The organism is uncultured Maribacter sp. (assembly GCF_947495965.1).
Classification (GTDB): Bacteria; Bacteroidota; Bacteroidia; order Flavobacteriales; family Flavobacteriaceae; genus Maribacter_B.
In genome coordinates this window covers 230,686-288,356 of the sequence record NZ_CANMBB010000003.1, presented here as the reverse complement: position 1 = coordinate 288,356, position 57,671 = coordinate 230,686, and the positions used below count along the sequence as shown (strand labels likewise).

At 31.3% G+C, this 57,671-nt stretch carries 61 protein-coding genes and 1 other RNA gene (2 of these 62 only partly in view); 37 read left to right on the top strand and 25 right to left on the bottom strand.

Annotation, left to right across the window (positions count from 1 at the left end; translation table 11 throughout):
- Together Q0820_RS09225 and yidC are read left to right on the top strand one after the other, a co-directional pair.
- A protein-coding gene (locus Q0820_RS09225; protein WP_298487195.1) for a CTP synthase crosses the window boundary here: on the top strand, positions 1-799 show its end. The gene continues 821 nt to the left of window position 1, outside the view; only the last 799 of its 1,620 coding nucleotides appear in the window; the start codon falls outside the window, past its left edge; the stop codon is at positions 797-799.
- 86 nt (positions 800-885) lie between these two features.
- Positions 886-2,742 carry a membrane protein insertase YidC gene (gene yidC / locus Q0820_RS09220; protein ID WP_298487193.1) on the top strand — a complete coding sequence of 619 codons (1,857 nt, stop codon included), beginning with the start codon at positions 886-888 and terminating at the stop codon, positions 2,740-2,742.
- A gap of 331 nt (positions 2,743-3,073) precedes the next feature.
- Here the strand turns inward: yidC and Q0820_RS09215 are convergent, their stop codons facing one another.
- The gene (locus tag Q0820_RS09215; protein WP_298487192.1) at positions 3,074-5,065 is read right to left on the bottom strand and encodes a fasciclin domain-containing protein; all 1,992 of its coding nucleotides are present in this window, start codon (positions 5,063-5,065) and stop codon (positions 3,074-3,076) included.
- A 231-nt stretch (positions 5,066-5,296) separates the two neighbouring features.
- Between Q0820_RS09215 and mnmA the strand changes: the two genes are divergently transcribed.
- On the top strand, positions 5,297-6,487 hold the full coding sequence (mnmA, locus tag Q0820_RS09210; protein ID WP_298487190.1) for a tRNA 2-thiouridine(34) synthase MnmA: 1,191 nt from the start codon (positions 5,297-5,299) through the stop codon (positions 6,485-6,487).
- Positions 6,488-6,510: 23 nt separating this feature from the next.
- Positions 6,511-7,452: a nitronate monooxygenase gene (locus Q0820_RS09205; protein WP_298487188.1), complete on the top strand. Its 942-nt coding sequence runs from the start codon at positions 6,511-6,513 to the stop codon at positions 7,450-7,452.
- Here Q0820_RS09205 and Q0820_RS09200 read toward each other — a convergent pair.
- The 9 genes from Q0820_RS09200 to Q0820_RS09160 all read right to left on the bottom strand — a co-directional run bounded on the left by Q0820_RS09200 (position 7,449) and on the right by Q0820_RS09160 (position 14,451).
- Positions 7,449-8,693: an ATP-binding protein gene (locus Q0820_RS09200; protein ID WP_298487186.1), complete on the bottom strand. Its 1,245-nt coding sequence runs from the start codon at positions 8,691-8,693 to the stop codon at positions 7,449-7,451. The two genes, Q0820_RS09205 and Q0820_RS09200, sit on opposite strands and share 4 nt — an antisense overlap.
- A gap of 214 nt (positions 8,694-8,907) precedes the next feature.
- Positions 8,908-10,107 (bottom strand): GAF domain-containing sensor histidine kinase, encoded by a 1,200-nt coding sequence (locus tag Q0820_RS09195; protein ID WP_298487184.1) that lies wholly within the window; start codon positions 10,105-10,107, stop codon positions 8,908-8,910.
- A 143-nt stretch (positions 10,108-10,250) separates the two neighbouring features.
- Positions 10,251-11,282: an ACR3 family arsenite efflux transporter gene (gene arsB / locus Q0820_RS09190; protein ID WP_298487182.1), complete on the bottom strand. Its 1,032-nt coding sequence runs from the start codon at positions 11,280-11,282 to the stop codon at positions 10,251-10,253.
- A gap of 3 nt (positions 11,283-11,285) precedes the next feature.
- Positions 11,286-11,897: a protein-tyrosine-phosphatase gene (locus Q0820_RS09185; protein WP_298487180.1), complete on the bottom strand. Its 612-nt coding sequence runs from the start codon at positions 11,895-11,897 to the stop codon at positions 11,286-11,288.
- Positions 11,898-11,917: 20 nt separating this feature from the next.
- Positions 11,918-12,388 (bottom strand): DUF6428 family protein, encoded by a 471-nt coding sequence (locus tag Q0820_RS09180; protein ID WP_298487178.1) that lies wholly within the window; start codon positions 12,386-12,388, stop codon positions 11,918-11,920.
- A 47-nt stretch (positions 12,389-12,435) separates the two neighbouring features.
- Positions 12,436-12,768, bottom strand: coding sequence for a metalloregulator ArsR/SmtB family transcription factor (locus Q0820_RS09175; RefSeq protein WP_298487176.1), 333 nt, complete (start codon positions 12,766-12,768; stop codon positions 12,436-12,438).
- A 77-nt stretch (positions 12,769-12,845) separates the two neighbouring features.
- On the bottom strand, positions 12,846-13,298 hold the full coding sequence (locus Q0820_RS09170) for a MepB family protein (protein WP_298487174.1): 453 nt from the start codon (positions 13,296-13,298) through the stop codon (positions 12,846-12,848).
- Between the two features lie 15 nt (positions 13,299-13,313).
- Complete coding sequence (locus tag Q0820_RS09165) at positions 13,314-14,060, bottom strand: YafY family protein (RefSeq protein ID WP_298487172.1); 747 nt, start codon at positions 14,058-14,060, stop codon at positions 13,314-13,316.
- Between the two features lie 16 nt (positions 14,061-14,076).
- Entirely contained in the window at positions 14,077-14,451 is a 375-nt protein-coding gene (locus Q0820_RS09160; protein ID WP_298487170.1) for a VOC family protein, read from the bottom strand.
- A gap of 143 nt (positions 14,452-14,594) precedes the next feature.
- Here Q0820_RS09160 and Q0820_RS09155 point away from each other — a divergent pair, with 143 nt between their 5' ends.
- Both Q0820_RS09155 and Q0820_RS09150 read left to right on the top strand, forming a co-directional pair.
- Positions 14,595-15,062: a hypothetical protein gene (locus tag Q0820_RS09155; protein WP_298487168.1), complete on the top strand. Its 468-nt coding sequence runs from the start codon at positions 14,595-14,597 to the stop codon at positions 15,060-15,062.
- A gap of 25 nt (positions 15,063-15,087) precedes the next feature.
- Positions 15,088-15,693, top strand: coding sequence for a trimeric intracellular cation channel family protein (locus Q0820_RS09150; RefSeq protein ID WP_298487166.1), 606 nt, complete (start codon positions 15,088-15,090; stop codon positions 15,691-15,693).
- A 10-nt stretch (positions 15,694-15,703) separates the two neighbouring features.
- Here Q0820_RS09150 and Q0820_RS09145 read toward each other — a convergent pair whose 3' ends face one another.
- The gene (locus Q0820_RS09145) at positions 15,704-16,414 is read right to left on the bottom strand and encodes a peptidylprolyl isomerase (RefSeq protein WP_298487164.1); all 711 of its coding nucleotides are present in this window, start codon (positions 16,412-16,414) and stop codon (positions 15,704-15,706) included.
- On the opposite strand from Q0820_RS09145, the gene Q0820_RS09140 reads away from it, so the two are divergent.
- Positions 16,413-17,054, top strand: a complete 642-nt coding sequence (locus Q0820_RS09140; protein WP_298487162.1) for a CoA pyrophosphatase — start codon at positions 16,413-16,415, stop codon at positions 17,052-17,054. The genes Q0820_RS09145 and Q0820_RS09140 overlap by 2 nt on opposite strands.
- 26 nt (positions 17,055-17,080) lie before the next feature.
- A complete protein-coding gene (locus Q0820_RS09135) occupies positions 17,081-17,878 on the top strand; it encodes a 1-acyl-sn-glycerol-3-phosphate acyltransferase (protein WP_298487160.1) in 798 nt (265 codons plus the stop codon).
- Here Q0820_RS09135 and Q0820_RS09130 read toward each other — a convergent pair.
- Together Q0820_RS09130 and Q0820_RS09125 are read right to left on the bottom strand one after the other, a co-directional pair.
- Entirely contained in the window at positions 17,875-18,525 is a 651-nt protein-coding gene (locus Q0820_RS09130) for a hypothetical protein (protein ID WP_298487159.1), read from the bottom strand. The genes Q0820_RS09135 and Q0820_RS09130 overlap by 4 nt on opposite strands.
- Before the next feature lie 3 nt (positions 18,526-18,528).
- Positions 18,529-19,023 carry a sigma-70 family RNA polymerase sigma factor gene (locus Q0820_RS09125; RefSeq protein ID WP_298487157.1) on the bottom strand — a complete coding sequence of 165 codons (495 nt, stop codon included), beginning with the start codon at positions 19,021-19,023 and terminating at the stop codon, positions 18,529-18,531.
- A 195-nt stretch (positions 19,024-19,218) separates the two neighbouring features.
- Between Q0820_RS09125 and Q0820_RS09120 the strand changes: the two genes are divergently transcribed.
- Positions 19,219-20,511: an NAD(P)/FAD-dependent oxidoreductase gene (locus Q0820_RS09120; protein ID WP_298487155.1), complete on the top strand. Its 1,293-nt coding sequence runs from the start codon at positions 19,219-19,221 to the stop codon at positions 20,509-20,511.
- Between the two features lie 83 nt (positions 20,512-20,594).
- A complete protein-coding gene (locus Q0820_RS09115) occupies positions 20,595-21,059 on the top strand; it encodes a hypothetical protein (protein ID WP_298487153.1) in 465 nt (154 codons plus the stop codon).
- A gap of 3 nt (positions 21,060-21,062) precedes the next feature.
- Here Q0820_RS09115 and xerD read toward each other — a convergent pair whose 3' ends face one another.
- Positions 21,063-21,959 (bottom strand): site-specific tyrosine recombinase XerD, encoded by an 897-nt coding sequence (xerD, locus tag Q0820_RS09110; RefSeq protein ID WP_298487151.1) that lies wholly within the window; start codon positions 21,957-21,959, stop codon positions 21,063-21,065.
- 168 nt (positions 21,960-22,127) lie between these two features.
- Here xerD and Q0820_RS09105 point away from each other — a divergent pair, with 168 nt between their 5' ends.
- The 4 genes from Q0820_RS09105 (at position 22,128) to Q0820_RS09090 (ending at position 24,631) form a co-directional block, all read left to right on the top strand.
- The gene (locus Q0820_RS09105; protein WP_298487149.1) at positions 22,128-22,727 is read left to right on the top strand and encodes a porin family protein; all 600 of its coding nucleotides are present in this window, start codon (positions 22,128-22,130) and stop codon (positions 22,725-22,727) included.
- 175 nt (positions 22,728-22,902) lie between these two features.
- Complete coding sequence (locus Q0820_RS09100) at positions 22,903-23,427, top strand: hypothetical protein (RefSeq protein ID WP_298487148.1); 525 nt, start codon at positions 22,903-22,905, stop codon at positions 23,425-23,427.
- A gap of 70 nt (positions 23,428-23,497) precedes the next feature.
- The gene (gene aroQ, locus Q0820_RS09095) at positions 23,498-23,911 is read left to right on the top strand and encodes a type II 3-dehydroquinate dehydratase (RefSeq protein WP_298487146.1); all 414 of its coding nucleotides are present in this window, start codon (positions 23,498-23,500) and stop codon (positions 23,909-23,911) included.
- Complete coding sequence (locus Q0820_RS09090; RefSeq protein WP_298487144.1) at positions 23,912-24,631, top strand: diphthine--ammonia ligase; 720 nt, start codon at positions 23,912-23,914, stop codon at positions 24,629-24,631.
- 13 nt (positions 24,632-24,644) lie between these two features.
- Here the strand turns inward: Q0820_RS09090 and Q0820_RS09085 are convergent, their stop codons facing one another.
- The 4 genes from Q0820_RS09085 to Q0820_RS09070 all read right to left on the bottom strand — a co-directional run bounded on the left by Q0820_RS09085 (position 24,645) and on the right by Q0820_RS09070 (position 27,661).
- Positions 24,645-24,923 carry a DUF3817 domain-containing protein gene (locus tag Q0820_RS09085; protein WP_298487143.1) on the bottom strand — a complete coding sequence of 93 codons (279 nt, stop codon included), beginning with the start codon at positions 24,921-24,923 and terminating at the stop codon, positions 24,645-24,647.
- 64 nt (positions 24,924-24,987) lie between these two features.
- Positions 24,988-26,379 carry a dihydrolipoyl dehydrogenase gene (gene lpdA, locus Q0820_RS09080; protein ID WP_298487142.1) on the bottom strand — a complete coding sequence of 464 codons (1,392 nt, stop codon included), beginning with the start codon at positions 26,377-26,379 and terminating at the stop codon, positions 24,988-24,990.
- 175 nt (positions 26,380-26,554) lie between these two features.
- Positions 26,555-27,034 carry a peptide-methionine (R)-S-oxide reductase MsrB gene (gene msrB, locus Q0820_RS09075; RefSeq protein ID WP_298487140.1) on the bottom strand — a complete coding sequence of 160 codons (480 nt, stop codon included), beginning with the start codon at positions 27,032-27,034 and terminating at the stop codon, positions 26,555-26,557.
- A gap of 72 nt (positions 27,035-27,106) precedes the next feature.
- A complete protein-coding gene (locus Q0820_RS09070; protein WP_298487138.1) occupies positions 27,107-27,661 on the bottom strand; it encodes a collagen-like protein in 555 nt (184 codons plus the stop codon).
- Positions 27,662-27,849: 188 nt separating this feature from the next.
- Here Q0820_RS09070 and glgB point away from each other — a divergent pair, with 188 nt between their 5' ends.
- The 6 genes from glgB (at position 27,850) to cmk (ending at position 37,955) form a co-directional block, all read left to right on the top strand.
- Entirely contained in the window at positions 27,850-29,745 is a 1,896-nt protein-coding gene (gene glgB / locus Q0820_RS09065) for a 1,4-alpha-glucan branching protein GlgB (protein WP_298487136.1), read from the top strand.
- Positions 29,746-29,844: 99 nt separating this feature from the next.
- Entirely contained in the window at positions 29,845-32,244 is a 2,400-nt protein-coding gene (locus Q0820_RS09060) for a glycoside hydrolase family 31 protein (protein WP_298487134.1), read from the top strand.
- Between the two features lie 38 nt (positions 32,245-32,282).
- Positions 32,283-33,092 (top strand): M48 family metallopeptidase, encoded by an 810-nt coding sequence (locus tag Q0820_RS09055; protein ID WP_298487132.1) that lies wholly within the window; start codon positions 32,283-32,285, stop codon positions 33,090-33,092.
- Positions 33,093-33,161: 69 nt separating this feature from the next.
- Positions 33,162-34,550 (top strand): MFS transporter, encoded by a 1,389-nt coding sequence (locus Q0820_RS09050; protein ID WP_298487131.1) that lies wholly within the window; start codon positions 33,162-33,164, stop codon positions 34,548-34,550.
- A gap of 234 nt (positions 34,551-34,784) precedes the next feature.
- Entirely contained in the window at positions 34,785-37,235 is a 2,451-nt protein-coding gene (gene lon / locus Q0820_RS09045) for an endopeptidase La (RefSeq protein WP_298487129.1), read from the top strand.
- 15 nt (positions 37,236-37,250) lie between these two features.
- On the top strand, positions 37,251-37,955 hold the full coding sequence (gene cmk, locus Q0820_RS09040) for a (d)CMP kinase (RefSeq protein WP_298487127.1): 705 nt from the start codon (positions 37,251-37,253) through the stop codon (positions 37,953-37,955).
- Between the two features lie 128 nt (positions 37,956-38,083).
- Here the strand turns inward: cmk and Q0820_RS09035 are convergent, their stop codons facing one another.
- Positions 38,084-38,464 (bottom strand): LysM peptidoglycan-binding domain-containing protein, encoded by a 381-nt coding sequence (locus Q0820_RS09035; RefSeq protein WP_298487125.1) that lies wholly within the window; start codon positions 38,462-38,464, stop codon positions 38,084-38,086.
- Positions 38,465-38,724: 260 nt separating this feature from the next.
- Here Q0820_RS09035 and rpsA point away from each other — a divergent pair, with 260 nt between their 5' ends.
- From rpsA to Q0820_RS08990, 9 genes are all read left to right on the top strand, one after another.
- Positions 38,725-40,551, top strand: a complete 1,827-nt coding sequence (gene rpsA / locus Q0820_RS09030; protein ID WP_298487123.1) for a 30S ribosomal protein S1 — start codon at positions 38,725-38,727, stop codon at positions 40,549-40,551.
- A 166-nt stretch (positions 40,552-40,717) separates the two neighbouring features.
- Positions 40,718-41,257 (top strand): bifunctional pyr operon transcriptional regulator/uracil phosphoribosyltransferase PyrR, encoded by a 540-nt coding sequence (gene pyrR, locus Q0820_RS09025; protein WP_298487121.1) that lies wholly within the window; start codon positions 40,718-40,720, stop codon positions 41,255-41,257.
- Between the two features lie 3 nt (positions 41,258-41,260).
- Positions 41,261-42,187, top strand: coding sequence for an aspartate carbamoyltransferase catalytic subunit (locus Q0820_RS09020; protein ID WP_298487120.1), 927 nt, complete (start codon positions 41,261-41,263; stop codon positions 42,185-42,187).
- A 2-nt stretch (positions 42,188-42,189) separates the two neighbouring features.
- Positions 42,190-42,522 carry a ribonuclease Z gene (locus Q0820_RS09015; RefSeq protein WP_298487118.1) on the top strand — a complete coding sequence of 111 codons (333 nt, stop codon included), beginning with the start codon at positions 42,190-42,192 and terminating at the stop codon, positions 42,520-42,522.
- A gap of 6 nt (positions 42,523-42,528) precedes the next feature.
- A complete protein-coding gene (locus tag Q0820_RS09010; RefSeq protein WP_298487292.1) occupies positions 42,529-43,434 on the top strand; it encodes a ribonuclease Z in 906 nt (301 codons plus the stop codon).
- 75 nt (positions 43,435-43,509) lie between these two features.
- On the top strand, positions 43,510-44,157 hold the full coding sequence (gene pdxH, locus Q0820_RS09005) for a pyridoxamine 5'-phosphate oxidase (protein WP_298487116.1): 648 nt from the start codon (positions 43,510-43,512) through the stop codon (positions 44,155-44,157).
- A gap of 7 nt (positions 44,158-44,164) precedes the next feature.
- Positions 44,165-44,653 (top strand): histidine phosphatase family protein, encoded by a 489-nt coding sequence (locus Q0820_RS09000; RefSeq protein ID WP_298487114.1) that lies wholly within the window; start codon positions 44,165-44,167, stop codon positions 44,651-44,653.
- A complete protein-coding gene (gene ppk1, locus Q0820_RS08995) occupies positions 44,650-46,719 on the top strand; it encodes a polyphosphate kinase 1 (RefSeq protein WP_298487112.1) in 2,070 nt (689 codons plus the stop codon). The genes Q0820_RS09000 and ppk1 overlap by 4 nt, the downstream gene beginning before the upstream one ends.
- A 12-nt stretch (positions 46,720-46,731) precedes the next feature.
- The gene (locus Q0820_RS08990; protein ID WP_298487110.1) at positions 46,732-47,631 is read left to right on the top strand and encodes an exopolyphosphatase; all 900 of its coding nucleotides are present in this window, start codon (positions 46,732-46,734) and stop codon (positions 47,629-47,631) included.
- On the opposite strand, the gene Q0820_RS08985 is transcribed toward Q0820_RS08990, so the two are convergent.
- Positions 47,628-48,209, bottom strand: a complete 582-nt coding sequence (locus Q0820_RS08985) for a tRNA-(ms[2]io[6]A)-hydroxylase (protein WP_298487108.1) — start codon at positions 48,207-48,209, stop codon at positions 47,628-47,630. The two genes, Q0820_RS08990 and Q0820_RS08985, sit on opposite strands and share 4 nt — an antisense overlap.
- Positions 48,210-48,298: 89 nt before the next feature.
- Between Q0820_RS08985 and Q0820_RS08980 the strand changes: the two genes are divergently transcribed.
- A complete protein-coding gene (locus tag Q0820_RS08980) occupies positions 48,299-48,643 on the top strand; it encodes a transmembrane 220 family protein (RefSeq protein WP_298487106.1) in 345 nt (114 codons plus the stop codon).
- Here Q0820_RS08980 and Q0820_RS08975 read toward each other — a convergent pair.
- Positions 48,640-50,430, bottom strand: a complete 1,791-nt coding sequence (locus tag Q0820_RS08975) for a DNA polymerase III subunit gamma/tau (RefSeq protein WP_298487104.1) — start codon at positions 50,428-50,430, stop codon at positions 48,640-48,642. The two genes, Q0820_RS08980 and Q0820_RS08975, sit on opposite strands and share 4 nt — an antisense overlap.
- A gap of 135 nt (positions 50,431-50,565) precedes the next feature.
- Here Q0820_RS08975 and rnpB point away from each other — a divergent pair.
- Positions 50,566-50,878: RNase P RNA component class A (rnpB, locus tag Q0820_RS08970), an RNA gene on the top strand.
- Here rnpB and Q0820_RS08965 read toward each other — a convergent pair.
- Genes Q0820_RS08965 through Q0820_RS08950 form a run of 4 tightly spaced genes read right to left on the bottom strand, consistent with a single transcriptional unit; the run spans position 50,876 to position 53,367 of the window.
- Positions 50,876-51,346: an OsmC family protein gene (locus tag Q0820_RS08965; protein WP_298487102.1), complete on the bottom strand. Its 471-nt coding sequence runs from the start codon at positions 51,344-51,346 to the stop codon at positions 50,876-50,878. The genes rnpB and Q0820_RS08965 overlap by 3 nt on opposite strands.
- Positions 51,347-51,363: 17 nt before the next feature.
- Complete coding sequence (gene rsmD, locus Q0820_RS08960) at positions 51,364-51,909, bottom strand: 16S rRNA (guanine(966)-N(2))-methyltransferase RsmD (RefSeq protein WP_298487101.1); 546 nt, start codon at positions 51,907-51,909, stop codon at positions 51,364-51,366.
- Positions 51,909-52,739: a DUF3822 family protein gene (locus tag Q0820_RS08955; RefSeq protein ID WP_298487099.1), complete on the bottom strand. Its 831-nt coding sequence runs from the start codon at positions 52,737-52,739 to the stop codon at positions 51,909-51,911. The genes rsmD and Q0820_RS08955 overlap by 1 nt, the downstream gene beginning before the upstream one ends.
- A complete protein-coding gene (locus tag Q0820_RS08950; protein ID WP_298487098.1) occupies positions 52,720-53,367 on the bottom strand; it encodes a hypothetical protein in 648 nt (215 codons plus the stop codon). The genes Q0820_RS08955 and Q0820_RS08950 overlap by 20 nt, the downstream gene beginning before the upstream one ends.
- Before the next feature lie 101 nt (positions 53,368-53,468).
- Here Q0820_RS08950 and Q0820_RS08945 point away from each other — a divergent pair, with 101 nt between their 5' ends.
- The 6 genes in view from Q0820_RS08945 to Q0820_RS08920 are tightly spaced (at most 31 nt apart) and all read left to right on the top strand, a layout consistent with a single transcriptional unit that may run on beyond the window.
- On the top strand, positions 53,469-54,902 hold the full coding sequence (locus Q0820_RS08945) for an AAA family ATPase (RefSeq protein WP_298487097.1): 1,434 nt from the start codon (positions 53,469-53,471) through the stop codon (positions 54,900-54,902).
- Positions 54,903-54,913: 11 nt separating this feature from the next.
- Entirely contained in the window at positions 54,914-55,480 is a 567-nt protein-coding gene (locus Q0820_RS08940) for a DUF4126 domain-containing protein (RefSeq protein WP_298487095.1), read from the top strand.
- A 31-nt stretch (positions 55,481-55,511) separates the two neighbouring features.
- On the top strand, positions 55,512-56,225 hold the full coding sequence (kdsB, locus tag Q0820_RS08935; protein ID WP_298487291.1) for a 3-deoxy-manno-octulosonate cytidylyltransferase: 714 nt from the start codon (positions 55,512-55,514) through the stop codon (positions 56,223-56,225).
- Positions 56,216-56,914, top strand: coding sequence for an HAD family hydrolase (locus tag Q0820_RS08930; protein WP_298487094.1), 699 nt, complete (start codon positions 56,216-56,218; stop codon positions 56,912-56,914). Before kdsB ends, Q0820_RS08930 begins: the two co-directional genes overlap by 10 nt.
- A complete protein-coding gene (locus tag Q0820_RS08925) occupies positions 56,914-57,537 on the top strand; it encodes a CatA-like O-acetyltransferase (RefSeq protein ID WP_298487092.1) in 624 nt (207 codons plus the stop codon). Before Q0820_RS08930 ends, Q0820_RS08925 begins: the two co-directional genes overlap by 1 nt.
- Before the next feature lie 6 nt (positions 57,538-57,543).
- Positions 57,544-57,671: the 5' portion of an iron-containing alcohol dehydrogenase family protein gene (locus Q0820_RS08920; RefSeq protein WP_298487089.1), read on the top strand. The gene runs 949 nt beyond the window's last position; 128 of the gene's 1,077 nt are visible here — the first part of the coding sequence; the start codon lies at positions 57,544-57,546; the stop codon falls past the right edge of the window.

Sequence of the window (57,671 nt, the reverse complement as noted above, 5' to 3'; positions counted from 1 at the left end):
ACCAGACTTAGGTACTTGGAAAGATTTTTTAAGAAAACACAAGAACCCGCAAAACGAAGTAACGATAGGTTTAATTGGGAAATATGTAGAATTACAAGATTCTTATAAATCTATCTTAGAAGCTTTTATTCATGCAGGAGCAGTAAATGAAGTTCGTGTTAATGTAAAATCTATACACTCGGAGTATTTAACCAAAAGTAATTTTGAAAGTAAATTAACTGGCTTAGATGGTATTTTGGTAGCTCCAGGCTTTGGAGAAAGAGGTATAGAAGGAAAAGTTAAGGCCGTACAGTATGCAAGAGAAAAAGGAGTTCCTTTTTTAGGAATTTGTTTAGGAATGCAAATGGCGGTTATAGAGTATTCAAGAAATGTTTTAGCTCTTGCTGATGCTAATTCTACAGAAATGGAAGAAAATACATCAGACCCTGTCATTAATTTAATGAAAGAGCAAAAAACAATAACTAATAAAGGTGGTACTATGCGTTTAGGTGCTTGGGATTGCCATTTAGTAGAAAATAGCCTTGTTTCTAAAGTTTATGATAATCAGTTAGATATTACAGAAAGACATCGCCATAGATATGAGTTTAATAATGATTATAAAGAACAATTAGAAGCTGCAGGTTTAATAGCATCTGGTATAAATAAAGAAACAGGACTAGTAGAAATTGTAGAAATTGCCAGTCATCCTTGGTTCATAGGTGTACAGTACCACCCAGAATACAAAAGTACGGTTGCAAATCCTCACCCTTTATTTGTTGGGTTTGTTAAAGCAGCTTTACGTCATAAAAAAGAAGAATAGTGCCACAATGGCATGAAAAAACAAATGGGCTTATTTTTGCTCAGGTTTTAACTAATAAATTACCGAATTTTAATTAGGTTATCCTTATGGAAGAAAAAAAACTAGATGTAAAATCTATTATTGGCTTTGTGCTTATTTTTGGAATTCTCCTTTTCATGTTTTATCAAAACAAGCCAACTCCAGAAGAGGTAGAGGCTCAGAAAGCTAAACAAGAACTTTTAGAAGCAAAAGAGGCATCAGAAAATCAGAACCCTCAAATAGCAGAGGAAAATAAAACTCCTGTATTAAATTTACAAGATTCTACAGCAGTTGCTAATTATAAAAGTACGATAGGTGCTTTTGGTTATACTTCTACTTCTGATGGTATTACAGAAATACAAAATGATTTAGTTTATTTAAAAGTTAGTAATAAAGGAGGTCAAATTATAGAAGCAAAGATGAAAACCTTTGTTACCTATGATTCTATTCCGGTTTATTTGGTAAAAGATGGTAATGCTTCTTTTGGTTTAAATTTTTCTACATCAGATAATAGAGTTTTAGATACACAAGATTTATACTTTGAACCTACTTTAACAGAGAATAACGGTAATTCTGTGCTTTCCATGAAAGCTAAGATTTCGGCAAATCAGTTTTTAGAGTATCGTTATGAAATGAAGCAGGGAGATTATTTAATAGATTTTTCTGTGAAATCGCAAGGTTTAAATGGGGTTATTAATACAAGTCAACCTGTGAAATTATCTTGGAAACTAAAAGGAATACGTCATTCTAAAAGTATACAATATGAAAACAGATATACTAGGTTAACCTATAATCATGAAGATGGTAAAATAAGTAAACTTTCTGAAAGTAGTGATGATGATGAGAAAGAAGAAGATGTAAAATGGTTATCCTATAGACAGCATTTCTTTAGCTCAATCTTAGCAAATGATAATTCTTTTAAAAACGCATACTTAGCTTCTGTAAATTTAGTAGAAGAAGAAAATAAAACAGATAAGTTTACAAAAGAATATAGTTCTGTAGTGCCTTTAGAGATAAAAGGAGGTGAAATTTCTGAAAATTTAAATTGGTACTATGGCCCTACAGATGTAAAAGTTTTATCAGAGTATAAAGAATTAGGATTAGAAGATTCTATACCTTTTGGATGGGGTATTTTTGGATGGATAAATAGATATGTATTTACGCCATTTTATTCTTTACTAAGTTCTTTTTTACCTTATGGTATTGCAATTGTTGTGATGACTATTTTAGTTCGTTTAGCAATGTCTCCTGTAACGTATAAATCCTACTTATCGCAAGCTAAAATGAAGGTATTAAAACCAGAAATTACAGAGCTTGGAGAAAAGTATAAAGATAATGCAATGAAAAAGCAGCAAGAAACTATGAAGCTGTATAATAAAGCAGGAGTGAGCCCTATGAGTGGCTGTATACCAGCATTTATACAAATGCCTATTTTTTATGCATTATTCATGTTTTTTCCAACATCTTTTGCGCTTAGGCAAAAATCATTCTTATGGGCAGATGACCTTTCTTCTTTTGATACTATTTATCAATTCCCAGAAGGATTTTCTATTCCTTTTTATGGGGATCATATTAGTTTATTTCCAATATTAGCATCTATTGCAATATTCTTTTATATGCAAATGACTACTGGGCAAAATATGCCACAACAACCAGGTATGCCTAACATGAAGTTTATTATGTATTTAATGCCTTTTATGATGTTGTTTTTCTTTAATAATTATGCCAGTGGATTAAGTTTGTATTATTTTGTGTCTAACTTAATTACAATAGGGATTATGTTGGTTATAAAGAAGTTTATTTTAGATGATGCTAAAATTCATGCACAAATACAAGAAAATAAAACCAAGCCAAAAAAGGAAAACAAATTCCAAAAGAAAATGCGCGAAATGATGGAGCAAGCAGAAGCGCAGAAAAAGAAATAATAAGGCTGTAACACATAAAAAAAAAAAGGCTTCTATTTTAGTAGGAGCCTTTTTTTGTTAAAAGTCTATGGTAAGATTTGGGATTTCAAAGATGCAACCCTTTTAAAGCTTTAAAAAGTATTAGTTGTAAAATAGGTGATTTTGTATGCTAAAGGTTCTTGGTATGTTGTTTAACTTTTTTAAGGAATAAAAATTAAATTATTATAGAAAGTTTTTTCTTACATTTTTGTTTTTTAAACAAAAAGAATCCCTCACATAACTATAGAATAGTAATGAAAAGGGATTCTAAAAGCGAAATATAAACTATACTTAGTTAATATCTCGGGGACTCTTAATGTCCTAAAGCATCTAGTGCTTCTTTTGGTAATAGGACTTTGTCTATTATATGAACAATACCATTACTTGTCATAACATCAGCTGTGGTAACATTTGCATCTGTGGATGTTTTATCTTGTAACGCTACACCATTACCAACTAATGCAAAAATGGATTCTCCTTGTATAGGAATTATTTCTTGTTGGTTAGTTAAACTTGAGGATTCTACAGCAGCACCAGAAACAACATGATAGGTAAGTATTTTAGCTAGTAAAGCTTTTTCTTCTTCCGTATCAAAATCTGCTAAACTATTATAATCATTGCCTAAAATGTCTAAAAGACTAGCAAAAGCTGCATTAGTTGGAGCAAATACTGTAAATGGTCCATCTCCACTAAGAGTTTCAACTAAACCAGCATCAGCTTGTATAAGAGCTTCCACTAAAAGGCTTAAATCTGGAACGCTTTGTGCTGTTCCTACAATATTTGGATTAAGTATATCTAAAACTTCTTGTGGCAATAAAACCTTATCAATAATATGAACAACACCGTTACTAGCAATAACATCTGCAGCTGTTACTTGTGCGGGAGTATCTGTTGCATCAGTAATATAAACGCCACCAGTTAAACTAATTGTAATTTTTTCAGATTGTAAAGTTGTAATTTCTTGATTATCAGATAAATCTGTAGATAAGGCAGTAGTGTTACCAATTACATGATAGGTAAGAATTTTTACAAGTAAAGCTTTTTCTTCATCTGTATCAAAATCGCTTACAGCATTATATTCATCTCCTAAACTTTCTAATAATGCAACAAAAGCATCATTTGTTGGTGCAAAAACAGTAAATGGTCCATCTCCAGACAAGGTTTCAACAAGACCAGCATCTGCTTGTTGCAAAGTGCTAACAAGAACACTTAAGTCGTTTGTAGCAACAGCTAATTCTACTATTGTTTTTAAATTTAAATTTGTAACAAAATCTATAGCTGCTTGCGGTAAAAGAACTTTATCTATGGTGTGTGCTACTCCGTTTGAAGCTATAATATCTGTGCCAGTTATATTTGTATTAACATCAGATGCATCTCCTATAACAAAAGTTCCTTGGTTATCTATAATACTAATAGAGTTGTTTGTGAATGCAGTTCCTACTTCTCCTGCAGTTAAATCTCCTGCTTTTACTGTAGCATTTGGTATTACATGAAAAAGAAGAATGTTTTTTAATAAATTAATTTCTTCTTCCGTATCAAAATCGTCTAAACTATTATAATCATCCCCAAGAACCTCTAATAATGCTACAAAAGCATCATTTGTTGGTGCAAATACAGTGAAAGGACCTTCACTAGATAAAGTTTCTACTAAATCAGCTTTTATTACAGCATCTTTTAATAGGGAAAGTGGCTCAGTTTCAATGACAATACTCACTAAGTTGCCAGGAGAATTAATGGCGTCAATAACTGCTTGTGGCAAAAGTACTTTATCTATAAGATGTACAACGCCATTGGTAGCAATTACATCTGCTGCAGTAACAGTAGCGTCTGTAGCTGTTTTATCTTTTATCTTAACTGAAGAAGATTCTAGAGCAATAGTTACATCTTCCTCTTGCAATGTAGTAATCATTTGGCCATCACTTAGATCTGTAGATTTTGCAGCAATATCAGCAACAACATGATATTTAAGAATTTGAGTAAGTAGAGCTTTTTCTTCTTCCGTATCAAAATCTTCCAAAGAATCAAAATCATCTAAATTTCCTAATAGGGTAGTAAAAGCATCATTAGTTGGCGCAAAAACAGTAAAGGTAGCATTTTCATTGGCTAGAGCTTCAACTAAGCCTGCATCGGCCTGTATTAGAGCAGCAACTAAAGAGCTTAGAGATTCTGTTGCTTGTGCAGTTGCAGTAATGTTAAGTTCTGTTGGTTTTTCTTCTGGTGTATCATCGTTTTTGTCACAAGAAAAAAGTGCAATACAAAAACATGATAGTAATAAGAAACGTTTCATTTTTAATAGTTTTTTCATGGCTTAAATTTTAATTAATTTGTTCAGTTTTTATATTAAATATATAAACAATATTTTATTTAAATTATATAAAGTATTGTTTATTAATAATATAGATGATATAAGACAGTATTTATTTTGTTTAACAAATATATAAAAAAATTAAACAAAACATAATTTTTGAAGAGAAATTTAAATTTGAAGCTGCTAACAAGGTAATTTTGTATTTTTGTAGGCTATATAATTTTTAGAATGAAAAAAGTAGTTGTAGGCCTTTCTGGTGGAGTAGATTCGAGTGTTGCTGCATACCTTCTTAAGGAGCAGGGATATGATGTTATAGGCCTTTTTATGAAAAATTGGCATGATGATTCTGTTACAATATCAGAAGAATGTCCATGGTTAGAAGATAGTAATGATGCATTAATTGTTGCGGAAAAGTTAGGAATACCTTTTCAGACAGTAGATCTAAGTGAGGAATATAAAGAGCGTATTGTAGATTATATGTTTCGTGAGTATGAAATGGGGAGAACGCCAAACCCAGATGTACTTTGTAATAGAGAAATTAAGTTTGATGTTTTTATGAAAATAGCAATGCAACTTGGTGCAGACTATGTTGCTACAGGCCATTATTGTAGAAAAGGAACTATACAAAATAATGATGGTACAGAAACATATCAGCTTTTAGCAGGGGAGGATCAAAATAAAGACCAATCCTATTTTTTATGTCAATTATCTCAAGAACAATTATCTAAGACATTGTTTCCTATAGGGGAGCTGCAAAAGCCAGAGGTTAGAGAAATTGCTACAAAAATGAATTTAATTACTGCGGATAAAAAAGATTCCCAAGGATTATGTTTTATTGGTAAAGTAAGATTGCCCGATTTTTTACAACAAAAACTAAAACCTAAAAAAGGAATTATTGTAGAAATACCAAATACACATCCTTTTTATACACGAGAAGTTGCTGGTTTTAATAGTGAGGAAGATAAATTATATTTTTCTTCAGAAAAGCCAATATATGCTGTTTCTGAAGGGAAAAAAGTAGGGGAGCATCAAGGAGCACATTATTTTACAAAAGGACAAAGAAAAGGTTTAAATGTAGGAGGAACAAAAGAACCATTATTTGTAATTGATACAGATGTAGAAGAAAATGTAATATATACAGGGCAAGGAAAAAGTCACCCAGGTTTATATAGAAATACTCTTTTTGTATCCAATGAAGAGACGCATTGGGTAAGACCAGATTTGTCTTTAAAAACAGGAGAATCATTAAAAGTTAAAGCTCGAATTAGGTATAGACAAGCTTTAGAAGATGCTACTGTTGTAAAAACTAGAAATGGTTTATATGTAGACTTTATAGAACCCCAATCTGCAATTACGGAAGGGCAATTTGTAGCTTGGTATGTAGAAGATGAGTTGTTAGGTTCCGGAGTTATAGCATAATTTTATTATTCTTATTTTGAGGTATGAAAAATAAAGTATTAAAGTTATTTGGAATAGAACATCCTATTATTCAGGGCGGAATGATATGGGCAAGTGGTTGGCGATTGGCGTCTGCAGTATCTAATGCAGGTGGTTTAGGAGTTATTGGGGCGGGTAGTATGTATCCTAATGTGTTAAGAGAACACATTCTTAAGTGCCAAGAGGCTACCAATAAACCATTTGCGGTTAATATTCCTATGTTATACCCAGATTTAGAGGAAATAATAAATATAGTAATAGAACTTGGGGTTAAGATTGTGATTACCTCTGCCGGGAATCCTAAAGTTTGGACATCTAAACTTAAATCTCAAGGTATAATAGTTGTACATGTTGTAAGTAGTTTAAAATTTGCTCTAAAAGCAGAAGAAGCTGGGGTAGATGCTATAGTTGCAGAAGGTTTTGAGGCCGGTGGGCATAATGGAAGGGATGAATCTACTACATTAACATTAATTCCATTAATTAAACAACATATAAAAATACCAATCATAGCTGCAGGAGGTATAGCTACCGGAAATGCAATGTTAGCAGTTATGGTTTTAGGGGCAGATGCTGTACAGATAGGAAGTAGGTTTGTTGCATCTACAGAGGCTTCTTCTCATATGCGCTTTAAAGAAATGGTAGTAAATGCTATGGAAGGTGATACTAAATTGACTTTGAAAGAATTAGCTCCTGTTCGTTTATTAAATAATAAATTTTATCAGGATATTCAAAATGCCTATAAATCTGGAGCTTCTGTTGAGGAACTTAAAGAATTATTAGGGAGGGCAAGAGCCAAAAAAGGAATGTTTGAAGGGGATATGGATGAGGGAGAATTAGAGATAGGGCAAGTATCTGCTTTAATTTCAGATATAAAACCTGCAAAAGAAATTATAGAAGATATGATGCAACAATTTAAGGAGACAAAATCTAAAGTCTCTACGTATTAAAGAGCAGCTTCTTTTACTAACGGAATATTTGGAATTGTATCTTTTGTAATGTTAAAAATAAATTTTGCACCTTTACCTTCTTCTGATTCAACAGAAATTGTTCCTCCCAGTTTTTCAACTATTTTCTTTACGGTAGCTAAACCTATTCCAGTTCCTTGTTGGCCATATTTATCTTTTACACCTACTGTTTTAAAAATTTCAAATATTTTGTCATGTAGGTTAAGAGCTATACCAGGACCATTATCTTGTACATAAAAATGATAATTTTCTTTGCTTTCAGAAACTCCTATTATTATTTCTAAATCGTCTTTATTACCGTATTTTATTGCATTTCCTACCAAATTAATTAAAATTTGATCTAGTGCAGTTTTATTAATAGTTATGGTTTTTAAATTGGTTTTTGCTAATAAATTTACAGAGCTTTCAAAGGCATATAAAGTTTGTAAGTCTTCTACTATCGTAGTAATATTAACAGTTGTACGTTCTGAGTGTAATAGGGAAGAGGTTTTACTGTAATTTAATAAACTATCAATCAATTTTTTTAATTTATCAGAGGATGTTTTAATAAAACCAAGCATTATAGAACCATCTTCCTCTAACTTGTCCGAATAGCTTTCTATAACTAGTTCAGACATGGAAGAAATATTATTTAATGGAGCTTTTAAATCATGAGCGGTTGTGTATGCAAAATTTTCTAATTCGGTATTCTTTATAGCTAATTCCTTATTAGAGTCTTCCAATAAGATTTTATTTTTTCTAAGCTCTAAAAGATTCATGACATGTTTAGACAAAGCTTTTAAAGAATCTTTTTGCGTTTGAGTTAAAGTTCTTGGTTTATGATCTATAACGCATAGAGTTCCAACAGGAAGCCCCTCATCATTAGTAAGAGGAACACCTGCATAGAAAATTACATTAGGATCCTTTATAACTAAAGGGTTGTCTTTAAACCTTTCATCTTCTCTAGCATCTTTTATATTAAAAATTTCGTCCTCAGAATTTATTGCATGAGCGCAAAAAGCTAATTCTCTAGGGGTTTCTGTAGCATCTATACCATGTCTAGATTTAAACCATTGTCTAGTTTCATCTAATAGACTTACTAAAGAGATAGGAGTGCCACAAATTTGAGCCGCAATCTTGGTTAGATTGTCATAGTCTTCTTCTGGAAGCGTGTCTAAAACTTCGTAAGATTTTAAAGCATTTAAACGCTCTTTTTCATATAAATGTTCTATTGGTGCTATCATTACCCTTATTATTTTTAAATGTGAAATGTAAGAAATACATTACGTATTAGCATATAACGACAATTTTTAGGATAAAGTATTTTTTAAAATGTTAATAGAATTAACTAATTTATTTTTAGTTTAATTTTTATAGTTTATAATGCTATATAACCTTTACTAGAGAGTCAGAGGTATTGTGTTTGGAAAAGGGAAAAAGTGCTAAATAGGAGTAGCTTTATTTTAATATTTTATTAAAACTAAATACAAATTTACTGCCAATTTCTTTGGTAGATTCTAAGGAAATTTCACCATCCATTTGTTGTATTAATTTTTTTACGGTAGCCAGGCCAATACCATGACCGGAATTTCCATATTTATCTTTGCTTGTTGCTGTCTGAAAAATGTTAAATATTTTTTGTTGTTTACTAGGTGTAATGCCTGGACCATTATCCTTAACGTAAAAGTGATATTTTTCTTTATCTTCATTAACACCAATTTTAATTTTAACGGTGTCTTTATCATTATATTTTATTGCGTTGTCTATAAGGTTTTGTAAAATTTGATTTAAAGCTGTATAATTTGTGTGGATACTTGTTAGGTCAGATTCAATTTTTAAGGAGATAGATTTGTCAATACAAAATAAATCTACTAATTCATTTTGTAAGTTAAGGATGTTGATATCTGAGCAGCTATTTTTTAAAATCGAAGAATCTTTACTGTAGTCTAAAACGTCATTAATTAACTTTTTTAAGTTATTAGATGAACTTATAATATGATTTACAATCGTAACACCTTCTTTTCCTAACTTATCTGTATACATATCTGCCAATATACAAGACAAAGAATATATGTTATTTAATGGAGATTTTAAGTCATGCGCAGCTACGTATGCAAACTTTTCTAGTTCTTTATTTTTTTCTTCTAAAACCTTATTTTTTTCTTTGTTTTTATGGCACTCTAATAAATTCATTGCTTGGTTTGCAAGAACTTTAATTAAGTTAAGTTGTGTTTTTGTAAGTTCTCTTGGTATAGTATCTACAACGCAAAGGTTACCAATGGTTATTCCTTTTTTATTGGTTATAGGGTAGGAAGCGTAGAAAATTATATTAGGAAAATTAAGTACAAAGGGGTTGTTTTTAAAGCGTTTATCTTTAGTAGCATCTGGGATAACAAAGGCACCATTTTTAAAATCAATAACATGCGTACAAAATGTGTCAGCTCTTGGAGCTTCTGTTACTTCTAAACCATAATTAGATTTTGACCATACTCTATCTTTATCAACAAAGTTTATAAAAGAAATAGGGGTTTCGCATATTTCTGCAGCTATTTGGGTAAGACTATCATACTGTACTTCGTTAGGGGTGTCTAGTATTTTGTATGATCTTAAGGTTTTTAACCTTTCTTCTTCATTAACATAGTTAGGAGCTGTTATCATTAGTAAACCTTAAGACTTATTAATACTATTAATATAAGATTTGTTTTACCTTTTCTTATCTTTTTTAGGGGATAATACGCACAAAGTTATTGTAATATATCTTTTAATTTACAAGAAAAAAATAAATTAAGAAAAAGAATACTTTAGGAGTATACTCTTTTTCTTAATTTATATGCCACTTTTACAAGCAAAATTAATGCAGGAACTTCTATTAAAGGGCCAATAACTCCTGTAAACGCTTGGTCAGAATTTAAACCAAAAACAGCGATGGCAACAGCTATAGCAAGTTCAAAGTTATTACCAGCAGCGGTAAAAGAAATAGCTGCATTTTTGGAATAATTAGCACCAACAAGCTTACTCACAAAAAAAGCTATACCAAACATTAATACAAAATAAATAACTAACGGCACGGCTATGCGTAACACATCTAAAGGAATTTCTAATATTAATTCTCCTTTTAGAGAAAACATAAGAACTATTGTAAACAGTAAAGAAATTAATGTTAATGGAGAAATTGTAGGAATAAATTTTTGGGTATACCATTTTTCTCCTTTAACTTTTACAAGTAGTACTCTGCTTAGTATTCCTAATGCAAAAGGTATGCCTAGGTATATAGCAACACTTTCTGCTATAGTACCAATAGATATATTTACAATGACACCTTCAAAACCAAAGTATGGCGGTAGCACGGTAATAAATAACCAAGCATAAAAACTGTAAGCAAAAACTTGAAAAATACTATTTAAAGCTACTAAACCAGCTCCATATTCACTACTGCCTTCTGCTAAATCATTCCAAACTAATACCATGGCTATACATCTTGCTAACCCTATAAGAATAAGACCAACCATATATTCTGGATAATCTTTTAAAAAAGTAATTGCAAGAAAAAACATTAACACAGGCCCTATAATCCAATTTAAAAGTAATGAGACAGATAAGACTTTAACATCTTTAAATACCTTAGGTAAAAGTTTGTAATTTACCTTAGCTAAAGGTGGATACATCATAAGTATTAACCCTATAGCAATTGGTATGTTAGTTGTACCAGAACTAGCAGCATTAATATATTTAGGTAATTGTGGAAGAAAATTTCCTAGGCCAACACCCAAAATCATAGCAACAAAAATCCATAATGTTAATTTACTATCCAGAAAACTTAATTTTTTTGCCATTTCTTATTTAATTTTAGAAAATACAAAGTATAATTCTGTTGCTATTTGAATGCTTCTTTCTAAATACTTTTCTTCCTGTTGTGGTGTATCATCAAAAGCTTTTGGATCCTCATAAGTTATAGGAATTCTTTTTTCTGCACCAACAATAAAAGGGCAGCCTTGATCTGCACTAGAACAGGTTAAAATAGCAGCAAATTTAGAGGTTGGGTTAAAACTATCGTCATACTTTTTAGAGAAACCTATAATAGGGTGATTGTTGTCTCCATTTTTTATACTGTATACTGGATTTTTTTCGTTGGAGATAGTTTCAATTTTAAAGCCAGAGGTTGATAAGGCTTTTGCAGCCATTGGAAAAAGAGCAGTAGCTTCTGTGCCTCCAGAATAACAAGAAACGTTTTTTATATTAAAATAAGCAGCAATAGTTTGTGCCCAAACTTGAGATAAGTGACTACGTCTTGAGTTATGCGTGCAAATAAAATTTATTCTAATATCTTCTTCTGCCTCTTTTTTACTTTTTATAAAATCTATTAACGGGCTTACTATTAATTTTCTTTCTTCAGAAATAGTTGCGGTATCTAAAGATTCTATTTGCGTGATTATTTCTTTGTATAACATTGACCAAGGTTTTTAAAAATTTAACAACAACCTGAGTTTGGAGAACAAGAGTTTACGGTAGCTTGTAACTCTTTTAGTTGAATTTTCTGCTTTTTTTCTGGTACCCCACAATTGTCTTTTGCAAGGCAATCTGTTTGTTTCCTAGTTAATAAAAAACTAGTGCCATCAAAATCTAATCCAAATTTTTCTATAGTTTCTCCTTGGTATTCTACTTCAATTTCTAAATCTCCAATGTGTAAAATTTTTTCAGAAAGTTCTATGATATGAATTAATTTTTCTGGGTGTAATCTATGATTGTAATCGTCTGCATTCCATAATTGAAAATTAACTACTTCTTCATTTCTTACTGTACCACCACAATCCATAAAATTCTTTGTTACTTTTCCAACTTCGGTTACATGAAAATGGCTTGGAACTAATTCTCCATTAGGAAGCTTAAATGAAATATTCTCTAATTTGTTTAAGTGTTGTTTAATTTCTGATAGTTTCATAGTATATTGTTTTATTGCAATATTATAATTAATGCGATTAAATTTTTTTAACAACAATCTGTGTTACAATTTATATCTTGATTTAGAAATTCGTTAATTGTAGCTTTCATTGCTGTCCAGTTTTCTTTGTGTATACAATAACATACACTAGTACCTTCTACATTGCCTTTTATAAGGCTAATATTTTTTAATTCTTTTAAATGCTGAGAAATAGTAGGTTGTGCTAGTCCAATAACATCTACTAAGTCGCCACAAATGCAAGAATTAATGGCAAATAAATGTTCTAAAATAGCAACTCTTGCAGGATGCCCAAACACTTTAGCATAAGAAGAAATTAAATTTTGTTTATCCGTAAACATTTCGGATTTGGCTAATCCCATAGTTTGTATTTTATAATATTGTAATATTACGATAAATAAAAAATATAAACTGTATTTTTTAGTAATAAAATGTCTTTTTATTGTTCTGTGGCAAGTTTTAAAAAATAATTAATTTGCCATTTTTGGGTGTTTTTTGCAGTTCTATTTGTTGGACAATCCCAAGAGGGGTAGACTCTAAACCCTCTTTTCCCATCTTCTTTATCTTTAGAAATTATTTTGTGTTGAACTAGTATTTGCTTTGGAAATATAAAAACACCAGCATTTTCTTCTCTTTTGCAAAAAATGATTATAAAATCAAAATTGTCTTTATGGTTAAAAGGGGTGGTTCTATTTTCTTTGTTTCTTTTCCAGACGGTTACAAATTGACCAATTTTTTTTGGGGTAACTTTTGCTTTTCTGCTTATAACTTTAAAAAAATTTAAATTATAAGTACATGCTTCATATTCTAGACTTTCTTTTTCAAAAATAAGATTAGAAATATTTAATTTTAATTTAGAAAATAAAGGAATAAGTTCATCTAAATGTTGCATATAAGGAAAAGAAAATTATTTGTTTTTTCCATTATTTTTAATCTCATAAGGATCATTTTGAAAAAAGGTTTTTATATTAAATTTTCGGTCTTCAAAAGTTTCGGGTAAAATTTTAAAATGCTGTATCCTATCTATGCGGAAGGCTCTATATGCTATTCTCATATAACACCAAGCAATTAATATCCATTTATTTTCTGTCGAAAAAATGGCATATGGCTCTATTTTTCTAAAAGAAATATTGTTGTCATTTGCTTTTTTATAATTTATTTCTACGTAATTATAATTTGTAATAGCTAATTGAATTTCAGAAAGAGCATTACTTGCAATGTTTTTCTCTCGAGTATCAAAAACATGTATTTTATTACTAAGGTGTTCGCTTTTTTCTAAAATGGAGGATTTAAAAACAGATTTTATTTTAACAAGAGCATCTTTATAATCTGTTACAAAAGAGCTATCATTACTTTTGGTTACTAGATGTTGTGCAGTTATTAGGGCATTGGCTTCTTTTTCTGTAAATTGAACAGGAGCTACGGTATAACCATCCATTAAGGTATATCCTTTGCCTTCAATAGTAACAACAGGAACACCAGCGTCTATTAGTTTTTTTATATCTCTATAAACTGTTCTAACAGTAATATTGTATTTATTAGACAGTTCTGTTGCTGTTAAAATTCGTTTAGATTTTAAGAGAGTAAGAATAGCTATAAGTCTAGATAATTGTGTCATTAGAATCAAAGATAGTGAACCATCATTTAGGCTCACTATCTTATTTTTTTAATTATTCCATAGAGTGTAAAGCAACTTTATTCCCTTCAGTATCTATAAAATGAGCAATAAAACCATTTTCTTCAATATCTGTTTTTGGCATAGTTATTTTTCCTCCTGCTGGTTCAACTTTGGCTAAAGCAACACTTAAATCATCACTACCATTTAAGTATACTAAAGAACCTTCCATAGATGGTTTGTAACCTTCAGCTTTAATAATTGCTCCTCCAACACAATTGCTTTCTGCATTATAAGAAAAAACACCATAGTTACCAGGCATAGGCATAGGATGGTCTGTGATAGTAGCTCCTAAAATTGTTTCATAAAACTTTTTAGCTCTTTCGTAATTGTCTACAGGAATTTCAAACCAGTTAATTGCATTTGTCATAATTGTTGTTTTTTTAGATTATTGAATTGCAAACTTAGTTTTAGGGAATGACACAATGTGTCAGGGGTTTAAAAAATAGTGAATACTGAAACTGTTTTTTGTTCGTTTTATAGAATAGTTTAATGTTTCCCTATTTATAAATTATGAAAAATATTTTTTTAGTTTTTATCCTTGTTATTTTTTTTAAAAGTAATGCACAGATTGCAGATAGTAGTAGCCCAAAACATTTTGCAGCAGGAATAGCAATAGGGGCTGTAGGCGGATATACTGCAAATAAAATATTTAAAGGCGATAGAAAATGGACATGGGCTGGTGCAGTAGGAAGTGCTTTGGCAGCTGGCCTTGTAAAAGAAGCTATGGATAAAGCAGATTATGGTGTTTGGGATAATAGCGATGTAGCTTATACAACCCTTGGTGGTATGGTATCTGGATTAGCATTAGAATTTTTGTTAAACTCTAATAGAAGAAGGGGGAGAGGTAGACCATGTAGTTGTTATGCTGTTAATTTTAAAAAACGAAGTTCTATTTCTAATTTAAAAATTACTTATACTAATACAGGCTCTCGTAGTTTGTCTTCTGCAATACAAGCACAATATTTTTTAAGTAAATAATATAAATAAGCACTAGTTTTACACAATGTTTTATTTAGCTATAGATATTTTGGGGACCATAGCTTTTGCTATTTCTGGTGTGCTTATTGCAATGGAAAAAAAGCTAGATTTATTTGGAGTTTTTATAATAGGCTTTGTTACTGCTGTTGGTGGCGGCACTGTAAGAGACTTACTAATAGGTAGTGTGCCTGTTACTTGGATTAAAGAACCTGTTTATATGGTAACAATTGCAGTAACTGTTATTGTTTCTATTTTGTTTGTTAACAAACTTAAATACATTAGAAAATCACTTTTTTTGTTTGATACTATAGGAATAGGTTTTTATACATTAATTGGTATAGAAAAAGGAATATCTGCAGAGTTAACACCTATAATGTGTATTGCTTTAGGAACTATTACAGCTAGTTTTGGAGGAGTAATTAGAGATATTTTGTGTAATGAAATTCCTGTTATTTTTAGAAAAGAAATATATGCAACAGTTTGTATTTTGGGCGGAGCCATATATTTTTTACTTCTATTAACACCTTTAAAAGTAGATTATGCTTTTGTTGCGTCTATTATTTCAATAATTTCATTACGAATTTTAGCAGTAAAATATAAAATTTCATTGCCTAATATTTATAGATCATAATAATTTAATATTATTCTATAACTTCAGCTTTTGTAATATAAATGTTAGATGACGGCCAATCTCCTTTACCAACTTTTTGGTTGTTTATTTTATCTACAATATCCATTCCTTGAATAACTTTTCCAAAAGGAGTGTATTCTCCGTCTAGGTGGTAAGACCCTGGTTTTGTTACTACTATAAAAAATTCGTATGGAGATGCTAGCATATGCGGATTGTTTATTTCGCTGCTAGGCATAGAAACTACTCCTCTATGGTGTTTGTGTCCTTTTCTGGTATCTGGAGGAAGCAAATATCTTCCAATTTTTTTTCTTTTTTTGGAGGTAGCTAAGTCGTCTGAGTTTCCTCCTTGAATTATAAAGTTTTTTACAACTCTATGAAATTGTGTATTGTTAAAATATCCTTTTTTAGTTAGGTAAATAAAATTAGCTTTATAGTAAGGAACGTTTGCAAATAATTGAATTGTAAAACTACCTAAATTAGTGGTTATCTTTACTTTATTTTTTGTTAGCGTTTTATTGTAATTAAAGAAAAAATCTATTGCGTTATCCTCTGTAAGTTCAAATTTTTCTTCTTTAGTTTTTATTTTGGAAGAATCAATTACAACAGAATCTATAACAATTTCTTTTGTAGTTTTATTCGTAACATTATTTTTTGATTTCTCATTACACCCTATTAAAAGAAGAAGCAATGTTAGTAGAGAAATATATTTTTTAAATAACATGGATTATAAAATTTTTAAACAACAAGTATCAAAAATAAAAGATTTAACTCTTCCAGGAGAATCTTCTCATTATAAAATGATGCCTGCGACAAGGTTAGAGGAGTTAAAAAAAGAAAATTTAGAAAAAAGGAAACCTAGAAAGGCTGGTGTAATGGCTCTTTTTTATCCAAACTCTATAGGACAAACTTTTATCCTTTTAATATTAAGAAAAACGTACAAAGGGGTGCACTCTAACCAAATAGCATTCCCTGGAGGTAAAGAAGAAAAAGAAGATGCTACAATTTTAGATACTGCTTTACGGGAAACTTATGAAGAAGTTGGGGTTCCAGAAGATAAAATTGAAGTAGTAAAACCTATAACCAAAGTATATATACCTCCTAGTAATTTTCAAGTGCAACCTTTTATTGGTTTGTATGAAAACGAGGAGCCTTTTGTTTTACAAGAATCTGAAGTAGAAGAAGTAGTAGAGGTTTCTCTTACAGATTTTATGGATGATACTAAAATAGTGGAAGAAGATTTACGAACTTCTTATGCTAAAATTATTAGGGTACCTGCCTTTAAATTAAATGGTTATGTGGTTTGGGGAGCCACTGCAATGATGCTCTCGGAGATTAAAGAACTCTTAAAGAAGGTGTTGTAAGAGCTTATTTTGTAATTTTGCTTTCTATGAGTTTATTTAAAAGAAATCCTTTTGGGCACATATTATTTATAAAAAAGTGGCTTATTCGTATAATGGCGCTAATTACGCACCAAAGATATAAGCGTTTTAATAAATTAGAAATAGAGGGTTCCGATATTATAAGAAACTTACCAGGCGAGAATGTATTATTTGTAAGTAATCATCAAACTTACTTTGCAGATGTTGTTGCTATGTTTCATGTTTTTAACGCTAGTTTAAGTGGTAGAGAAAATACGATTAAAAACCTTGGGTATATTTGGAAACCTAAATTAAACATGTATTACATTGCTGCTGCAGAAACCATGAAGAAAAACCTAATGACAAAGGTTTTTGCTTACGCAGGTTCTATTAGTGTAGAAAGAACTTGGAGGTCCGAAGGAAAGGATGTTAATAGGCAAGTTAAAATGAGTGATATTTCTAGTATAGGAAAAGCTTTAGAGGATGGTTGGGTAATAACTTTTCCGCAAGGAACAACAACGCCATGGAAACCATTACGTAAAGGAACATCGCATATCATAAAAAAATACAAGCCAATTGTAGTCCCTGTGGTTATAGATGGGTTTAGACGGTCTTTTGATAAAAAGGGGTTACGAATAAAAAAGAAAGGTATTTTACAATCTATGGTAATTAAAGAACCTTTAGAAATAGACTATGAGAACGAATCTTTTGATTCTATTATAGAAAAACTAGAATATGCAATAGAGCAGCATCCTTCTTTCTTAAAGGTAATTTCTAAAAAAGATTTAAAAGCAATAGAAGAAGAGAATAAACAACGAGAATTTTAAACTTCTAATTTTTTTAATTTGTTGTAATTTTTCTTTAGCTTTTTTAGCAGTCTTCCATAAAGTAGAAAATAAATAGCACCCATAAAAAGGGTGAGTAAAGTGCCAAAAATTCCGACGCCAACCATTAAAGCAATTTTAATTTTTTCTGGTGGCAAATCTCTTTTAGTGTTTTTAAATTCTGATATGTTTTGTACAAAGTCTTCACTAATATAAATACCAACAATCATTAATAATACGGTAAATAATATCATGGAAAGAGAAAAAATAACATAGTTTTTTACTGTTTTTCTAGTTTTAATTATTTTCTGCATTAAAACTTTTGCATTCTCTAAAACAGAAATCTCTTTATACCTTTTATAAAATTGATAAATAAAATATAGGATAACAGTATACTGTACTGCAGAAATTATGTAAAAATATTTTTTAAAACCTAATGTATCGTAAATACTCATACTATCCTGAAAGGCAGGAATAAGTAATAGTAAATGAGGCAATGTAAATTCTAAAATACTTATAATTAAAATCCATTTAACAATCGAGGAAGATTTTTTCCATGTCATTTTATGTATATCTTCATAAGACAGTTGGGGAATATCTTTATCCCTTTTTTGCCAGTCTTTTTTTAATAGTTCCAGTTCGTCCATCATCATCTAGGGGTTCAATATGGTTCTTAATTTTTTCTTTACTCTGTTCATTTTTACTCTTGCATTTACTTCAGAAATACCAAGAGTTTCAGAAATTTCTTTATAATCTTTGTCTTCTAAATACATAAAAACTAACGCCTTGTCAATATCTCCAAGTTGCTTTACAGCTTTATACATTAATTTTAATTGTTCTTCCTCTGTTGCATCGTATTCATCTGCTTTTATTTTAAAAATAACAGAATCATAATCTTGGGTCCTAATGGTTCGTTTAGATTTTCTATATAGCGTAATAGCAGTGTTTAAAGCAACTCTATACATCCAGGTACTAAATTTAGCTTCACCTCTAAATTTTGGATAAGCTTTCCATAATTGTATAGTTATTTCTTGGAAAAGGTCATTGTGCGCGTCTTTATTATTTGTATATAACGTACAAACTTTGTGAACAATGTTTTGATTGTTCTGTAAATCCGTCACAAATTGGTGTTCCAATTCTTTATTCACTCTTTGGTTGGTAGGTTGTTTTAATATAAGTATGTAATAGTATTAATTTGTTACAAGATAAATTTAAAATATTATTTATTGCAAATATTATTATGGAGGAGTATACTTGTTTATGTAATTATAAATAGAAAATGCCTACATTGTTTTTTAGTTTTCTATACGGTTAATTCTTAATTTTACATTATATCTTTATCTATGAATATTCCTAAGTTAAGTTGTCCTAGAATAGTAATTATAGGAGGAGGTTTTGGTGGTTTATCACTAGCACAAAAATTAAGTAAAAAAGATGTTCAAGTAGTTCTTTTAGATAAGAATAATTACCATACATTTCAGCCTTTATTATACCAAGTATCTACAGGAGGTTTGGAGCCAGATTCCATTGCATATCCAATACGTAAAGTTTTAAAAGACTATTCTAACTTTTATTTTAGATTGGCAGAAGTACAAGAAATATTGCCCAAAGAAAAATCTATTATAACAACAATAGGAAACTTAACGTATGATTATTTGGTTATTGCAACAGGCTCTGAGACTAATTTTTTTGGTAATAAAGAGATAGAGAAAAATGCAATGGCAATGAAAAGCATTCCTCAATCCTTAAATTTAAGAAGTTTAATCCTCGAAAATTTTGAACAAGCTTTATTAACAGATGAAATGCATGAGAGAGATGCATTAATGAATTTTGTTATTGTTGGTGGCGGTCCTACAGGAGTAGAGCTAGCTGGTGCATTAGCAGAAATTAAAAAAGGGGTTTTGCCAAAAGATTATCCAGATTTGGATACAAGAAGAGCGCAAATAAATTTAGTGCAAAGTGGTAATTGTATTTTACCTGGTATGAGTAAAAAGGCCTCTGAAAAAGCAGAAGAGTTTTTAGAAAAATTGGGTGTAGAAATTTGGACAAATACTAGAGTAACTAGTTATGATGGTAAGACGGTGACTACAAAAACAGACCTTATTTTTAATAGTGCAACGGTTGTTTGGGCAGCAGGAGTAATGGGGTCTACCATAAAAGGGATAGACGCGGAAGAATTATTAGCTCGCGGTAATAGAATACGCGTAAATGGATTTAATCAAATACCAAGTTATCCAGAAATATTTGCAATAGGAGATGTTGCATGTATAGAAAATAAAGATACGCCTAGAGGACACCCAATGATGGCGCAGCCAGCAATACAACAAGGGAAAAACTTAGGAGAAAATTTAGTGCGTTTATTAGATGGGGAAGATTTAAAACCTTTTGCCTATAAAGATAAAGGCAGTATGGCTACTATAGGAAGAAATAAAGCTGTGGCAGACACTAAAAATTTTAAATTCCAAGGAATATTTGCTTGGTTTGTATGGATGTTTGTTCATTTGTTTTTTTTAATAGGATTTAGAAACAGAGCCATTGTCTTCATAAATTGGGTGTATAACTATATTCGTTTTGATCGTGAAGCTCGTTTAATAATTAGACCATATAATAGAGACTACAGTCAGTTTAAAGATTAATGTTAAACATCTTGTTAAAGTGGTTAAGTGTTTTATTTTTTGTAAGTGGTTACGTTATATTTGGTGACCAATAAGCAAATTATATGAAATATTTTTTAGGCTTTACCTTGTGCCTTATTTCATTTTTATCCTATTCTCAAAAAGAAGAACTTAATAAAAAAGTTAGTTTGCATAGTTGGTCTTATCCTTTGCTCCCCAATGGAGATACACATTCTTATTTTGATTTAGGTTACAAAATAGATTCTCGTTTACAAATAGAACTTAGAGGATTTTATGATAACTATATATTAGCTAATGTTTCTAAATTTGATATAACTGCAAAAAAGTATATTACAAATAAGAGTTATGCATTTACAGGGCTAGGAATAATATTGGAAGAATCTAAAATGGGGCAAAAGAGCCCTAAACTTATTTCTAATTATTCTTATGGAGTAAGGGTAGATGTACATGAGAATTTGTTTTTAGAAGCAAGGCAACAAATACAAACAAATACTAATATCCAGGGAGTTTATACTATACCTAAATTGTTTACATTAGGTGGTATTTAAGTTTTAATTCCTTGGATGAAACTTATGCATAACCTCTGCTAAATGGCTGCGGTCTACATGCATATATATTTCAGTTGTAGTAATACTTTCATGGCCAAGCATTTGCTGTATAGCTCTTAAATCTGCACCATTTTCTAATAAATGTGTAGCAAAAGAATGTCTAAACGTATGCGGGCTTATATTTTTATGCAGCCCTATTTTTTCTGCTAATTGTTTTACTATAGTAAATATCATGGCTCTAGTTAGTTGCCTACCTCTACGGTTTAAAAACAAAGTATCTTCAAAGCCTTTTTTTATATCTAAGTGGGTTCGTATTTCTTTTTTATAAATAGAGATGTATTTTTTATTTATAGTACTAATAGGTACAAAGCGTTGTTTATTTCCTTTGCCAGTAACTTTAATAAAATCTTCATCAAAATATAAATCAGAAATTTTTAAATCTACCAATTCTGTAACACGTAACCCGCAACCATAAAGAGTTTCAATAATTGCTCGGTTACGTTCTCCTTCTGGTTTGCTTAAATCAATAGCACCTATTAAATCGTTTATTTCTTCTTCAGATAAAGTGTCTGGTAATTTTCTTCCAATTTTTGGAGACTCTATTAAATCCATAGGATTGTCTTCTCTATAATCCTCAAAAACTAAATAATTAAAAAAACTTTTTAGACCAGATATTATTCTTGCTTGCGATCTAGGATTTACCACTTTGGCAACTTCATAAACAAACTGTTGTATGGTTTCTTTATTTATGGTTAATGGCAGTGGTTTTAAGTTGTATGTGGCAAGAAAAAGAGTTAGTTTTTCTACATCTAAAATGTAATTTTTAATAGAATTAGCAGATAGCCCTCTTTCTAGCTTAAGATAATGTTCAAAATCTTGTAAGGCCTGTTTCCAATTCATAATAGTAAAGATAGTAATCCACTTTTTATTCTACTTAACCTATTAATTTTTTATAATGTTAAGAATGCCACATTTATTTGGAATAAAGTAATACATATTTTAAGATGCTTTTTTATTCAAATGCGCATAATTATGTACATTTGGGACTCATTAAAAAACACTAATGATATGAAAAAAAGTATTTATGTATTAGTAGCATTTTTAAGTTTAGGACTTATGCAAATGAATGCTCAAGTAATTCAAGGAACAACATCATCTTCTTCTAGCGATATTAAATTTGGTGGTAAAGTAGGTCTTAATATTTCTTCTTTAGGAGGAGATTCTAGGTATAGTTATGATTCTAAGCCAGGTTTTCATTTAGGAGCGGTATTAGAAGTTCCTTTTAGTGATAAGATAATTATACAACCAGAAGCTTTAGTTTCTTTACAAGGTAGTGGAGGTTTTTTTGAGGACGATTTAAACTTTTGGTATTTAACAGTACCTGTTATGGCAAAATATAATGTTTGGGATGAATTATATATAGAAGCAGGCCCTCATATTGGAGTGTTGTTTGCTGATAATTTAGATGGTAATAGCTTTGGCGGCGGTGGTACAAACACTTTTTTAGAATCTAATACAATAGATTTTGGTTTAGGTGCTGGAGCAGGATACCGTTTAGATGATAATTTTTATTTTCAATTAAGATTTAGCGCTGGTTTTATAAATGCCATAAAGGACACAAAATCTAAAAACAGAGTACTACAACTATCTGCAGTTTACTTTTTGTAAATAATAACAATAAATTATTAATTAAGCAGGAATTTTTTCCTGCTTTTTTTATGCTTTAAAATAAATATAAACTACTTAGTTTGTAGTTCTACCACTATATTTTTAACACTCACAACAAAAATGCGGTAATAGGGTATGTTGCAATTATATTTACAGCTCTATAAATAAACCAATCATGAAAAAAAATGTATTTATCTTATTATTCGCTTTTGTAACAATAACATTAAGTGCCCAACGAAATGTAGACCGAACAAATTTTAGAGCAGGCCTAAACGGAGGACTGGTAATAGGAGACTTTTCTGAAGATTATAGTTTTGGATTAGGTGTAGATATGTACCATCATTGGGGAGTTTCTAAAGCATTAGATATTGGAGTTACAACAGGTTTTTTTAATGCCTTTGGAGAGAAAGAAGTACCTAGCGGAAGCGTATCTACAGAGTCAGGATTTGATAACCTTCAATACATACCATTAGGAGCTTCATTAAGAATATATCCTGGAAAAAATGTTGGTTTTAAATTTGGAAGTGATATTGGTTATGCAATTGGTATTGACAAAGGAAATGAAGGAGCACTTTATTTTAGACCTTCTTTAGGTATGGATCTTAGAGATGGTACTAATGAGGTTAATATTTCTTATTTTGTTGTTAATGATGATGTTCAATTTTCTTCAGTTATTTTAGAATATCTATTTCTTTTTTAATTTTCAATATTATTAAATAATGATGTAGTTTCTCTTCATTGCAAGGCATAATTATTTGTATTTTTATGTTATGAAAATTCTAATACTTAATGGGCCTAATTTAAACTTGTTAGGAAAGCGTGAACCTGAGGTTTATGGGAAGCAAACTTTTGAAGAATATTTTAAGGTCTTACAATCTAAATTTACTACTGTTCAATTAGAGTATTATCAATCTAATATAGAAGGAGAGCTTATAGGAAAAATACAAGAAGTAGGTTTTTCTTATGACGGTATAGTTTTAAATGCAGCGGCTTATACGCATACATCTGTAGGTATAGGAGATGCTGTTAAGGCTGTGGAAACTCCTGTTATAGAAGTACACATATCTAACACGCACAAAAGAGAAGATTTTAGGCATGTTTCCTATATATCTTCAGGAGCAAAAGGAGTAATTCTAGGGTTTGGACTTCAGAGTTATGATTTAGCAATCCAGAGTTTTTTATAATTGAAAAAGGCTTATTTTAATTGGAGTAGTGGCAAAGATGCTATGCTTGCTTTAGATAAAGTTTTGGCAAGTAAGGAATATATAATATCTAAACTTGTAACTACTGTAAATACAGATTTTAATAGAGTTTCTATGCATGGCTTGTCTATAAATTTGTTAGAACAACAAGCAAAAGCTATAGGTATTCCCTTAGAAAAAATAGAATTAGCTGGTAATGTTAGTTTGCAAAGCTATAATAGCGCTATGAAAAAGGTTATGGAGAACCTAACTAGTAAAGGTTTTAAATATGCTTTTTTTGGAGATATTTTTTTAGAAGATTTGCGTGCATATAGAGAAGAAAAATTAGCAGAAGTAGGAGTAGAGGCTGTATTTCCATTGTGGAAAAAAGACACGAAAAAGCTATTGCAAGAGTTTTTAAAGAAAGGTTATAAGGCAATTACGGTTTGCGTTAATGCAAAAGTATTAGATGTTTCTTTTTGTGGTAGAATTGTAGATGAAAGCTTTATTAATGATTTGCCAGAAAATGTAGATTTTTGTGGGGAAAATGGTGAGTTTCATACTTTTGTATATGATGGTCCAATTTTTAAAAATCCAATAGACTTTACTATTGGAGAAAAAGTTCTTAAAAACTATACCTCTTCAAAGAATGATGATGATTGTTTTGTAGAAGACCCTTCCTGGGACACTTCTTTCTGGTATTGCGATTTAATTGCTAAATAATATAATAGCTTTTTTATAAATTCTTTAAATACTTTTTATCAACATAAAAAGTAGCAAAAGGTAGTAGAGATGCTATTAGTAATATACATAAGCGTTTTATACTCCATTTTTTTTCGAACCAAAAAATAATAGCTAATATAACGTAAGCTATAAAAAGAAAGCCATGGGCGTAACCTACAAGTTTATTAGGCTCTGGAATGTTTGCTAAATATTTAAGAGGCATGGTTAGTCCAAATAAAAGTAAATAAGAGATACCTTCTAAAATGGCTGTAAGTCTAAATATTTTAAGCATAAGTATATTGTATAAAAAAGCAGCAATAACAAGAAGGTATTGCTGCTCTGAATTTATTTTAATTTTATAAATGTATTACTTCGTCATAAGCATCTGCTACGGCTTCCATAACAGCTTCACTCATAGTTGGGTGTGGGTGTACAGCTTTTAAAATTTCGTGGCCAGTAGTTTCTAATTTACGAGCAACAACAGCTTCTGCAATCATATCCGTAACACCAGCACCAATCATATGGCAACCTAACCATTCGCCATATTTAGCATCAAAAATTACTTTTACAAAACCATCTGGAGTACCAGAAGCTTTAGCTTTACCACTTGCCGTGAAAGGGAATTTACCAACTTTAATATCTAAGCCTTGTTCTTTAGCAGCCTTTTCTGTTAGACCTACAGAGGCAATTTCTGGAGAACAGTAAGTACAACCAGGAATATTGCTATAATCTAAAGCTTCAATATGCATTCCTGCAATTTTTTCTACGCAAAGAATACCTTCTGCAGAAGCAACATGTGCTAAAGCTGGACCAGGAGTAATATCTCCAATAGCAAAGTAACCAGGAATGTTTGTTTGGTAAAAATCGTTTACTAAAATCTTATCTCTATCGGTAGCAATACCAACCTCTTCTAATCCTATATTCTCTATATTGGTTTTAATACCAACAGCAGAAAGAACTATGTCGGCCTCTAAAACTTGTTCTCCTTTAGAAGTTTTTATAGTGGCTTTTACACCTTTTCCAGAAGTGTCTACAGAGGTAACTTCGGCAGATGTCATTACTTTAATTCCAGATTTTTTAAGACTACGTGCTAATTGCTTAGAAACGTCTTCATCCTCTACAGGAACAATGTTTGGAAGGTATTCTACTACAGTAACTTTAGTTCCCATTGCGTTGTAGAAATAAGCGAACTCTACCCCAATAGCACCACTACCAACAACTATCATTTCTTTTGGTTGTTTATCTAGGCTTAATGCTTGTCTGTATCCTATTATTTTCTTTCCATCTTGAGGTAAGCTTGGTAGCTCTCTACTACGAGCACCAGTTGCGATAATAATATTTTGTGCAGCATATTCTGTAACGGAGCCATCTTCTGCAGTAACATCAATTTTTTTACCTGGTTTTAATTTTCCAAAACCATTAATTACTTCAATTTTGTTCTTTTTCATTAAGAATTGAACCCCTTTGCTCATTCCATCTGCAACATTTCTACTACGTTTTATAACAGCATCAAAATCTTTATCAATATTATCTGCTTTAAGTCCGTAATCTTCTGCATGTTTAAGATACTCAAATACTTGAGCGGATTTAATTAAAGCTTTAGTAGGTATACAACCCCAATTTAAACAAATGCCACCAAGACTTTCTTTTTCTATAATAGCAGTTTTAAGCCCTAATTGAGAGGCTCTAATTGCAGCTACATAACCTCCAGGTCCACTACCTAAAACAATAACATCAAAAGTGCTCATATATCTATTTTTTATATAAAATTTGAATAGCAAAAGTACGAAACCAAACTGAAAAGATATAATTCAAAATTAAATTAATATGTGTTACGTGGCACAAAGAGAAATAGGAAATAAAAAAGCAGCTATAGCAAGATTAAATAGTATCTTATTATAGCTGCTTTTATTTTTTATTAGATTATTTTTTTGGGATAAATTTTAATGCCTCTCCATTTATACAATGTCTTTCTCCGGTAGTGTTTTTGGGTCCGTCATTAAAAACATGTCCTAAATGACCGCCACAGTTTGCACAATGCTCCTCTGTTCTTTCATATCCAATTTTATAATCTACATCAAAAGCTACATTTCCTATTATTTCAGTATCAAAACTAGGCCATCCTGTTCCAGAATTAAATTTATTTTCACTTTTAAATAGTGGGGTGCTACAAGCTGCACATACATAAACGCCTTCTTTTTTGTTATGTAGAAGTTTACTTGTGCCAGCAGGTTCTGTTCCCGCTTGTCTAAGAATATAGTATTGCATATCTGTAAGTTCTTTTCTCCATTCTGCATCTGTTTTAGAAACTTTATAAGTCTCTTTTTTGTCCTCTTTCTTTTGAGAAATTCCTTTGCAGCTGGTAGCTACAAAAAATAATACAGCTATAATTTTTAGATACATATTTTCTTTTCTATTAGTAGACGTGTATAAACTACAAACCTTTCAGAGAAAAATGGCTATTTTATATTAAACTTATTTTAACTCAAATTTTTCAATTTCATTTTCTTCTATTCCAATGTTTTGTAAAAGCGAAGAAAGATTTGTTTTGTCTAGATTGCTGCTGTTTAGAATCTTAGCAGGTATAATGACTATTCTAAACCATTGATTGTCTGTTAAATCTATAGGTACAAGGTTTGCATCAAATTCTGGCTCTAAGTAAATACTATAATCACCTGCTGTAAAATCAAAATTATAAAAAGAAGTTCCATTTTCAGTAATAATGGGTTGTGGTAATTGTCTCCAAATATCTACTCCGTTATCTACCTCTTCTAATCTATATATGAGAACAACATCACTTTCTAAAACAGTTATTCCATTACTATAATTAGTTGCTAGGTATTCATAGGTATTTGTATCAGAATTTAATGTCATGTCTACATTAATTTCAAAAGCTTCTGCTTCAAAAATAGAACCATCAATCCCATCTTCACCGTCAAAGCCATCAAAACCAGGAGGTCCTTGTGGGCCTTCACAGGCAATTATAAATAAACTTAAAAAGACTCCGATATAAGCTCCTATTTTTTTCATAATAATACTTTTAAATTAGTAGTGTAGATTATTTTGTTTAATTTGTTAAAACAAACTTATCAAAAAGCGTTCCAACTTAAAAAAAGAAATACTTTAACATAAAGATAAAATCTTGTGTTTAACTATCATTTTAAATTCTACGTTATTTGTTAAAAGTTGTTTAGATTTACGATAAATACTACATAATTATGCCAAATGTTATTGCCCATAGTTTATTTTCAGATTTTGATATCAATTTATTCAAATCTGGAAAACATTATAGATTATACGAGAAATTAGGGTCTCATGTTATAGAGGTAAATGGAGTAAAAGGTACTTATTTTGCGGTCTGGGCACCAACTGCTAGAACAGTTTCGGTAATTGGTAACTTTAATAATTGGAGTGAAGGAGAACATCAATTAAATGTAAGATGGGATGAAAGCGGTATTTGGGAAGGATTTATCCCAAATGTTAATCATGGGGAAATATATAAGTATAAAATATTTTCTAATAATCATGGGGCGGTTACAGAGAAAGCCGACCCATTTGCTCGTTACTGTGAGCATCCACCAAGAACCGCATCTATAGTTTGGGACAAAAAGTATACCTGGCAAGATAAAAATTGGATGGGGTATAGAAAAGAAAAAAACGGTCTAGATAAACCGTATTCTGTTTACGAAGTACATTTAGGATCTTGGAAAAAGAAAGCAGAAAATAAGTTTTTATCCTATGAAGAATTAGCAGACGATTTAGTGTCCTATGTTAAAGAAATGGGATTTACGCATGTAGAATTTATGCCAATAATGGAATACCCGTATGATCCTTCTTGGGGATACCAACTTACAGGATATTTTGCACCAACTTCTAGATTTGGAGAGCCAGAAGGTTTTAAATTACTTATAGATAAGTTTCACCAAAATGATATAGGGGTAATTTTAGACTGGGTACCTTCTCATTTTCCTGAAGATTCGCATGGATTGGGCTTTTTTGATGGTTCTCATTTATACGAACATCCAGATAGAAGAAAGGGGTATCATCCAGATTGGAAAAGTTTAATTTTTAATTATGGAAGAAATGAAGTACGTGCATTTTTAATAAGCAATGCTCTTTTTTGGCTAGATCAATTTCATGCAGATGCTCTAAGAGTAGATGCTGTTGCTTCTATGATATATTTAGATTACTCCAGAGAGGAAGGGGAGTGGGAACCAAATATATATGGTAATAATGAAAATTTAGAGGCTTTATCTTTCATTAGAGAATTAAACCAGGCGGTTTATGAGAACTATGAAGGAGTGCAAACAATAGCAGAAGAGTCTACTGCATTTACAGGAGTTTCTAAACCAGTAAGCTTAGGGGGGTTAGGATTTGGTATGAAATGGATGATGGGATGGATGCATGATACACTTGAGTACTTTAAAAAAGAACCTATTTATAGAAAACACCATCAGAATGATTTGTCTTTTAGCATGACCTATGCTTTTACAGAAAATTTTATGTTACCATTTTCTCATGATGAGGTAGTTTATGGTAAGCAATCATTACTATATCGTATGCCAGGAGATGAGTGGCAGCGTTTTGCAAATCTAAGATTACTCTTTGGATATATGTATACGCACCCTGGAGCAAATTTAATATTCATGGGTGGAGAATTTGGGCAATCTTCGGAATGGAATTTTCAGCAAAGTTTAGACTGGCATTTATTGCAATATAATGTGCATTCTGGTGTGCAAAGTTTTGTGAAAGACTTAAATAAAATTTATAAAGAATATCCAGCGCTTTATGAGAAGCAGTTTAGTCCAGAGGGTTTTCAATGGATAGATTATGGGGATCACGAGAACTCTATACTTACATATATAAGAAAAGGACATGATACAAAGAATGATATTTTTATCGCTTGTAATTTTACCCCAATTACTAGAGAGAATTATAGAATAGGAATTCCAAAGAAGGAAAAAATAAAAGAAATTTTTAATAGCGATGCAAAAAAGTATGGCGGTAGCGGTATTAAAAATAATGAAGTGAAAATTCAGAAAAAGAAGTGGCACGCCCATGAACAATCCATAGAAATAACTATTCCTCCTTTAGGAATCGTTATTTTTCAATAAAAAAAATGATTATATCGTTATAGTTAAAAAAAGGTAATAATAAGTTTTTATTATTAAGCGTTAAAGTCTTTTTTTTGTCAGTATTAAAATAGAATTGCTATGATTACAAACACAGAATTAGAATACAAAGGAAATTTATATCCAAATAAAATTGTATCTCTAAAACAAGATGCAGATAAGGTGTTTTTTACATCTGAAAATGGTGTAGTACTACAAATTACTGTTTTAAGAGATAGCGTGTTAAGATTTAGATATGCAACGGATTATATTTTTGAGCCCGATTTTTCATACGCAATAAGTGAAGATGCTAATAAAGGATACAATGTTTTAGAAGTAAGAGAACAAGATACAGAGTATATCATTGAAACTGAAAAGTTAAAGGTTTTAGTAGATAAAAATACCATGCGAACTCAAATTTCAGATTTAGAAGGTAATATTATAAACGAAGATGAGATTGGTTTTCATTGGGAAGAAAATTATAAGTACGGTGGTAATGTCGTGAAAATGAGTAAAATTACCCAAAGTTCTGAAAGCTTCTATGGTATGGGAGATAAGGCTACACATTCTAACTTAAAAGGGAAAAGGGTACATAATTGGGTTACGGATCAATACGCTTATGGAAAAGACCAAGATCCATTATATAAAGCAATACCGTTTTACATAGGGTTGCATAATAACAAGGCTTACGGAATATTTTTTGACAATACATTTAAATCCTATTTTGATTTTTCTCATGAAAGGAGAAATACTACTAGTTTTTGGGCAGATGGAGGAGAAATGAATTATTATTTTTTCTATGGGCCAGATATGCCTAAAGTAGTACGTGGTTATACAGATTTAACTGGGACCCCAGAATTACCCCCTTTATGGGCATTAGGGTACCACCAATCTAAATGGAGTTATTATCCAGAAAGCAGAGTTAAAGAAGTAGCTAAAAGTTTTAGAGATTTACGGATCCCTTGTGATGCTATTTATTTAGATATAGATTATATGGATGGGTTTAGATGTTTTACTTGGGATAAAACAAAATTTCCTGACCCAAAACGTATGGTTGATGAGTTATATGAAGACGGATTTAAAACCGTAACCATGATAGATCCAGGAATTAAGGTAGATCCAAATTATTGGGTATACCAAGAAGCTATGGAGAAGGATTATTTTTGTAAAAGAGCAGATGGCCCTTATATGAATGGTAAGGTATGGCCTGGTAAATGTAATTTTCCAGACTTTACTAATCCAGAAGTAAGAGAATGGTGGGCAGAATTGTATAAAGAAATGATGTCTGAAGTGGGAGTTCATGGAATGTGGAATGACATGAATGAACCTGCTATAATGGAAGTGCCTGGGAAAACGGCACCTTTAGATATGAGACATGATTATGATGGAAACCCTTGCAGCCATAGAAAAGCACATAATATTTATGGAATGCAAATGGTTAGAGCTACTTACGAAGGTGTTAAAAAACATGTATATCCAAAACGACCTTTTGTAATAACTAGGGCAGCTTATTCTGGAACGCAAAGATATTCTTCTACTTGGACAGGTGATAATGTTGCAACATGGGAACACCTATGGATTGCAAATGTGCAAATGCAACGTATGTGTTTAAGCGGTATGTCATTTGTGGGCTCAGATATAGGTGGTTTTGCAGAACAACCAAATGGAGAACTTTTTGCTAGATGGATTCAATTGGGAGTATTTCACCCTTTTTGTAGAGTGCATTCTAGTGGGGATCATGGAGATCAGGAACCTTGGTCTTTTGATCCAGAAGTAACAGATATTGTGCGTAAATTTATAGAGTTAAGGTATCAATTACTACCTTATTTGTATACCATGTTTTGGAAATATTCTAAAGAGAAAATGCCTATGTTAAAATCTATGGCATACTTTGATCAAGAAGATTCGCAAACACATTTTAGAACAGATGAGTTTATATTTGGAGAACATATTCTAGTTTGTCCAGTGCAAGAACCAAATGCAAAAGGAAGAAGAATGTACATTCCTAGAGGTAAATGGTTTAATTTTTGGACAGAAGAAGTTGTGGATGGAGGTACAGAAAAATGGGTTGCAGCAGATATTGATAAAATACCCCTATTTATAAAAGAAGGGGCTATGATTCCTAAATACCCAGTGCAACAATATGTTGGGGAAAAAGAAATTAAAGAATTAGTAATAGATGTATATTATAAACTTGGTACGGAGAATTCTACGGTTTATGAAGATGCGCAAGATGGGTATGATTATGCAAAAGGGAGGTACAGCCTTAGAAACTTTAAATTAGTTGGTAAAGAAACTCAGTTAAGTATACAACAATTTAAAAGTGGTACCTATATAACATCTTATGAGACTATTAAGTTAAATTTACATGGTTTGCCTTTTAAGATAAAGGAAGTATCCATAGACAATGAAATAGTTTTTCTAAACGATATAAAACATAATGAAACCAATTCTATTATAATTAGTAAAGATTTTACAGGGTTGAATATTAAGGGGAAATAATTTTTTTGTATTTTTCCAAATACTAAACACTACATATCATGAAAAAAATAATTTTAATTCTTGTTGTTTTCTTAGGAGTAACAGCATGTAAAACAAACCCTTTTACAGGTAAAAAGGTTTTAAATTTTTATCCTAATAGTCAAATATTTCCAACTGCTTTTGCGCAGTATGATAGTTTTTTAGGAGAAAATAAGGTTATTAAAGGTACTGCAGATGCCAATACTATAACCAAAGTTGGACAGCGTATTTCTTCTGCTGCAGAACGTTGGTTAACTGCAAATGGATACCCGGGTTATTTAAAAGATTATAAATGGGAGTATAATTTGGTTGATGATGCAACTGTAAATGCATGGTGTATGCCAGGTGGTAAAATAGTTTTTTATACAGGGATTTTGCCAATTACACAATCGGAAAGAGGAATCGCTGTTGTAATGGGGCATGAAGTTGCTCATGCTTTAGCTGATCATGGAGCGCAACGTATGAGTGCTGGAGCAATACAACAAGGTGTCGCAGTTGCGGGTAATATTGCAATACAAGATGAACAAAAGAGAAATATGTTTAATCAAGCATATGGTATTGGCTCTCAGCTAGGAGTTATGTTGCCTTTTAGTAGGAGTCATGAAACAGAAGCAGATAGAATAGGTTTGCAAATAATGGCAATTGCTGGTTATGACCCATCTGAGGCAGCAGATTTATGGAGAAGAATGAAAGCAAATAGTGGAGGAGAAGCGCCACCAGAATTTATGAGTACACACCCATCTAACGATACTAGGATCGCTAATTTAACAGAATGGGCTCCTCTAGCAAAGCAAGAAGCAGCAAAATTTGGAGTTACAACTTTTAGATAAAAAATAATATTATAATTGTATATTTAAAGACCGTTCTAAAAAAGAATGGTCTTTTTTTTTAGACTAGATATGGCAAAAACAATAGCATTAAAAGGGAGTAAAAAATTATTAAATGCATGGGCTTTTTATGACTGGGCTAATTCTGTTTATAGTTTAGTAATTTCTTCTGCAGTATTTCCAATTTTTTATGGAGCTCTGTTTAGGATGGAAGGTATAGAAAAAGTTGCTGTTTTTGGCGGAGAAATAGCCAGAGCACCATTAATTAGCTATACTACATCTGCGGCTTTTGTATTTATAACTATAATAATTCCTTTACTTTCTGGGGTAGCGGATTATTTAGGAAATAAAAAAATATTCATGAAATTCTTCTGTTACTTAGGAGGAATATCTTGTATGGGTTTATATTGGTTTTCTTTAGAAAATATATATGTAGGCTTAGCGTGTTATTTTTTTGGATTAGTTGGTTTTTGGGTAAGTTTTGCAATTAATAATTCTTATTTACCAGATGTTGCATATGAGGAACAACAAGATGCTGTTAGTGCAAAAGGCTTCTCTTTGGGGTATATAGGAAGTGTATTGTTGTTAATAGTGAATTTAGCAATGGTAATGCAACCCAGTTTTTTTGGATTTGATTTAAGTATACCAGAGAGTGTAATGCAAGGAGGGGTGGAGTCAGAGATAAACGCAGCAAAAGAATTAGCAAAAAATAATGCTTCTATAGAGGCTATGAAAGTATCTTTTTTAAGTGTAGGTATTTGGTGGATAATTTTTGCACAGTATACTTTTTATCATCTTCCAACGGGGAATAAAAAAGAAGGAGAAAAAAAGAATGTTATTCTTAATGGGTTTAAAGAATTAAAATTAGTTTGGCGTCAATTAGGAGATGAGGTAAAGTTAAAGCGATATCTAATAGCTTTTTTTGTGTACAGTATGGCAGTACAAACGGTAATGCTTATTGCTACTTATTTTGGAGAAGAAGAAATTAATTGGGGGACAGATACAGAGCGTACTACAGGGTTAATTGTTAGTATTCTTGTAATACAAATAGTAGCTATTTTAGGAGCAACATTAACGGCCAGAGCATCCAAAATATTTGGGAATATAAAAACTTTAATCGTAGTAAATGCACTATGGGTTCTAATATGTATTTATGCATATTTTGTTATTACTCCTATGGACTTTTATATTGCAGCTGGGTGTGTAGGTATGGTAATGGGGGGTATACAGGCATTATCTAGATCTACCTATTCTAAGTTTATTCCAGAAACAACAGATACTGCATCTTTTTTTAGTTTTTATGATGTGGCGGAAAAAATAGGAATTGTAATTGGAACCTTTCTTTATGGTTTTGTAGCACAATACACGGGGAGTATGCGTAATGCTATCATTTTTTTGGGTGTCTTTTTTTTAGTAGGTATGTTATTGTTAACTCGTGTAGAAAAGAGAAATAAGTTATAATAATATTTTATGGGTACTTATTGCTAAGTAAGTTTATTCATTAGAAAATAAAACTCCTTTCTAGAAAGGGGTTTTTATTTTTTGCCCTTAATTGGCATAACAATTGTTTTTATATATATTATAGAATGTGATGAGGATAGTAAAGTTAACTAAAACAGGACTTTACAAATTAATTTAATAATTAGATAAAAAAGGATTCTGTTATTTAAGTGACAGAATGACCGAAATAAGTATATGGGAGATTCTAAATTTTCAAATTTTGACAATATGTCTTTGCATAGTATTGATGAGGATTCTGAGTTAATACCTTTATTAACACCAGAAGATGAAGAGAAAATGAACAGTGAAGACTTGCCAGAAACCTTGCCAATATTGCCTCTGCGTAATACTGTATTGTTTCCGGGGGTAGTAGTGCCAATTACAGCAGGCAGAGATAAGTCTATTCAGTTAATAAAAGATGCAAATAACGGTTCTAAAGTTATTGGTGTTGTTTCTCAGAAGGATGAAGAAACCGAGAATCCAGATATTGAAGATATTAATACATTGGGTACTGTAGCAAGAATTTTAAGAGTGTTAAAAATGCCAGATGGTAATACTACGGTAATTATTCAAGGTAAAAAAAGATTTGAAATAGCAGAAGTGCTTACTAAAGAACCTTATTTAACAGCAACAGTAAGAGAAACAAAAGAGGAAAGAGGGGATCAAGAAAGTTCGGAGTTTGCTGCTATTATTGAATCTATAAAAGATTTAGCACTTAAGATTATTAGAGATAACCCTAATATTCCAAGCGAAGCTTCTTTTGCTATTAAAAACATTCAAAGCGATTCTTTTTTAATCAATTTTGTTTCTTCTAATTTAAATTTAGAAGTAAAAGCAAAGCAAGAGTTATTAGAAATAGGTAATTTAAAAGAAAGAGCATTAGCTACTTTAAAATATATGAATGTAGAACTCCAGAAGTTGGAGTTAAAAAATGATATTCAATCTAAGGTTCGTAATGACTTAGATAAGCAACAACGTGAATATTTTCTGCATCAACAAATGAAAACCATCCAAGAAGAATTAGGTGGTGTTTCTTATGATGAAGAAATTCAGGTAATGCGTGAAAAGGCAAAAACCAAAAAATGGAATAAAAAAGTAGGGGAGCATTTTGATAAAGAGTTGGCTAAAATGCAACGTATGAATCCGCAAGTAGCGGAATATTCTATTCAAAGAAATTACTTAGACTTGTTTTTAGACTTACCCTGGGAGGAATTTTCTAAAGATAAGTTCGATTTAAAGCGTGCGCAAAAAATATTAGACCGTGATCATTACGGGTTAGAAGATGTTAAGAAAAGAATTATTGAATATCTAGCTGTTTTAAAGCTAAGAAATGATATGAAATCTCCTATTCTTTGTCTTTATGGACCTCCGGGTGTTGGTAAAACATCTTTAGGAAAGTCTGTGGCAGAGGCTTTAGGTAGAGAATATGTTAGAATCTCTTTAGGTGGTTTGCGTGATGAAGCGGAGATAAGAGGGCATAGAAAAACTTATATTGGAGCAATGCCTGGTAGAATTATTCAAAGTTTAAAAAAAGCAGGGACTTCTAATCCTGTGTTTATTTTAGATGAAATAGATAAATTATCTAACAGTCATCAAGGGGATCCTTCTTCTGCAATGTTAGAAGTATTAGATCCAGAGCAAAATAGTGAGTTCTATGATAATTTTTTAGAAATGGGATATGATCTTTCTAAAGTCATGTTCATTGCTACAGCTAACAACATAGGTTCTATTCAGCCTGCATTAAGAGACAGAATGGAAATTATTAATGTTACGGGTTATACTATAGAAGAGAAGGTAGAAATAGCTAAAAAGCATTTGCTGCCAAAGCAACTAAAGGAACACGGTTTGTCTGACAAGCACTTAAAAATAGGAAAGCCACAACTAGAAAAAATTGTAGAAGGGTATACTCGTGAATCTGGTGTACGTTCTTTAGAAAAGCAAGTAGCAAAAATGGTTCGTTATGCAGCAAAATCTATTGCTACAGAAGAGGAATATAATATTAAAATTAGTAATGATGATGTAGAGGAAGTATTGGGTGTGCCAAGACTAGAAAGAGATAAGTATGAAAATAATGATGTTGCTGGTGTAGTTACAGGTTTAGCATGGACTAGTGTTGGTGGTGATATTTTGTTTATAGAATCTATCCTCTCTAAAGGTAAAGGTGCATTAAATATTACAGGTAATCTAGGTAAGGTTATGAAAGAGTCTGCCACAATTGCTATGGAATATATTAAATCTAATGCAGATATTTTTGGAATAGAGACTGATGTGTTTGATAAATATAATGTGCATATTCATGTTCCAGAAGGAGCTACACCAAAAGATGGACCAAGCGCAGGTATAACCATGTTAACCTCTTTGGTTTCTTTGTTTACGCAACGTAAAGTAAAAAAGAGTTTGGCAATGACGGGGGAAATAACTTTAAGAGGAAAAGTGTTGCCAGTAGGAGGCATAAAAGAAAAAATACTAGCAGCTAAAAGAGCACGTATTAAAGAGATTATACTCTGTGAATCGAACAGAAAAGATATCTTAGAAATTAAAGAAAGCTATTTAAAAGGTTTAACTTTCCATTATGTAACAGATATGCATGAAGTTATAGATTTAGCGCTTACAAAGACTAAGGTAAAAAACGCTAAAAAATTATAAGGTTTAATCCATAGAATGACAAAAATTACCATAGCAATAGATGGGTATTCATCTACCGGGAAAAGTACTATAGCTAAACAATTAGCTAAAGCTTTGGAATATGTGTATGTAGATACCGGTGCTATGTATAGAGCGGTTACTTTGTATGCTATGCGTAATGGTTTTGTTGGTGGTTCTAAAGATTCTATTTCTCTGCTTTGTGATAGTTTGTTTAAGGTTAAGTTACATTTTGGATATAATGAAGCTTTGGGTTATTCAGAAATGTATTTAAATGATGAAAACGTTGAAAAGGAGATTCGAACTCTTGAGGTGTCTAAAAATGTTAGTAGAGTTGCAGAAATACAAGAGGTTAGAGAAATGCTTGTAGAGCAGCAAAAAGAGATGGGTAAAAACAAAGGAATTGTTATGGATGGTCGTGATATTGGTACTGTAGTTTTTCCAGATGCAGAGCTAAAGATTTTTATGACAGCTTCTGCAGATAAAAGAGCCTATAGGCGTTATAAAGAATTGTTAGATAAAGGGGAGAAGGTTACTTATGAAGAAGTTTTAAAAAATGTAGAAAGTAGAGATTATATAGATTCTCATAGAGAGTTTTCTCCGCTAAGACAAGCAGAAGATGCTGTGCCTTTTGATAATAGTGATATGGGACTAGATGAGCAATTTGATAGGATGTATAACTTTGCATTACGTATAATAGAGAAAAAGAAAAAGGACGCTTAGTAGCGTCCTTTTTTATAAAAGTAAATTTACTCGATAATCGAGATTTGAATGCTCCGACGCTTGCGTCGAAATCAATGCTAATTTTCCTTCTAATGCCTCGTGAGCTTGCCCCGAGGAGTTAGTTTTCTTTATAAGTTAGGAATAACTAATTCCTGATCTGGATGAATAACATCTGGGTTCTTTAAAATACCAGTGTTAGCAGCAAAAATTTCTTTGTATTTCATAGCATCGCCATAATAGTGCTTTGCAATTTTGCTTAAAGACTCGCCGCCTTTAACAGTGTGTCTGTGATAAACAGAGCTATCTGAAACTGTAATGTTAGCTTTAATATCGCTAGCACCTTCACCACCTAATTCTTTAATTTTATCCCATAATAAGTTTTTTTCGTAAGGAGTATTAGCTTCCCCTTTTATCTTTAAGATGCCACCTTCTTCAGATACATCTCCATTTTTTATTCCTAATTGCTCACCTAGATTTAAAACTCCTTGGTATTTTGCTTTAACGCTCATAATAATTTTTTAAAACGGTTAATATTTATAGCTCAATATACTAATAAAATGAGCAAATAATCCTAAAAAAAAGCTTAATTCTATATTAATTATTTTGAAGGAAGTAAAAAGGTTGGTAAAATGATAAATAAAGACTATTTTTGCACACCTTTTTTACGAAGAATCAAGAGGAAAAGGTATTAAATAAAAATAAACATAACAACTTCTGTGATAATTGTTTAACTCTTGTAAAATTGCAGAATACAAATTTAAATCTTCAAATGGCTGAAGAAAAAGCAAACGTTGCTGCAGAAGAAACTGTAGAAACACAAGAAACAAAGGTGGTAGCACCTGTACAAGACCCTGCAGAATTTTTAGAAAATTTTAACTGGGAAAAGTACGAACAAGGAATAGAAAAAGTAGAAGACTCTAAATTAGAAGAGTTTGAAAAACTTGTTTCTGAAAACTTCGTTGATACTGCAGATGAAGAGGTAGTAGAAGGAACAGTAGTTTACCTTACGGATCGTGAAGCAATTATTGATATTAACGCTAAATCAGAAGGTGTTATCTCTTTAAATGAATTTAGATACAATCCAGATTTAAAAGTAGGTGACAAGGTAGAGGTATTAATCGATATCCGTGAAGACAAAAGTGGTCAGTTAGTTCTTTCTCATAGAAAGGCAAGAACAATCATGGCTTGGGATAGAGTTAATGCTGCACATGATAAAGAAGAAATCGTTAGTGGTTTTGTTAAGTGTAGAACTAAAGGAGGTATGATTGTAGATGTTTTCGGAATTGAAGCATTCTTACCAGGTTCTCAAATTGACGTTAAGCCAATTCGTGATTACGATCAGTATGTAAATAAAACAATGGAATTCAAGGTGGTGAAAATAAACCATGAATTTAAAAACGTTGTTGTTTCTCATAAAGCTCTTATTGAGGCTGATATTGAAGAACAGAAAAAAGAAATCATTGGTCAATTAGAAAAAGGACAAGTATTAGAAGGTGTGGTTAAAAACATTACTTCTTACGGTGTGTTTATTGATCTTGGTGGTGTAGATGGTTTAGTACACATTACAGATCTTTCTTGGAGTAGAATTAATCATCCAAACGAGGTTGTTGAGTTAGATCAGAAATTAAACGTTGTAATTTTAGACTTTGATGAAAACAAATCTAGAATACAATTAGGTCTTAAGCAATTAGAGAAGCATCCTTGGGAAGCTTTATCTGATGAAATTAAGATTGGAGATAAAGTAAAAGGTAAGGTAGTTGTAATTGCAGATTACGGTGCATTTATCGAGGTTGTAGAAGGTGTTGAAGGATTAATTCACGTTTCTGAAATGTCATGGTCTACACACTTACGTTCTGCACAAGATTTCGTAAAAGTAGGAGATGAGGTAGAAGCAGTTGTTTTAACTCTAGATAGAGATGATCGTAAGATGTCTCTTGGTATTAAGCAATTAACGCCAGACCCTTGGACAGATATTACTTCTAAATACCCAGTTGGTTCTAAACACAATGGTATTGTAAGAAACTTTACAAACTTTGGTGTTTTTGTTGAGCTAGAAGAAGGTATTGATGGTCTTATTTATATCTCTGATTTATCTTGGACTAAGAAAATTAAGCACCCATCAGAATTTGTATCTGTAGGAGATAAATTAGAAGTGGAAGTATTAGAATTAGATGTTGAAGGTCGTAAATTAAGTTTAGGACACAAACAAACTACTGCTAATCCTTGGGATAAATATGAAGCTGAGTTTGCGTTAGATACTGTACATACAGCAACTATTGCAGATGTAGTAGATAAAGGAGCTACAATAGAATTTAACGAAGATATTGTTGCTTTTGTACCACAACGTCATTTAGAAAAAGAAGATGGTAAAAAATTAGGCAAAGGAGACGAAGCAGAATTTAAAATCATTGAATTTAATAAAGACTTTAAGCGTGTGGTAGCAAGTCATACAGCAATCTTTAGAGAAGAAGAAAAACGTAATGTAAAAGCTGCTGTTAAGAGACAAGCTGCTGCTGCAGATGAAGCTAAGCCTACTTTAGGAGATGCTAATGAAGCATTACAAGCGTTAAAAGATAAAATGGAAGGTAAAGCGTAATTGCAACATTCTTAATAATCTTATTCTACTTAGTAGGATCAAAAAGCTCAAACTCATGTTTGGGCTTTTTTTGTTTTTAAATTTTAGTAAAGCAAGAGTTTAATTTCTTTTACTTTAACGATAATTCCCTATTTTTGTATTTCAAAAAGTGTATAGAACCTAATGCATGAGTAAAAAAGTTCTACTTTCCTCAAAAGAAATAAATATTATTCTTCATCGATTAGCATGCCAGCTTCTCGAAAGTCATTTAGATTTTAAAAATACGGTTCTAATAGGAATACAGCCTAGAGGTAAATTCTTGGCAGATAGATTAACTAAAATACTTAGGGAAGAGTATGGAGTTAAAGAGATACAATTAGGTTATCTAGATATTACTTTCTATAGAGATGATTTTAGAAGAGGAGATAAAACATTAGAAGCTACAAAAACCAAGATAGACTTTTTAGTAGAAGATAAGAAAGTAGTTTTAATAGATGATGTATTGTATACCGGAAGAAGTATAAGAGCGGCGTTAACTGCAATACAGAGTTTTGGAAGACCTTCAGAGGTGGAGCTACTAACCTTAATAGATCGTAGGTTTAGTAGACATTTACCAATACAACCTAATTATAGAGGAAGGCAGGTAGATGCTATTAATGATGAAAAGGTACAAGTAATGTGGGAAGAGAATGATGGTAAAGATGTTATATATTTAATAAATAAATAAGAAATGAGCGAATTAAGTGTAAACCACTTACTGGGAATAAAATATCTAAAAGAACAAGATATACAACTCATTTTTGAAACTGCTGATCATTTTAAAGAAGTAATTAATAGGTCTATTAAAAAAGTTCCTTCTTTAAGAGATATAAACATTGCAAATATCTTTTTTGAGAACAGTACAAGGACAAAACTTTCTTTTGAGTTGGCAGAGAAAAGACTCTCTGCAGATGTTATTAATTTTTCTGCAGGACAATCTTCTGTTAAAAAAGGGGAAACGCTAATAGATACGGTGAATAATATTTTATCTATGAAAGTAGATATGGTTGTTATGCGCCACCCAAATCCTGGAGCAGGGATTTTCTTGTCAAGACATGTAAATGCTGCAATAATTAACGCAGGAGATGGGGCACATGAACATCCAACACAAGCCTTATTAGATAGTTTTTCTATTAGAGAAAAATTTGGAGATGTTGCAGGGAAAAATGTGGTTATTGTTGGCGATATTTTACACTCAAGAGTTGCATTGTCTAATATATTTGCATTAAAATTGCTTGGAGCTAATGTTAAAGTTTGTGGTCCTAAAACATTAATACCAAAACATATAGAGTCTTTAGGTGTAGAGGTGGAGACTAATTTAAGAAAAGCTTTAAATTGGTGTGATGTAGCAAATATGCTGCGCATACAAAATGAGAGACTAGATATTAGTTACTTTCCTACAACAAGAGAGTATACCCAACAATTTGGTGTGAATAAAGCGCTTTTAAATAGCTTAGATAAGGAGATTGTAATTATGCATCCAGGACCCATAAACCGTGGTGTGGAAATTACAAGTGATGTTGCAGACTCTAAGCAATCTATTATTCTTAATCAGGTAGAAAATGGAGTGGCAATACGTATGGCGGTAATTTATTTATTAGCAGCAAAAATTAAATAATCATGATTTTTACTAAAGAAGGAAATACTACTATAGCTTTTCAAGAAAATATAGAACTTAAAGTTTTCTTGGAAAATCTCACTAAAGAATATTCTAAAATTAATAAGGATAATATTATAGTAAATCTTTTTTCGTTCGACGCAATTACGGCAAATGATATATTGGAGTTTTTGCAATTATCTAATAATCATAGAACTTCCAAAAAATCGTTTGTATTAGTTACGAATAAGGTTTCTTATGACGATGTTCCAGAAGAGCTTTGCGTAGTTCCTACCATTCAGGAAGCAAAAGATATTATAGAAATGGAAGAGATAGAAAGAGACCTTGATTTTTAATTAATGATAAAACTAACCATACTAGGTTGTTATGCCGCTACACCAAGAACACTAACAAACCCCACAGCGCAATTATTAGAGATTAAAAATCATATGTTTTTAATAGATTGTGGTGAGGGAACTCAAGTGCAACTTAGAAAGCATAAAATTAAATTTTCTAGAATAAATCATATTTTTATTTCGCATTTACATGGGGATCATTTTTTTGGTTTGCCAGGTTTGGTTTCTACATTTAGATTATTAGGTCGCGATAAAGAATTACACATTCATGGTCCTAAAGGAATAAAAGAAGCAATTACTTTACTTCTTAAGTTAGGGGATTCTTGGACTAATTATAATTTATATTTTCATGAGATTACTGCTAAAGAATCTGTCATGGTGTATGAGGATGATAAAGTTACAGTAGAAACAATCCCTTTAAGTCATAGGGTATATACAAATGGTTTTTTATTTAAGGAAAAAGAAGGGCAAAGAAAGCTAAATATAGAAGCCGCACAAAAGTATAAGATTGATAAAGTTTATTATCAAAAAATAAAAAACGGAAAAGATATTATTTTAGATTCCGGAGCGTCTATTCCAAATTCAGAATTAACTTTTGATCCGGATGCTCCTAAAAGTTATGCCTTTTGTAGTGATACGGCCTATAAGCCAGATATAGTTCCTATTATTAAAAATACTACAGCTCTGTACCATGAGTCTACCTTTTTACATACACAAGAAGATTTAGCGGTTAAAACAAAGCATTCTACAGCAAAAGAAGCGGCAATTATTGCAAAAGATGCAGAAGTTGGTACTCTGGTTTTAGGTCATTATTCTACCAGATATAAATCAATAGAAGTATTTAAAACAGAGGCGAAAGAAATTTTTGCTAATGTGCAGTTAGCAGAAGACGGAAAAGTCTTTGAATTTTAATAAATACCCTTTCAATTTTTTCTTTGTCCTATCTTTTGCAGATCTTTGTGTATCTTGTAAATAGACTAGAAAATAATGCAAAAAGACTTAAGTAATTATAGAAAATCCTACGAGAAAAGTGAACTTGTAGAGAAAGCTATTTCAGATAACCCAATGGAGGTTTTTCAGAAGTGGTTTTATGAAGTGGAAGCATCTAAAGGAGTAGATGAGGCTAATGCAATGACTATTTCTACAATTGGTTTAGATGGTTATCCAAAAAACCGAGTAGTGCTTTTAAAAAAATATACTTTCGAAGGTTTTATATTTTACACCAATTACACTAGTGAAAAGGGGAAAGCAATTAGTGCTAATCCTAATGTGTGTTTGTCTTTCTTTTGGCCAAACCTTGAGCGTCAAGTAATTGTAAAAGGAAGAGCAGAAAAAATAGCAGAAAACTTATCTGATGGGTATTTTGAATCTAGACCAGATGGTAGTAAACTAGGAGCAATAGTGTCTAATCAAAGTAGTGTTATTGCTTCTAGAGAAGTTTTGGAAAATAAATTAAAAGAATTAGAAGAGGAATATCAAAATAAAGAGATAAAGCGCCCAGAGCACTGGGGAGGTTATATTGTAAAGCCAGTATCTATAGAGTTTTGGCAAGGAAGACCTAATAGACTGCATGATAGGATACGTTTTGAAATGCAAGAAGATTTTAATTGGAAAGTGGAACGTTTAGCACCTTAAGTTGTGTATGAAAAATTTAATTTTAGTTCGTCATGGTAAATCTTCTTGGGAGTATAATGTAAAGGATAAGGATCGGCCGCTTAAAGAAAGAGGAATTAACGATGCTTTTTTGGTAGCAGAGGTGTTAAGAAAACAACAATTTAATATTGACTATATGTTTTCTAGCCCCGCCAATAGGGCGCTGCATACCAGCATGATTTTTTGTAGAAAACTAGATTTCAGTTTTTCTAATTTTCAGATAGCCAATGAGTTGTATGATTTTTCTGGAGAAAGTGTACTTTCTTTTGTAAAAACAATAGATAATAGTTTAAATACAATAGTAATATTTGGACATAATTATGCGTTTACACATATTGCTAATTCTTTAGGAAATAACTATATTGAAAACGTTCCGACTAGTGGTTTGGTGCAATTACAATTTAATGAAGATAAGTGGTCTTCTATTACTAAAGGAGTAACAAAACAAATTATTTTTCCAAAACAATTAAGAGTATGATAAAAAATAAGAATCAATACATAAATAGAGAAATAAGTTGGTTGTTATTTAATGAAAGGGTCTTACAAGAAAGTGCAGATACGAATGTCCCTTTAATAGAGCGTATGCGTTTTTTGGGAATCTTTTCTAATAACTTAGATGAATTTTTTAAAGTTAGGTATGCTACCGTAAAACGTATTGTAGAGGCTGGTAAAAATGGAAAAAGTGTTTTAGGAGGGGAGAAAGCTAAAGACCTTTTAGAAGAGATTACTAAAATCGTAATTTATCAGCAAACAAAAAGTTTAGGAATTTTAAAAAAGGTAGAAGAAGAACTAGAGGGACAAAACATTTTTATAATAAAAGAAACGGAACTTAACGATAGTCAAAAAGAGTTTGCTAAAAATTATTTTTTACAAAAGGTAGGCCCGCAACTTATGACTATTATTTTAAGTGATGTAAACAAGTTTCCTACCCTAAAAGATACAGCAGCATATTTGGCTGTAAGAATACTTTTAAAAGAAGAAAAAGGCAAAAAGCTAAAAAGGTTTGCTTTAATAGAAATACCTAAAGGAATAGATCGTTTTATAGTGCTTCCTAAAGAGGGAGATAAAGACTATATTATAATCCTAGATGATTTAATAAGATACTGTCTAGGTAGTATATTTACGATGTTCGATTATGAGTCTATTTCTGCGCATATGATTAAAATTACCAGAGACGCAGAATTAGATATTGATAACGATTTAAGTAAGAGTTTCATTGAAAAAATATCTTCTAGTGTAGAACATAGAAAAGTTAGCGATCCGGTACGTTTTGTGTATGATAAAAGTATAAGAGCAGATACCTTGTCTTATTTAAAAGAAAAAATGGAAGTGGAAGATACAGATAGTGTTATTCCAGGTGGTCGTTACCACAACCGTAGAGATTATATGGGTTTTCCAAGTTTGGGAAGACAAGATTTGTTATATGATAAAATAAAACCTTTGCCAGTTAAAGGGTTAAATACAGAAGGTAGTATTATAGAATCTATAGCAAAAAAGGATTATTTGTTATACACGCCATACCATACCTTTTCTTACGTAATTAAGTTTTTAAGAGAAGCAGCTTTAGATCCAAACGTTAAGTCTATAAAAATTACAGTTTATAGACTAGCAAACGATTCGCAAGTAGCAGCTTGCCTTGTAAATGCAGTTAAAAATGGTAAGCAAGTTACTGTACAAATAGAATTACAAGCACGTTTTGATGAGCAAGCAAATATTGAATACGCAGAGCAATTACAGGCAGAAGGTGTTAAATTAATTTTTGGAGTTCCAGGATTAAAAGTGCATAGTAAAATATGTTTAGTAGAGCGAGAGGAAGAAAATGGATTAAAAAGATATGGCTTTGTTAGTACTGGTAATTTTAACGAGTCTACCGCTAAAATTTATACAGATTTTATACTGTTTACGGCACATGATGCAATTTTAAAGGAATTAAATAAAGTTTTTGACTTTTTTGAGACTACCTATAAAATTAATAAATACAAGCATTTAATTGTTTCTCCACATTATACAAAAAGTACATTTATTAAATTCATTGAAAAGGAAATCCAAAATGCTAACGAAGGTAAAGAGGCTTTTATAAAAATTAAGATGAATAGCTTTACATCCTATAAAATGATAGATAAATTATATGAAGCTAGTAATGCTGGGGTAAAAATACAGTTAATAATTAGAGGAATATGTTGTTTAATTCCTGGAGTAAAAGGAATGAGCGAAAATATAGAAGCAATTAGTGTTGTAGATAAATTTTTAGAACATTCTAGAGTTTTTATTTTTGGTAATGATGGAGATTCTAAAGTGTATATATCCTCTGCAGATTGGATGACAAGAAACCTAGATAATAGAGTAGAGGTAGGGTGCCCAATCTATGATGAAGATATTAAAAAAGAAATTTTAGATACGTTTGATATTTGTTGGAATGATAACGTTAAAGCTAGAGTTTTTTCAGACAAGCAAGATAATGCCTATAGAAAAGAAGGGGAAGAGGCAAGTAGATCCCAGTTTGTAAGCTATGACTATTATTTAAATAAATTAAATTTGCAATAAAAAGGCAGGGATTTGAAGGTTAGAAAATTTGCAGCGATAGATATAGGCTCTAATGCAATACGTTTATTAACACATAACGTAATAGAAGAAGAAGGAAAAAAAACACAGTTTAGAAAAAGTGCTTTAGTGCGTGTTCCTGTTCGTTTAGGAGAAGACTCATTTACAAAAGGGGAAATATCCGAGAAAAATGAAAATAGGATGCTTAAATCTATGAAAGCCTTTAAACTTTTAATGGAGGTTGCAGGAGTAGAAGATTATAGAGCTTGTGCTACATCTGCAATGAGAGAGGCAAGCAATGGCGCGGATATTATTGAAAGAATAAAAAAAGAAGCTGGCGTTGCTATAGATTTAATTAACGGAAAAGAAGAAGCTGCAATTATTTCCTCTACAGATTTAAAAAACTTAATTAAGGAGGATCAGTCTTACCTATATATAGATGTTGGTGGTGGTAGTACAGAATTTACCATATTCACTAACGGAAAAATAAAGATATCCAAATCATTTAAATTGGGTACTGTACGTTTGTTAAATGATATGGTAAAGCAAGAAGTTTGGGATAATCTTAAAAAATGGATAGAATCTAATACAGCTGGCTTAGAAAAGCTTTCTATTATTGGTTCTGGAGGAAACATTAATAAGTTGCATAAAATGTCTGGCAGAAAAGAAGGTCAAGCACTTTCTTATATATGGCTTAATGCACAATATAAGTTTTTAGATAGTTTAAGTTATGATGATCGTGTTTCTGAGCTTGGTTTAAATCCAGATCGTGCAGATGTTATTATACCAGCAACACGTATTTTTCTTTCTGCTGCAAAATGGAGTGCTTCTAAAAAAATATATGTTCCCAAAATTGGACTTTCAGACGGAATAATAAAAACACTTTATTATTCTAAAAATAAAGATGTAACCTAACCGTGAATCGTTTCTTTTTTACTTAGGTTTTTCATGATTTGTGCCTCATAGGTTAATAAATCTTGCCATTTTTTATTTACTTCTTCAGTGTCTCCATATTGCCTTGCAAATTGTAAGAACATAGTGTAGTGACTAGCTTCGCTTACCATTAGTTTATGGTAAAATTCTGCAAGTTCTTTATCTTCTAATTGTTCTGATAGTAGTCTAAAACGTTCACAACTTCTAGCTTCAATAAGTGCAGCATATAATAACCTGTGTACTAATTGTGTAGTTCTGCTTCCTCCTTTTGGAAAAAACTTAAGTAACGCAATAACATAGTGATCTTTACGGTCTCTGCCCAATGTTTTTCCACGGGCAATTATACGGTCATGAACCATTTTAAAATGTCCCATTTCTTCTCTAGAAAGAGCAATCATTTCTTGCGTAAGTTCTGTAAATTCTGGAAAAGAAACTATTAAGGAAATAGCTGTACTTGCTGCTTTTTGCTCACAATAAGCATGGTCAGTAAGTATTTCGTCAATATTTTTTTCTACAATATTAACCCATCTTGGGTCTGTTGGTAGTTTAAGTCCTAGCATAATATAAAATGAAATCAAATGTACAAGGAAACATAATCACATCAAAATAGTATCTTTGAAAGATATAGTACATTTTGTTTTTTATTAGTATGCAGAAATTAGATAAATATTTGGGTTTTTTATATGGAGCATTATGTTTTATTTCTGCATTATTACAATATAATGATCCAGATCCAATGCTTTGGATTGTTATATATTCTTGCGCAACAATACTTTCTATTGCTTTTGCTTTAAATAAAATTCATCCAGTATTGTTAGCACTAGCTGCTGTGATTAGTTTAGTAGGATTTTTTTATATGTATCCAGAAAAATTTGAAGGTTTTGAAATAGGAGCTGGAGATATTAAAAATATTGAAGAGGCTAGAGAGGCTTTTGGATTGCTTATTATGGCTATAATGTTTGCCATATTTGCTATTAGGGCTAGAAGAAATTAAGTTAAATCCATATCAAATTCTTTTCTAAGTAAATCTATTACAGGGTTTTTTTGTCTTAGTTTCTCGTATTTTTCTTCTGGTGTAAATGCAAACTTAGTTTCTGTAGTTTCATTTACTTTAATTTTTAACTCTAAAAAGTAATTATTTAGTTGCTTTTTTAGAAACTCCATAAGTTCATATTGTTCTCTCTCTACTTCTTTTCTCATAGTATCATTAGGGAGTTCTATATGTATGGTGGTCTCATTTTTAAGTTTTGGAATATCTGCATTAAGGTTAGATGCTAGTATTTTTTGCCCTTTAGCATCAATCACATTAACAAATTCTGCCCATAGTTTCTGTAATTTTTCTTCGGATACAACATCTTTAGGAAGTTTAGATTCATCAACTACAAGTTCTTTTTTGTTTAACTCATGTTCTTTTTTGGCTTTAAGGCTAGATATAGATAAGCCAGAAACTCTTTTTATAGGATTTTTTAAATCTATTTTTTTTGGAGCAGGAGCTTCTTTAGTAATTGTGTTGGTTATAGGTGCTTTGGTTTCAGGAATAGAAACTGTATTTTGGGGCGTGGCAGCTGCTTTTGGTTCTTCTGCAATTGGAATTGGTTTGCTGTTTTCTGTTTTTATAGTATTGGTAGAAGTCTTCTCTTTTTTAGAATGATAAAAAGAAGCAGGGGCAATAAACGAGATGGTTTTATTGTGTAATGCTACGGATTCAGGATTTTTTTTTTCTCCATCAAAATTGATAGAGGATAGCTTCATTAAAGTAAGTTCTACAAGTAATCGTTGGTTTTTACTGGTTTTATACTTTAAATCACAATCATTAGCAATGTCTAATGCTTGAAGTAAAAAAGAAGTGGATGCTTTTTTTGCTTGTTCTTGGTATTTCTTTTTTGTTACCTCTCCAACTTCTAATAAAGATATAGTTTCTTGGTGTTGGCATACCATTAAATCTCTAAAATGTGATGCTAACCCACTTATGAAATGGTGTCCATCAAAACCTAAAGAAAGTGTTTTGTTAAATAGAATTAAAACTTGTGGTATACTATGGTTTAAAATATAATCTGTAGCAGAAAAATACGTATCATAATCTAATACGTTTAAGTTTTCTGTAACCGCTTTTCTTGTAAGGATTTTTCCAGAAAAACTTACTACACGGTCAAAAATAGAAAGCGCATCTCTCATAGCGCCATCTGCTTTTTGTGCAATAATATGTAATGCTTCTTCTTCTGCTTCAATACCTTGATTTTCCGCTATGTATTTTAAATACTCCGTAGCATCTTTTACTGTTATGCGTTTAAAATCAAATATTTGGCAACGAGATAAAATAGTAGGTATTATTTTGTGTTTTTCTGTAGTCGCTAAAATAAAGATGGCATGTTTAGGAGGCTCTTCTAGCGTTTTAAGAAAAGCATTAAAGGCAGATTGCGTTAGCATGTGTACCTCATCAATAATATAAACTTTATACTTTCCAACTTGTGGAGGTATACGCACTTGGTCTATAAGACTACGAATATCATCTACAGAGTTATTAGATGCCGCATCTAACTCAAAAATATTAAAAGCAAAATCTTCATCAGAATTTTGAGAATCTTCTTGATTTATTTGCTTTGCTAATATTCTTGCACAAGTTGTTTTGCCAACCCCACGCGGACCACAAAAAAGTAACGCTTGCGCTAAATGATTACTCTCAATAGCATTTAATAGGGTATTGGTTATAGCCTGCTGCCCAACAACATCTTTAAATGTTTTAGGTCTATATTTTCGTGCCGATACTATAAATGGTTCCAAATACGATTACTTTTTATTATAAATCACTATTCTAACAATGTAGCGATATACAAATATAAAAATAGCTAAAGATTTTGCACTTTATTTAAGTAATAATAGCTATATATTTATCAACAATTAAGTTACATTTGTGCCCTAGCAGGTCTCCTTATCGCTGTTCGCTATAAGCGAAGAGAGGAAAGTCCGGACACCATAGTGCAGTATAGCGGGTAACACCCGTCTCCCTTTTTTGGGACGGACAAGTGCAACAGAAAGTATGTACAGGTAATGCTGTAGTGAAACCAGGTAAACTCTATACGGTGAAACGTCACGTAAATCAGTGCTTGAGGGCAGCACGTCCAAGCTGAAGGGTAGGCGGTTTGAGCTATTAGGTAACTAATAGTCTAGATAAATGATAAGGGTTTGTTTTTTAACAAAGACAGAATCCGGCTTATGACCTGCTTTTTTATTCTATTAATATTGTAGCTTTATGCTCTATTTTAAAATTACAAGAATTAGCTATAAAACACATTTCATTAGCTTTTTCGTGTAAATTAATAGCTTTGTCTTTGTTAGAGCTATTTGTTATGGTAATTACAGGGTTTAAGGTAACACTAGTAAATTTTCCACTACCATTGGGGCTTTCTTCCATGCAACCAGTTGCATTATCTTTATAAGAGGTAACAATAATGTTGTTGGTAGCGCATAAGTGTAAATACCAAAGCATATGACAAGATGAAATTGAAGATAAAAACAAGTCTTCAGGGTTGTATTTTGTTTTATCTCCTAAAAAAGATGGGTCAGAAGAACCAAGTATTTCTGTGTATTTTCCTTCCCCGTTTATGGAGTGATTCCTGTTGTATGTCTTGTAATTTTTTGTTCCAGTGCCTTCATTGCCAGTCCAAACAGTTTTTATTTTATATTGATGTTTTTTCATAGCAAAGTGTGTTTTATTTAATCTGGGTTTTGTTCAAAGAAACTAAATACGCTCCCCCCATATTTTCTTTGGTTGGTAAAATGGTCTAAATTAGATAAATCAGTATGTTTGGAATGTTCTACAATTAATACTCCATTATCTAATAATAAATTGTTTTTAAAGACCAGTTCTGGAATTTTAGAAAAATCCTCAATAGATAAATCATAGGGTGGATCTGCAAAAATAACAGTGCTTTTTTTGGCAGCTTTTTCTAAATATTGAAAAACATCACTCTTTATTGTATCTATATTAAACTCTAATTCTTTTGAGATTTTATCAATGTATTGTACACAGCTGTAATTAGCATCTACTGCTGTTAATTGTGTGGCTCCTCTAGACGCAAATTCAAAACTAATATTGCCAGTTCCAGAAAATAAATCTAAAACCACCAAATCTTCAAAATAATATAAGTTATTTAATATGTTAAATAGTGCTTCTTTGGCCATGTCTGTAGTTGGCCTTACAGGTAATTTTTTAGGAGCCTGTAAATATCTTCCTTTATGTTTCCCTGAAATTATTCGCATTATAAAGCATTTAAAACTGTAAAATCTATAGTCTCTGAATTAGATTCAGCTATTGGATGATACGTATTTTTTGGAATAAAAATGGTTATATTCTTTATGTATTTGTAGCTTATATTATATAAATTATCTCCTTCTTCTATAGTGCCAAAAAGTTTTAATGGTATTGTTTCAGGGTCTAAATTTAGCTGTTCTAAAGTAAAAAGAATGTAGTATATAAAATCTTCTTTAGAGTTAAAGTTAAAAGAGTTATGTAATATTATTTTTTTGTTTTTAAGGATAGTTATATCCATATGTTTTTCAGAAACATGAATATAGCAAATAGGTTCTTTAGAGGTGTTAGAGAGCCCTAAAAGTGTTTGTATCATTACAGAACTATTGTGCTTGTAAGTAAATTCTCCAAAGAGGTCATATATGTAATTGTTAATGTTAACAAAAGGGACATAAACAGGAATTATATCATGATTTTCTATTTCGTCATAAGCTAAAAGATCTGTAGCAAGAATTTTAGAATTAAAGTTTATATAACTTTCTAGTTCGTTAGGATTAAATAAAGCCTTAGGAACCAAACTATATAATAGGTTTTTATGTATAACTATAACTTCAGAAAATTTTTGTGTGGTTATGTTATTTTCTTCTAAGACAGGTTTTAGCTCTTTTACTAAATCATAAGAGTTTACTTCTTCTTTAAAAAGTAAACTTTTAGAAGCAATTATTTTATTGCTAATTGTATCTACAATACAAAAAGAAAGTCCATTCAAACTAATTTGAATGGACAATTTCTTATAATCGTTATTTTCGATGTTAGTAATATTATTCGTTCTTTTTGTCATAAATAGGAGGCCAGTTACCACTTGTGCTAACTTCTTCTAGAGAACCAACTTTAATTGTACTACCATTAACCTCTTCAACACTTGCGTGAGCATTTTCACGTTCTAAAAGAGTTTTAGGTTGGTCATATAATACTACGCTTTTTTCAACTTTTGCTTCAAAAACAGGAGCTTTGTAGCCACTCTTTTCTATAACAGAAGATTTCATAGTAAATTTTTCGCCATTTGGAGCACCAGGAACATTCATCATAGTTTTGTAACGATCGTCCTTCTTGAATAAAGAATCTTTTACAGATACAAATCCTAGAGTATCTATAATTTTCACTTCTTTTAATACATCAATTTGGTAAGTTTCATCAAACTGCATGAAAGAAGAATCTCTTTGTTGTGTTATTGTATATTTTCCTCTTTCTACAAAATCAATAAGACCCTTAAAGTCATTTGCGTACTTTCCAGTTACAGTTTTATAGGCTTCTTGTGAATTTTTAATGTCTTTTAATTTAGCAACAACTTTTGCAAAACGTTCTTGTTTTACTTTTTTAAATTCGATTGGTCCGTTAACTGATTGGTAAATAGCATATCCTAAACCGATGCACGCAATCCAAAGTACAATTTGTATTATGGTCTTCATTTTATATGTGTTAATTATATTTAGTGGTTCTCACAAATCTACAATTTTTTTTTAATCGTAAAAGGTTTTCTAGAAAAAATCCTGATTATATTTGATGTTATATGAAATCTATTACTGATGCATCCTTTTTTGGTTTACTAAAATCTAAGTTTCCACATGAACCTACATTAAAGCAAATTGTAGCTTTACAAAAACTAGCTACTTATATATTATCTAAGGAAAAAGAACAAGTCTTTTTGTTAAAAGGTTTTGCAGGAACTGGTAAAACAACTTTAATAGGAACTATGGTAAGTTGTTTGTGGCAAGTAGGTAGTAAAGCTGTTCTGATGGCTCCTACTGGTAGAGCTGCTAAGGTCATGTCTAACTATTCTAATACAAAAGCTTTTACCATACACAGGAAAATTTATTTTCCTAAAAAGCAAAGTGGAGGAGGTGTGCAGTTTGTTATGGCACCTAATAAGCATAGGAATACAATATTTATTGTAGATGAAGCCTCTATGATACCGGATAGGCCAGCAGATTCTAGGTTATTTGAAAACGGTTCTTTGTTAGATGATTTAATACAATTTGTGTATTCCGGTCATAATTGTAAACTTATATTAATAGGAGACACGGCGCAGTTACCACCAGTACATTTAAGTTTAAGTCCTGCTTTAGATGAAGATAAACTTGCTTTAAACTATAATAAAGATGTTGTTAAGTTAGAGCTAGATGAGGTAGTAAGGCAGGCAGAAGATTCCGGTATATTAGTTAATGCTACATTACTTAGAGAAGAATTGCAGGGTTCTTTTTACGATACATTTAAATTTAATGTTGAGACATTTAAAGATATAGTAAGGTTACAAGATGGTTATGAAATTCAGGAAGCTATAGATGCCTCTTATTCTGAAAATGGAAAAGAAGAAACTGCATTTATAGTAAGGTCTAATAAAAGAGCAAATCTTTATAATGAAAATATAAGAAGTAGAATTTTATTCTTAGAAAATGAACTTGCGGTTGGCGATTATATGATGGTGGTTAAGAATAACTACTTTTGGTTAAAGCCAGAATCTGAAGCTGGTTTTATTGCTAATGGTGATATTATTGAGGTTCTAGAGATTTTTAGGTTTAAAGAAATTTATGGCTTCAAATTTGCAGAGGTTAAAGTAACTATGGTAGATTATCCTAACCAAAAACCTTTTGAGACAGTATTGCTACTAGACACTATTAGTGCAGAGTCTCCTTCACTATCTTATGAAGATGGGAACAAACTGTACCAAGAAGTAATGAAAGATTATGAGCAAGAATCATCAAAGTATAAGAAATTTTTAGCCGTTAAGAATAACAAGTTTTTTAATGCTTTACAGGTAAAATTTTCTTATGCTATAACATGTCATAAATCTCAAGGGGGACAATGGAATACTGTTTTTGTAGAACAACCATATATGCCAAACGGAATAGATAGAGAGTATTTAAGGTGGTTATATACAGCGGTAACTAGAGCAAAAAAACAATTATATTTAATTGGTTTTAAGAACGATTTTTTTGAAAATTAAGAAAATAAAAAATGACAACAGAAACAATTTTAAGTGTATTTCTTGGAGTAGGTTTAGCAGCATCTGTAGGATTTAGGGTATTCTTACCTTTGTTTGCTTTAAGTTTAGCTTCGTATTTTAATATCTGGGAACTAAATGATAGTTGGGAATGGATTGGTAGTTTAGCTGCTGTTGTTACACTAGGAGTGGCAACCTTGGTAGAACTGTTTGCTTATTTTATTCCTTGGATAGATAATCTTTTAGATAGTTTTGCAGTACCTTTGGCTGCTATTGCTGGTACAGCAGTTATGGTGTCTACCGTAGCTAATTTAGACCCTGTAGTAACATGGTCTTTAGCAATAATTGCAGGGGGTGGCACGGCAACCGCAATAAAAGGGGCAGGGGCAACCACTCGGTTGGCTTCTACTGCAACTACAGGAGGGCTTGCTAATCCTGTTGTAGCAACAATAGAAACAGGAACAGCTGTAGCAGTTACTACGGCTTCCATTTTTGCTCCAATACTAGCAGCAGTTTTAGTAATAATAATTTTGGTAATAATATTTTCAATTTACAGAAAATTAAGACCAAAGAGTAATTAATATAATAAGCAATAGCGTGAAAGTAATAGCAATGATTCCGGCTCGTTATGCCGCTTCTAGATTCCCTGCAAAATTAATGCAAGACCTTGCAGGAAAACCAGTGATATTACGCACCTATGAGGCAGCAGTAAACACACAGTTGTTTGATGATGTTTATGTGGTAACAGATAGTGATGTTATCTTTGAAACTATAGAAAAAGCTGGTGGTAATGTTATAAAAAGCATTAAAGAGCATGATTGCGGTAGTGATCGCATAGCAGAAGCTGTAGAAAACTTAGAGGTAGATATTATTGTTAATGTGCAAGGCGATGAGCCTTTTACAGATAGAGAAAGTTTAGCTGCTGTTTTAGAAGTTTTTAAAAACGACCCTAATAAAGCGATAGATTTAGCTTCTTTAATGGTTAAAATTACGGATTTAGAAGAAATAAGTAACCCGAATACAGTTAAGGTAATAGTAAATAAGGAAAATTTTGCATTGTATTTTTCTCGTTCTCCAATTCCTTACCCTAGAGATACAAATGTAGATAGTGTTTACTATAAGCATAAAGGAATTTATGCTTTTAGGAAAAGTGCTTTAATGGATTTTCAGCGTTTACCTATGTTAATGTTAGAGGCTGTTGAGAAAATAGAAGCTATTCGTTATTTAGAATATGGGAAAACAATAAAAATGGTAGAAACATCTGTAAGTGGAATAGAAATAGATACTCCTGAAGATTTAAAAAGAGCAAGAGCAGAATGGAAGTAGATTACAGTAATATAAAAGTTATTGGTTTTGATGCAGATGATACACTTTGGGTAAATGAAACCTATTTTAGACAGGCTGAAGAAGAATTTGCAAGTCTGTTAGATGGCTATGAAACCAAAAACAAAATAGACCAAGAACTGTTTAAAATGGAAATTAAAAATCTTCATTTATACGGTTATGGTATAAAAGGCTTTACATTGTCTATGGTAGAATCTGCTATGGATTTATCTAACAATAAGATACCTCAAAAAGTTATTAATCAAATTCTAGATATAGGAAAAAGAATGATAACACAACCAGTAGAGTTGTTAGATGGTATAGAAGAGGTATTAGAAACGTTACAAAGTAAGTATAGGCTAATTGTTTTAACAAAAGGAGATTTGCTAGACCAAGAGAGAAAAGTAGAACGTTCTGGTTTAGAAAAATACTTTCACCATGTAGAGGTGTTAAGTGATAAAAAAGAAAAAAATTATCAAAATTTATTAGAGCATTTAGAAATAGATGTGTCTGAGTTTTTAATGATTGGAAACTCTTTAAAATCCGATGTTTTGCCTTTAGTAAATATTGGAGCAAAAGCGGTTCACGTTCCTTTTCATACTACCTGGGAGCATGAAACTGTTAAAGCAGGAGAGGATAATGGAGATTATCTTAAATTAAATTCAATAAAAGATATTTTAAACTATTTGTAATGCATTATCTAGATATTGATGCTTGGGAAAGAAAGCAGCATTTCGAGTTTTTTAACACCTTTACAGATCCATATTTTGCTGTTACAACAGCTGTAGATGTAACTAGTTCTTATGCTTTTGCTAAAAAAAATGACCTTAGCTTTTTTTCAGTGTACTTACATGCATGTATGACGGCAATAAATCAGATTGAAAATTTTAAATATAGAATTGAAGAAGATAAGGTAGTAGTGTATGATACCATACATGCGTCTGCAACCATGATGAGGCCTAATAAAACATTCGGATTTTCATTTATAAATTATGACGAAGATTTAAAAGTTTTTGAAAAAAATCTGAAAAGGGAAAAGGATAGAATATATAACTCAAATTCACTTTTTCCTCCTCAAAATTCTCAAGATTGTATTTACTGTTCCGCTTTGCCATGGATAAGCTTTACAGGACATAAAGAGCCAGTTAATGGAGGTAAAGAATCTGTTCCTAAATTAGCTTTCGCTAAAATAGAAGCAAACAATGAAAAATTAAGTATGCAAGTATCTGTAAGTGTAAATCATGCTTTGGTAGATGGCTATCACGTAGGTCTTTTTTATGAAAAATTTCAAGAATCTTTAAATCAAAATAAATAACAGTATATGAAGTTTAAAAATTTTCCAATGGTTCCAAGAGTAATCTTTGGTGCTGGTAGTTTTAAACAACTGGGAGAAATACTATTGCCTAAACGTAAAAGTTCAGAAACTCCAGTTATTTATTTAGTAGATGC

Coding starts and splice junctions, on each gene's coding strand:
- yidC (WP_298487193.1), top strand. CDS start 886: ATGGAAGAAAAAAAACTAGATGTAAAATCTATTATTGGCTTTGTGCTT.
- Q0820_RS09215 (WP_298487192.1), bottom strand. CDS start 5,065: ATGAAAAAACTATTAAAAATGAAACGTTTCTTATTACTATCATGTTTT.
- mnmA (WP_298487190.1), top strand. CDS start 5,297: ATGAAAAAAGTAGTTGTAGGCCTTTCTGGTGGAGTAGATTCGAGTGTT.
- Q0820_RS09205 (WP_298487188.1), top strand. CDS start 6,511: ATGAAAAATAAAGTATTAAAGTTATTTGGAATAGAACATCCTATTATT.
- Q0820_RS09200 (WP_298487186.1), bottom strand. CDS start 8,693: ATGATAGCACCAATAGAACATTTATATGAAAAAGAGCGTTTAAATGCT.
- Q0820_RS09195 (WP_298487184.1), bottom strand. CDS start 10,107: ATGATAACAGCTCCTAACTATGTTAATGAAGAAGAAAGGTTAAAAACC.
- arsB (WP_298487182.1), bottom strand. CDS start 11,282: ATGGCAAAAAAATTAAGTTTTCTGGATAGTAAATTAACATTATGGATT.
- Q0820_RS09185 (WP_298487180.1), bottom strand. CDS start 11,897: ATGTTATACAAAGAAATAATCACGCAAATAGAATCTTTAGATACCGCA.
- Q0820_RS09180 (WP_298487178.1), bottom strand. CDS start 12,388: ATGAAACTATCAGAAATTAAACAACACTTAAACAAATTAGAGAATATT.
- Q0820_RS09175 (WP_298487176.1), bottom strand. CDS start 12,768: ATGGGATTAGCCAAATCCGAAATGTTTACGGATAAACAAAATTTAATT.
- Q0820_RS09170 (WP_298487174.1), bottom strand. CDS start 13,298: ATGCAACATTTAGATGAACTTATTCCTTTATTTTCTAAATTAAAATTA.
- Q0820_RS09160 (WP_298487170.1), bottom strand. CDS start 14,451: ATGACAAATGCAATTAACTGGTTTGAAATTCCTGTAGACAATTACGAA.
- Q0820_RS09155 (WP_298487168.1), top strand. CDS start 14,595: ATGAAAAATATTTTTTTAGTTTTTATCCTTGTTATTTTTTTTAAAAGT.
- Q0820_RS09150 (WP_298487166.1), top strand. CDS start 15,088: ATGTTTTATTTAGCTATAGATATTTTGGGGACCATAGCTTTTGCTATT.
- Q0820_RS09140 (WP_298487162.1), top strand. CDS start 16,413: ATGGATTATAAAATTTTTAAACAACAAGTATCAAAAATAAAAGATTTA.
- Q0820_RS09145 (WP_298487164.1), bottom strand. CDS start 16,414: ATGTTATTTAAAAAATATATTTCTCTACTAACATTGCTTCTTCTTTTA.
- Q0820_RS09135 (WP_298487160.1), top strand. CDS start 17,081: ATGAGTTTATTTAAAAGAAATCCTTTTGGGCACATATTATTTATAAAA.
- Q0820_RS09130 (WP_298487159.1), bottom strand. CDS start 18,525: ATGATGGACGAACTGGAACTATTAAAAAAAGACTGGCAAAAAAGGGAT.
- Q0820_RS09120 (WP_298487155.1), top strand. CDS start 19,219: ATGAATATTCCTAAGTTAAGTTGTCCTAGAATAGTAATTATAGGAGGA.
- Q0820_RS09115 (WP_298487153.1), top strand. CDS start 20,595: ATGAAATATTTTTTAGGCTTTACCTTGTGCCTTATTTCATTTTTATCC.
- xerD (WP_298487151.1), bottom strand. CDS start 21,959: ATGAATTGGAAACAGGCCTTACAAGATTTTGAACATTATCTTAAGCTA.
- Q0820_RS09105 (WP_298487149.1), top strand. CDS start 22,128: ATGAAAAAAAGTATTTATGTATTAGTAGCATTTTTAAGTTTAGGACTT.
- Q0820_RS09100 (WP_298487148.1), top strand. CDS start 22,903: ATGAAAAAAAATGTATTTATCTTATTATTCGCTTTTGTAACAATAACA.
- aroQ (WP_298487146.1), top strand. CDS start 23,498: ATGAAAATTCTAATACTTAATGGGCCTAATTTAAACTTGTTAGGAAAG.
- Q0820_RS09085 (WP_298487143.1), bottom strand. CDS start 24,923: ATGCTTAAAATATTTAGACTTACAGCCATTTTAGAAGGTATCTCTTAT.
- lpdA (WP_298487142.1), bottom strand. CDS start 26,379: ATGAGCACTTTTGATGTTATTGTTTTAGGTAGTGGACCTGGAGGTTAT.
- msrB (WP_298487140.1), bottom strand. CDS start 27,034: ATGTATCTAAAAATTATAGCTGTATTATTTTTTGTAGCTACCAGCTGC.
- Q0820_RS09070 (WP_298487138.1), bottom strand. CDS start 27,661: ATGAAAAAAATAGGAGCTTATATCGGAGTCTTTTTAAGTTTATTTATA.
- glgB (WP_298487136.1), top strand. CDS start 27,850: ATGCCAAATGTTATTGCCCATAGTTTATTTTCAGATTTTGATATCAAT.
- Q0820_RS09060 (WP_298487134.1), top strand. CDS start 29,845: ATGATTACAAACACAGAATTAGAATACAAAGGAAATTTATATCCAAAT.
- Q0820_RS09055 (WP_298487132.1), top strand. CDS start 32,283: ATGAAAAAAATAATTTTAATTCTTGTTGTTTTCTTAGGAGTAACAGCA.
- Q0820_RS09050 (WP_298487131.1), top strand. CDS start 33,162: ATGGCAAAAACAATAGCATTAAAAGGGAGTAAAAAATTATTAAATGCA.
- lon (WP_298487129.1), top strand. CDS start 34,785: ATGGGAGATTCTAAATTTTCAAATTTTGACAATATGTCTTTGCATAGT.
- cmk (WP_298487127.1), top strand. CDS start 37,251: ATGACAAAAATTACCATAGCAATAGATGGGTATTCATCTACCGGGAAA.
- Q0820_RS09035 (WP_298487125.1), bottom strand. CDS start 38,464: ATGAGCGTTAAAGCAAAATACCAAGGAGTTTTAAATCTAGGTGAGCAA.
- rpsA (WP_298487123.1), top strand. CDS start 38,725: ATGGCTGAAGAAAAAGCAAACGTTGCTGCAGAAGAAACTGTAGAAACA.
- pyrR (WP_298487121.1), top strand. CDS start 40,718: ATGAGTAAAAAAGTTCTACTTTCCTCAAAAGAAATAAATATTATTCTT.
- Q0820_RS09020 (WP_298487120.1), top strand. CDS start 41,261: ATGAGCGAATTAAGTGTAAACCACTTACTGGGAATAAAATATCTAAAA.
- Q0820_RS09015 (WP_298487118.1), top strand. CDS start 42,190: ATGATTTTTACTAAAGAAGGAAATACTACTATAGCTTTTCAAGAAAAT.
- pdxH (WP_298487116.1), top strand. CDS start 43,510: ATGCAAAAAGACTTAAGTAATTATAGAAAATCCTACGAGAAAAGTGAA.
- Q0820_RS09000 (WP_298487114.1), top strand. CDS start 44,165: ATGAAAAATTTAATTTTAGTTCGTCATGGTAAATCTTCTTGGGAGTAT.
- ppk1 (WP_298487112.1), top strand. CDS start 44,650: ATGATAAAAAATAAGAATCAATACATAAATAGAGAAATAAGTTGGTTG.
- Q0820_RS08985 (WP_298487108.1), bottom strand. CDS start 48,209: ATGCTAGGACTTAAACTACCAACAGACCCAAGATGGGTTAATATTGTA.
- Q0820_RS08980 (WP_298487106.1), top strand. CDS start 48,299: ATGCAGAAATTAGATAAATATTTGGGTTTTTTATATGGAGCATTATGT.
- Q0820_RS08965 (WP_298487102.1), bottom strand. CDS start 51,346: ATGAAAAAACATCAATATAAAATAAAAACTGTTTGGACTGGCAATGAA.
- rsmD (WP_298487101.1), bottom strand. CDS start 51,909: ATGCGAATAATTTCAGGGAAACATAAAGGAAGATATTTACAGGCTCCT.
- Q0820_RS08955 (WP_298487099.1), bottom strand. CDS start 52,739: ATGACAAAAAGAACGAATAATATTACTAACATCGAAAATAACGATTAT.
- Q0820_RS08950 (WP_298487098.1), bottom strand. CDS start 53,367: ATGAAGACCATAATACAAATTGTACTTTGGATTGCGTGCATCGGTTTA.
- Q0820_RS08945 (WP_298487097.1), top strand. CDS start 53,469: ATGAAATCTATTACTGATGCATCCTTTTTTGGTTTACTAAAATCTAAG.
- Q0820_RS08940 (WP_298487095.1), top strand. CDS start 54,914: ATGACAACAGAAACAATTTTAAGTGTATTTCTTGGAGTAGGTTTAGCA.
- kdsB (WP_298487291.1), top strand. CDS start 55,512: ATGATTCCGGCTCGTTATGCCGCTTCTAGATTCCCTGCAAAATTAATG.
- Q0820_RS08930 (WP_298487094.1), top strand. CDS start 56,216: ATGGAAGTAGATTACAGTAATATAAAAGTTATTGGTTTTGATGCAGAT.
- Q0820_RS08925 (WP_298487092.1), top strand. CDS start 56,914: ATGCATTATCTAGATATTGATGCTTGGGAAAGAAAGCAGCATTTCGAG.